The 57,671-nt window shown below is 67.5% G+C and carries 51 protein-coding genes (1 of these 51 running past the window's edge); 18 read left to right on the forward strand and 33 right to left on the reverse strand.

The annotated features are described in order from the left end of the window. Nucleotides 1-283 precede the first annotated feature (283 nt). Together tyrS and ACZY0X_RS24450 are read right to left on the reverse strand one after the other, a co-directional pair. Nucleotides 284-1,567, reverse strand: a complete 1,284-nt coding sequence (gene tyrS, locus ACZY0X_RS24445) for a tyrosine--tRNA ligase (protein ID WP_463774132.1) — start codon at nt 1,565-1,567, stop codon at nt 284-286. A 29-nt stretch (nt 1,568-1,596) separates the two neighbouring features. Further along, nucleotides 1,597-2,208 (reverse strand): DNA-3-methyladenine glycosylase, encoded by a 612-nt coding sequence (locus ACZY0X_RS24450; RefSeq protein ID WP_463774133.1) that lies wholly within the window; start codon nt 2,206-2,208, stop codon nt 1,597-1,599. A 58-nt stretch (nt 2,209-2,266) separates the two neighbouring features. Between ACZY0X_RS24450 and ACZY0X_RS24455 the strand changes: the two genes are divergently transcribed. Genes ACZY0X_RS24455 through ACZY0X_RS24465 form a run of 3 tightly spaced genes read left to right on the forward strand, consistent with a single transcriptional unit; the run spans nt 2,267 to nt 4,385 of the window. Then, a complete protein-coding gene (locus ACZY0X_RS24455) occupies nt 2,267-3,037 on the forward strand; it encodes an ABC transporter ATP-binding protein (RefSeq protein ID WP_463774134.1) in 771 nt (256 codons plus the stop codon). Then, nucleotides 2,962-3,789 (forward strand): ABC transporter permease, encoded by an 828-nt coding sequence (locus tag ACZY0X_RS24460; RefSeq protein ID WP_463774135.1) that lies wholly within the window; start codon nt 2,962-2,964, stop codon nt 3,787-3,789. The genes ACZY0X_RS24455 and ACZY0X_RS24460 overlap by 76 nt, the downstream gene beginning before the upstream one ends. Next, on the forward strand, nt 3,750-4,385 hold the full coding sequence (locus ACZY0X_RS24465) for a TetR/AcrR family transcriptional regulator (RefSeq protein WP_463774137.1): 636 nt from the start codon (nt 3,750-3,752) through the stop codon (nt 4,383-4,385). The genes ACZY0X_RS24460 and ACZY0X_RS24465 overlap by 40 nt, the downstream gene beginning before the upstream one ends. On the opposite strand, the gene ACZY0X_RS24470 is transcribed toward ACZY0X_RS24465, so the two are convergent. The 3 genes from ACZY0X_RS24470 to ACZY0X_RS24480 form a co-directional block, all read right to left on the reverse strand. Then, a complete protein-coding gene (locus tag ACZY0X_RS24470; protein WP_463774138.1) occupies nt 4,382-4,585 on the reverse strand; it encodes a Trm112 family protein in 204 nt (67 codons plus the stop codon). The two genes, ACZY0X_RS24465 and ACZY0X_RS24470, sit on opposite strands and share 4 nt — an antisense overlap. A 10-nt stretch (nt 4,586-4,595) precedes the next feature. Further along, a complete protein-coding gene (locus ACZY0X_RS24475; RefSeq protein WP_463774139.1) occupies nt 4,596-5,186 on the reverse strand; it encodes a hypothetical protein in 591 nt (196 codons plus the stop codon). An 88-nt stretch (nt 5,187-5,274) separates the two neighbouring features. Beyond that, nucleotides 5,275-8,250, reverse strand: coding sequence for an acyl-CoA synthetase (locus ACZY0X_RS24480; RefSeq protein ID WP_463774141.1), 2,976 nt, complete (start codon nt 8,248-8,250; stop codon nt 5,275-5,277). A 124-nt stretch (nt 8,251-8,374) separates the two neighbouring features. Here ACZY0X_RS24480 and ACZY0X_RS24485 point away from each other — a divergent pair, with 124 nt between their 5' ends. Beyond that, nucleotides 8,375-10,123: an ABC-F family ATP-binding cassette domain-containing protein gene (locus ACZY0X_RS24485; protein WP_463774142.1), complete on the forward strand. Its 1,749-nt coding sequence runs from the start codon at nt 8,375-8,377 to the stop codon at nt 10,121-10,123. On the opposite strand, the gene argH is transcribed toward ACZY0X_RS24485, so the two are convergent. The 12 genes from argH to ACZY0X_RS24545 all read right to left on the reverse strand — a co-directional run bounded on the left by argH (nt 10,120) and on the right by ACZY0X_RS24545 (nt 24,533). Then, entirely contained in the window at nt 10,120-11,532 is a 1,413-nt protein-coding gene (gene argH / locus ACZY0X_RS24490) for an argininosuccinate lyase (protein ID WP_463774143.1), read from the reverse strand. The two genes, ACZY0X_RS24485 and argH, sit on opposite strands and share 4 nt — an antisense overlap. Nucleotides 11,533-11,571: 39 nt before the next feature. Continuing rightward, on the reverse strand, nt 11,572-12,786 hold the full coding sequence (locus ACZY0X_RS24495; protein ID WP_463774144.1) for an argininosuccinate synthase: 1,215 nt from the start codon (nt 12,784-12,786) through the stop codon (nt 11,572-11,574). A 22-nt stretch (nt 12,787-12,808) separates the two neighbouring features. Then, nucleotides 12,809-13,285, reverse strand: a complete 477-nt coding sequence (locus ACZY0X_RS24500) for an arginine repressor (RefSeq protein ID WP_241404999.1) — start codon at nt 13,283-13,285, stop codon at nt 12,809-12,811. 7 nt (nt 13,286-13,292) lie between these two features. After that, nucleotides 13,293-14,216 (reverse strand): ornithine carbamoyltransferase, encoded by a 924-nt coding sequence (gene argF, locus ACZY0X_RS24505; protein ID WP_463774559.1) that lies wholly within the window; start codon nt 14,214-14,216, stop codon nt 13,293-13,295. A gap of 2 nt (nt 14,217-14,218) precedes the next feature. Further along, nucleotides 14,219-15,436 carry an acetylornithine transaminase gene (locus ACZY0X_RS24510; protein WP_463774145.1) on the reverse strand — a complete coding sequence of 406 codons (1,218 nt, stop codon included), beginning with the start codon at nt 15,434-15,436 and terminating at the stop codon, nt 14,219-14,221. Then, nucleotides 15,433-16,320, reverse strand: a complete 888-nt coding sequence (gene argB, locus ACZY0X_RS24515) for an acetylglutamate kinase (protein ID WP_463774147.1) — start codon at nt 16,318-16,320, stop codon at nt 15,433-15,435. Before argB ends, ACZY0X_RS24510 begins: the two co-directional genes overlap by 4 nt. Then, a complete protein-coding gene (gene argJ, locus ACZY0X_RS24520) occupies nt 16,317-17,522 on the reverse strand; it encodes a bifunctional glutamate N-acetyltransferase/amino-acid acetyltransferase ArgJ (RefSeq protein WP_463774148.1) in 1,206 nt (401 codons plus the stop codon). The genes argB and argJ overlap by 4 nt, the downstream gene beginning before the upstream one ends. Further along, nucleotides 17,519-18,553, reverse strand: a complete 1,035-nt coding sequence (argC, locus tag ACZY0X_RS24525) for an N-acetyl-gamma-glutamyl-phosphate reductase (protein WP_463774149.1) — start codon at nt 18,551-18,553, stop codon at nt 17,519-17,521. The genes argJ and argC overlap by 4 nt, the downstream gene beginning before the upstream one ends. A gap of 65 nt (nt 18,554-18,618) precedes the next feature. Further along, a complete protein-coding gene (gene pheT / locus ACZY0X_RS24530) occupies nt 18,619-21,120 on the reverse strand; it encodes a phenylalanine--tRNA ligase subunit beta (RefSeq protein WP_463774151.1) in 2,502 nt (833 codons plus the stop codon). Then, the gene (pheS, locus tag ACZY0X_RS24535; RefSeq protein ID WP_463774152.1) at nt 21,120-22,181 is read right to left on the reverse strand and encodes a phenylalanine--tRNA ligase subunit alpha; all 1,062 of its coding nucleotides are present in this window, start codon (nt 22,179-22,181) and stop codon (nt 21,120-21,122) included. The genes pheT and pheS overlap by 1 nt, the downstream gene beginning before the upstream one ends. Before the next feature lie 49 nt (nt 22,182-22,230). Then, nucleotides 22,231-23,706 (reverse strand): sensor histidine kinase, encoded by a 1,476-nt coding sequence (locus tag ACZY0X_RS24540; RefSeq protein ID WP_463774153.1) that lies wholly within the window; start codon nt 23,704-23,706, stop codon nt 22,231-22,233. A 53-nt stretch (nt 23,707-23,759) separates the two neighbouring features. Then, nucleotides 23,760-24,533 (reverse strand): response regulator transcription factor, encoded by a 774-nt coding sequence (locus ACZY0X_RS24545; RefSeq protein WP_463774154.1) that lies wholly within the window; start codon nt 24,531-24,533, stop codon nt 23,760-23,762. Between the two features lie 455 nt (nt 24,534-24,988). On the opposite strand from ACZY0X_RS24545, the gene ACZY0X_RS24550 reads away from it, so the two are divergent. The 3 genes from ACZY0X_RS24550 (at nt 24,989) to ACZY0X_RS24560 (ending at nt 28,138) form a co-directional block, all read left to right on the forward strand. Further along, nucleotides 24,989-27,178: a SulP family inorganic anion transporter gene (locus ACZY0X_RS24550; RefSeq protein WP_463774560.1), complete on the forward strand. Its 2,190-nt coding sequence runs from the start codon at nt 24,989-24,991 to the stop codon at nt 27,176-27,178. A gap of 241 nt (nt 27,179-27,419) precedes the next feature. After that, nucleotides 27,420-27,704, forward strand: a complete 285-nt coding sequence (locus ACZY0X_RS24555; RefSeq protein ID WP_463774156.1) for a hypothetical protein — start codon at nt 27,420-27,422, stop codon at nt 27,702-27,704. A 260-nt stretch (nt 27,705-27,964) separates the two neighbouring features. Continuing rightward, on the forward strand, nt 27,965-28,138 hold the full coding sequence (locus tag ACZY0X_RS24560) for a hypothetical protein (protein ID WP_463774157.1): 174 nt from the start codon (nt 27,965-27,967) through the stop codon (nt 28,136-28,138). A 96-nt stretch (nt 28,139-28,234) separates the two neighbouring features. On the opposite strand, the gene ACZY0X_RS24565 is transcribed toward ACZY0X_RS24560, so the two are convergent. Further along, nucleotides 28,235-29,155, reverse strand: coding sequence for an adenylate/guanylate cyclase domain-containing protein (locus ACZY0X_RS24565; protein WP_463774158.1), 921 nt, complete (start codon nt 29,153-29,155; stop codon nt 28,235-28,237). Nucleotides 29,156-29,492: 337 nt separating this feature from the next. Beyond that, nucleotides 29,493-29,741: a DUF3297 family protein gene (locus tag ACZY0X_RS24570; RefSeq protein ID WP_463774159.1), complete on the reverse strand. Its 249-nt coding sequence runs from the start codon at nt 29,739-29,741 to the stop codon at nt 29,493-29,495. Nucleotides 29,742-30,029: 288 nt separating this feature from the next. Here ACZY0X_RS24570 and ACZY0X_RS24575 point away from each other — a divergent pair, with 288 nt between their 5' ends. Together ACZY0X_RS24575 and ACZY0X_RS24580 are read left to right on the forward strand one after the other, a co-directional pair. Beyond that, nucleotides 30,030-31,106 (forward strand): oxygenase MpaB family protein, encoded by a 1,077-nt coding sequence (locus tag ACZY0X_RS24575; protein ID WP_463774161.1) that lies wholly within the window; start codon nt 30,030-30,032, stop codon nt 31,104-31,106. Nucleotides 31,107-31,109: 3 nt separating this feature from the next. After that, nucleotides 31,110-32,384, forward strand: coding sequence for an acyl-CoA dehydrogenase family protein (locus ACZY0X_RS24580; protein WP_463774162.1), 1,275 nt, complete (start codon nt 31,110-31,112; stop codon nt 32,382-32,384). Here the strand turns inward: ACZY0X_RS24580 and ACZY0X_RS24585 are convergent. Genes ACZY0X_RS24585 through infC form a run of 4 tightly spaced genes read right to left on the reverse strand, consistent with a single transcriptional unit; the run spans nt 32,374 to nt 34,447 of the window. After that, nucleotides 32,374-33,114: a TrmH family RNA methyltransferase gene (locus tag ACZY0X_RS24585; protein WP_463774561.1), complete on the reverse strand. Its 741-nt coding sequence runs from the start codon at nt 33,112-33,114 to the stop codon at nt 32,374-32,376. The genes ACZY0X_RS24580 and ACZY0X_RS24585 overlap by 11 nt on opposite strands. Nucleotides 33,115-33,152: 38 nt before the next feature. After that, nucleotides 33,153-33,542, reverse strand: a complete 390-nt coding sequence (gene rplT / locus ACZY0X_RS24590) for a 50S ribosomal protein L20 (protein WP_241404988.1) — start codon at nt 33,540-33,542, stop codon at nt 33,153-33,155. A 58-nt stretch (nt 33,543-33,600) separates the two neighbouring features. Next, nucleotides 33,601-33,795 (reverse strand): 50S ribosomal protein L35, encoded by a 195-nt coding sequence (gene rpmI, locus ACZY0X_RS24595; RefSeq protein ID WP_241404987.1) that lies wholly within the window; start codon nt 33,793-33,795, stop codon nt 33,601-33,603. Nucleotides 33,796-33,808: 13 nt separating this feature from the next. Further along, a complete protein-coding gene (gene infC / locus ACZY0X_RS24600; protein WP_463774563.1) occupies nt 33,809-34,447 on the reverse strand; it encodes a translation initiation factor IF-3 in 639 nt (212 codons plus the stop codon). 246 nt (nt 34,448-34,693) lie between these two features. Between infC and ACZY0X_RS24605 the strand changes: the two genes are divergently transcribed. From ACZY0X_RS24605 to ACZY0X_RS24615, 3 genes are all read left to right on the forward strand, one after another. Then, entirely contained in the window at nt 34,694-35,056 is a 363-nt protein-coding gene (locus ACZY0X_RS24605; protein WP_463774164.1) for a DUF1844 domain-containing protein, read from the forward strand. A gap of 57 nt (nt 35,057-35,113) precedes the next feature. Further along, on the forward strand, nt 35,114-38,431 hold the full coding sequence (lysX, locus tag ACZY0X_RS24610) for a bifunctional lysylphosphatidylglycerol synthetase/lysine--tRNA ligase LysX (RefSeq protein WP_463774166.1): 3,318 nt from the start codon (nt 35,114-35,116) through the stop codon (nt 38,429-38,431). A gap of 66 nt (nt 38,432-38,497) precedes the next feature. Next, complete coding sequence (locus ACZY0X_RS24615) at nt 38,498-39,973, forward strand: alpha/beta hydrolase (RefSeq protein ID WP_463774167.1); 1,476 nt, start codon at nt 38,498-38,500, stop codon at nt 39,971-39,973. 4 nt (nt 39,974-39,977) lie between these two features. Here ACZY0X_RS24615 and ACZY0X_RS24620 read toward each other — a convergent pair whose 3' ends face one another. Beyond that, a complete protein-coding gene (locus ACZY0X_RS24620; RefSeq protein ID WP_463774168.1) occupies nt 39,978-41,093 on the reverse strand; it encodes a hypothetical protein in 1,116 nt (371 codons plus the stop codon). After that, nucleotides 41,090-42,415: a hypothetical protein gene (locus ACZY0X_RS24625; protein WP_463774170.1), complete on the reverse strand. Its 1,326-nt coding sequence runs from the start codon at nt 42,413-42,415 to the stop codon at nt 41,090-41,092. The genes ACZY0X_RS24620 and ACZY0X_RS24625 overlap by 4 nt, the downstream gene beginning before the upstream one ends. Nucleotides 42,416-42,483: 68 nt before the next feature. On the opposite strand from ACZY0X_RS24625, the gene ACZY0X_RS24630 reads away from it, so the two are divergent. Next, nucleotides 42,484-43,134 (forward strand): hypothetical protein, encoded by a 651-nt coding sequence (locus ACZY0X_RS24630; protein WP_463774171.1) that lies wholly within the window; start codon nt 42,484-42,486, stop codon nt 43,132-43,134. Between the two features lie 3 nt (nt 43,135-43,137). Here ACZY0X_RS24630 and ACZY0X_RS24635 read toward each other — a convergent pair whose 3' ends face one another. From ACZY0X_RS24635 to ACZY0X_RS24650, 4 genes are all read right to left on the reverse strand, one after another. Next, nucleotides 43,138-44,457: a CHAT domain-containing protein gene (locus ACZY0X_RS24635; protein WP_463774173.1), complete on the reverse strand. Its 1,320-nt coding sequence runs from the start codon at nt 44,455-44,457 to the stop codon at nt 43,138-43,140. Then, the gene (locus ACZY0X_RS24640; RefSeq protein WP_463774175.1) at nt 44,448-46,190 is read right to left on the reverse strand and encodes a hypothetical protein; all 1,743 of its coding nucleotides are present in this window, start codon (nt 46,188-46,190) and stop codon (nt 44,448-44,450) included. Before ACZY0X_RS24640 ends, ACZY0X_RS24635 begins: the two co-directional genes overlap by 10 nt. A 115-nt stretch (nt 46,191-46,305) precedes the next feature. Beyond that, a complete protein-coding gene (locus tag ACZY0X_RS24645; RefSeq protein WP_241405630.1) occupies nt 46,306-46,824 on the reverse strand; it encodes a lipoprotein LpqH in 519 nt (172 codons plus the stop codon). Nucleotides 46,825-46,899: 75 nt separating this feature from the next. Beyond that, complete coding sequence (locus tag ACZY0X_RS24650; protein ID WP_463774176.1) at nt 46,900-48,015, reverse strand: helix-turn-helix transcriptional regulator; 1,116 nt, start codon at nt 48,013-48,015, stop codon at nt 46,900-46,902. A gap of 486 nt (nt 48,016-48,501) precedes the next feature. Here ACZY0X_RS24650 and ACZY0X_RS24655 point away from each other — a divergent pair, with 486 nt between their 5' ends. Beyond that, entirely contained in the window at nt 48,502-48,753 is a 252-nt protein-coding gene (locus tag ACZY0X_RS24655) for a hypothetical protein (protein ID WP_463774565.1), read from the forward strand. A gap of 2 nt (nt 48,754-48,755) precedes the next feature. Next, nucleotides 48,756-49,922, forward strand: a complete 1,167-nt coding sequence (locus tag ACZY0X_RS24660) for a winged helix DNA-binding domain-containing protein (RefSeq protein ID WP_463774177.1) — start codon at nt 48,756-48,758, stop codon at nt 49,920-49,922. Nucleotides 49,923-49,931: 9 nt separating this feature from the next. Here ACZY0X_RS24660 and uvrA read toward each other — a convergent pair whose 3' ends face one another. Then, entirely contained in the window at nt 49,932-52,829 is a 2,898-nt protein-coding gene (gene uvrA / locus ACZY0X_RS24665; protein ID WP_463774178.1) for an excinuclease ABC subunit UvrA, read from the reverse strand. Nucleotides 52,830-52,952: 123 nt separating this feature from the next. Here uvrA and ACZY0X_RS24670 point away from each other — a divergent pair, with 123 nt between their 5' ends. Continuing rightward, the gene (locus ACZY0X_RS24670; RefSeq protein WP_463774180.1) at nt 52,953-53,630 is read left to right on the forward strand and encodes an MBL fold metallo-hydrolase; all 678 of its coding nucleotides are present in this window, start codon (nt 52,953-52,955) and stop codon (nt 53,628-53,630) included. 29 nt (nt 53,631-53,659) lie between these two features. Here the strand turns inward: ACZY0X_RS24670 and ACZY0X_RS24675 are convergent, their stop codons facing one another. Together ACZY0X_RS24675 and ACZY0X_RS24680 are read right to left on the reverse strand one after the other, a co-directional pair. After that, nucleotides 53,660-54,103 carry a universal stress protein gene (locus tag ACZY0X_RS24675; RefSeq protein WP_241404976.1) on the reverse strand — a complete coding sequence of 148 codons (444 nt, stop codon included), beginning with the start codon at nt 54,101-54,103 and terminating at the stop codon, nt 53,660-53,662. Between the two features lie 405 nt (nt 54,104-54,508). Then, a complete protein-coding gene (locus ACZY0X_RS24680; protein WP_463774181.1) occupies nt 54,509-55,360 on the reverse strand; it encodes an acyl-CoA thioesterase in 852 nt (283 codons plus the stop codon). A 124-nt stretch (nt 55,361-55,484) separates the two neighbouring features. Between ACZY0X_RS24680 and ACZY0X_RS24685 the strand changes: the two genes are divergently transcribed. Together ACZY0X_RS24685 and ACZY0X_RS24690 are read left to right on the forward strand one after the other, a co-directional pair. Further along, nucleotides 55,485-56,018 (forward strand): hypothetical protein, encoded by a 534-nt coding sequence (locus ACZY0X_RS24685; RefSeq protein ID WP_463774183.1) that lies wholly within the window; start codon nt 55,485-55,487, stop codon nt 56,016-56,018. Between the two features lie 91 nt (nt 56,019-56,109). Then, on the forward strand, nt 56,110-56,937 hold the full coding sequence (locus ACZY0X_RS24690) for an alpha/beta fold hydrolase (RefSeq protein WP_463774185.1): 828 nt from the start codon (nt 56,110-56,112) through the stop codon (nt 56,935-56,937). A 34-nt stretch (nt 56,938-56,971) separates the two neighbouring features. On the opposite strand, the gene ACZY0X_RS24695 is transcribed toward ACZY0X_RS24690, so the two are convergent. Next, nucleotides 56,972-57,671: the end of a SulP family inorganic anion transporter gene (locus ACZY0X_RS24695; protein ID WP_463774187.1), read on the reverse strand. The gene runs 848 nt beyond the window's last position; the window shows 700 of its 1,548 coding nt (coding positions 849-1,548); the start codon falls outside the window, past its right edge — the gene reads right to left on this strand; its stop codon occupies nt 56,972-56,974.

The raw sequence follows: 57,671 nt of genomic DNA on the forward strand, positions 1-57,671 counted from the left end.
CACCCCTAAACGAGAAAAAAGAGTGCAACAACAACAAACAAAAACCACCAAACACACTATTGAGTTCTCAAACAACAGACCTGCTATGACCGCGCAACTATACCGCGGCTAAAAGCCGCGATACTGTAGTGCGGGCGTAGAAGTAGTCCCACCTAAGTGGCTTACCTCTTGAATGTCTCGCGCTCTGCGGCTTTCACCGCGTCGCTCTGACTTGCAATAAGTTACGCGAGGGGAAACTGGGAGTCAAATCGCCTGGTAGAGGCGATATTCATCCGAACTTCACTCATGTAACCCGCTGTACCCCCGCGATATTCCGCTTGCCTCTGCGGACCACGAGCCACCGGCCGTGCAGGAAGTCGGATTCCTGCGGTACCCAGTCATCGCTTTCGATGCGCACGTTGTTGACCGAGACGCCGCCCTCGGCGACCGTGCGACGCGCAGCTCCCTTGCTCGCCGACAGTCCCGTGGCCACCAGAAGATCGGTGATCGCATCGGGTCCGCCCGGCTTCAGCTCGGCCACCTGGTCGTTGCCGGCCTCGCGCAGCGCGGCCGCCAGGGTTGGCTCGTCCAACTCCCCCAGCTCACCGCGGCCGAATAGCGCCTGGCTGGCGTGCTCGACGGCATCGGTGGCCGCCTGCCCATGCACCAGCGTCGTGAGTTCCTGAGCCAGGCGCCGTTGCGCGGCACGCTCGTGCGGACGCTCGGTGGTCGCCCGTTCGAGGTCCCCGATCTCCTCGGCGGTGAGGAAGGTGAACCACCGCAGGTACGGCACGACGTCGGCGTCCGCGGTGTTGACGAAGTACTGATACCAGGCATACGGGCTGGTCATCTCGGGATCCAGCCACAGGTTTCCGCCACCGGTGGACTTACCGAACTTCTTGCCCTCCGAGTCGGTGACCAGCGGCGTCGTCATCGCGTGCACCGTGGCGCCGTGTTTCTGGCGGACCAGTCGAGCGCCGGCGACGATGTTCCCCCACTGGTCGGAGCCACCGATCTGCAGGGCGCAGCCATGGCGCTGGTGCAGCTCCACGTAGTCGTTGGACTGCAGGAGCATGTAGCTGAACTCGGTGTAGGACATCCCGTCGCCCTCGAGACGGCGGCGCACCGTCTCGCGATCCAGCATCACGTTGACCGAGAAGTGCTTGCCGACGTCGCGGAGGAACTCGATCGCGGACAGTTCCGCGGTCCAGGTCAGGTTGTTCTCCACGATCGCACCGGTCGGCGACTCGTCGAACTCGACGAAGCGTTCCAGCTGGCCACGGATGCGTGACGCCCAGTCGGCGACGGTATCTGCCGTGTTCAGCGTCCGTTCGCCGGTCTCCCGGGGATCGCCGATCATGCCGGTCGCACCGCCGGCGAGCACGATCGGCCGGTGACCGGCCGCCTGGAACCGCCGCAGCGTGAGCAGTGGCACCAGGTGACCGGCGTGCAGGCTAGGCGCGGTCGGGTCGAACCCCGAGTAGAGAGTCAGGGGCCCTTTGGCCAGCTCAGCCGCCAATGCATCCCGATCGGTCGATTGCGCGATCAGACCGCGCCATTCCAGTTCGCCCAGGATGTCGTTACCCATGGGTCGATCTTCCCGTATGCCGGGCGGCGTCAGTCGCTGTCCCCCGGTGCGGGAGCCCGTGGACTACGCCGGTAGGAGGAGACCTCAGCGCGCCCGCTCACCCAGAAGCGCCACGGGCGGTCGGCGGCCGTGCTGACCCCGACACGTGGGCCGTCGACACCCGCGACCGGGTCGCTGAGCGTCAACCGCACCGGACTGTCGTCGTCGAAGAGATCGATTCCGTTGTCGGCCAAGGTGATTCCGAGCGCAGAGCACAGGTTTCCCGGTCCTCGCGCAAGGCCCGCGGGTACGACGGAGTCACCTCGACGCGATGCGGCGACGGTCGTACCGTCATCGACCTCGGCGGCTCGCAGCAGCACGGCGGCAGCCACCCCGTCGGCGCCGCACACCACGTTCGCGCAGACGTGGATGCCGTGGCTGCGGTACGCGTAGAGCCTTCCCGCGGGCCCGAACATGACCGCACTCCGAGGCCGGGAGCCCCGATAGGAGTGCGCCGCGGAATCGGGCCAGGGGCCGTCCGGGGGTCCCCCATAGGCCTCGACCTCGAGGATCACCGCCGACACCCCACGGCCGGTCAAGCGCGCCCCGAGTAGACGCCGAGCCGCGGTCAGCGGGTCGGTGACCAGCACATTCGAACTCACGGCAGCAATTCTGCCCGCATCGTTGACATCCCCGCGGCACGGGAGGATATTTCATCACATGATGACTTCATCGTCAGATGAATTAACTCCCTCGGCCGGGCCCGCCGTCGAGGTCGACCACCTGCTGGTGGTGCGCGGCAAGCGAACCGCCGTCGACGACCTCTCGGTGCGGATCGCCCGCGGAACCATCACCGGCATCCTTGGCCCGTCGGGCTGCGGCAAGACCACACTGCTCCGCAGCATCGTCGGCACCCAGATCGTCAAGTCGGGAACCGTCACGGTGCTGGGCAGACCCGCCGGATCTGCCGATCTCCGCAATCGCGTCGGCTACGTCACCCAGGACGCCACCGTCTACGACGACCTCCGCGTCCTGGACAACGTGCGCTACTTCGCGTCCCTATACGGCTCGACCAAGAGCGATGCCGATGACGCAATCGAAACCGTCGGACTCACCGATCATCGAACTGCCCTGTGCGGCAACCTCTCCGGTGGACAACGTACCCGGGCTTCCTTGGCGTGCGCGCTGGTTGCCCAGCCGGAGCTGCTCGTACTCGACGAGCCCACCGTCGGCCTGGACCCGGTGTTGCGCGTCGAGCTATGGGAACAGTTCCAGCTGTTGGCCGAACGGGGCCAGACGCTGCTGGTGTCCAGCCACGTCATGGACGAGGCCGATCACTGCGATGACCTGCTGCTCATGCGGGACGGTCGCCTGCTTGCCCACACCACACCATCGAAACTGCGGGAGGAGACGGGATGCACATCACTGGAGGAGGCGTTCCTGTCGGTCATCCGGCACACCACCGAGCCCCTGAGCGCCGAGGCAGGCTGAGCGCCACCGCATACCTCGCCACGACCGGCCGAATCCTGCGCCAACTCGCGGGCGATCACCGCAGCGTCGCAATGATCTTGGTGGTGCCGAGTGTGATCATCGCGTTGATGTACTTCATGTTTCAGAACGCGCCCCACCCACCCGGGTCGCCGTCCCCGTTCAACAACGCGTGCCTGATCATGCTGGGCGTCTTTCCGCTGATCGTGATGTTCCTCATCACGTCGATCACCATGCAGCGCGAACGCGTGTCCGGGACGCTGGAGCGCATTCTCACCACTCCCCTGCGCCGACTCGACCTGCTGGGCGGCTACGGCACGGCGTTCTCGATCGCAGCGGCCGCGCAGGCGGCACTGGCCTGTCTCATCGCCTTCTGGTTGCTCGGCCTAACCACCGCGGGCAGCCCCGCCCTGGTGTTCGTCATCGCCATCATCAACGCGATACTCGGGGTCGGGTTGGGCTTGTTGTGCAGTGCGTTCGCGCGCACCGAGTTCCAGGCCGTTCAGTTTATGCCGCTGGTGATCGCACCCCAGCTTCTGCTGTGCGGGATCATCGTCCCGCGCGCGCTGCTACCCGACTGGCTGCAGTGGATCAGCAATGCGCTTCCCGCCAGCTACGCACTTGAGGCGCTGCAGCAGGTGGGTGCGCATCCCGACCTGACCGCCACCGCCGCCCGCGACATCGCCATCGTGATCGGCTTCGCCGTCGTGGCGCTGTGCCTCGCCGCGGCGACACTTCGCCGAAGGACCCCGTGACCAAACGCCCCGGACGTCCGCCCGGGCAGTCCGACACCCGCGACCGGATCCTGTCCAGTGCCAGGGAGTTGTTCGCCCGCAACGGAATCGACAAGACCTCGATCCGCTCGATCGCGGCATCGGCGGGAGTGGACGCCGCGCTGGTCCACCACTACTTCGGGACCAAGCAGCAACTGTTCGCGGCGGCGATCCACATCCCGATCGACCCGATGCAGGTCATCGGCCCGATGCGCGAGACTCCGGTCGACGAGCTCGGTCTCAAGCTGCCGTCACTGCTGTTGCCGCTGTGGGACTCCGAGCTGGGGTCGGGTTTCATCGCGACACTGCGCTCGCTTCTTGCCGGCAACGACGTCAGCCTGGTCCGGTCGTTCCTTCAGGAGGTCATCTCCGTGGAGGTGGGGCGACGCGTCGACAACCCGCCCGGTTCGGGTCGGATCCGGGTCCAGTTCGTCGCGTCCCAACTCGTGGGTGTCGTGATGGCGCGCTACATCCTGGAGCTGGAGCCGTTCAAGTCACTGCCGGTGCAACAGGTCGCCGAGACCATCGCGCCCAACCTGCAGCACTATCTCACCGGCGACCTGCCGGGTCTCAGCTAGTCGGCGCGGTCGAGAAGTCGTTGGTGTTCGGCGTCATCGGTGATCGTGACGGCCTCGTCGACCAGCAGAACCGGGACGTCGCCCTCGATCCGATAGGCACGGCGAAGCCGAGGGTTGTACAGCAGCTCCTCGCCAACGAGCAGCAGAGGACCGCGGTCCTCGGGGCAGACCAGGATGTCGCGCAAACGGGAATCGAGCATGTCCGGTGACTCAGCCGAGCGGAATGCTGATGCCGGCATCGTCGCCACCGCCGCCGCCCGGCATCTGCGATTGCCGCGGCGGATACCCCGGGTACTGGTTGATGTTGATGGACGGCGAGCCCTGATTCCCCGCGGCCATGCCTCGCTGCTGGTTGCGGCGCTGGAACGAGAGGGTGTTCTCGAGGGCTGCGATCAACGGAGCCTGATTTGGCCGCTTGTCCAGGGCTGCCACAATGGCGTCGCGATTCCCCTGGGAGGGATAGAACCCCTGGGCACGCAGCTTGAGGACGCTGTGGATCAGCTGGGAGAGCTTTCCGCCGCCAGCGCCCGTGTCGTAGGAAGAGGCAATGATCGAAAGCGCCTCATCGGCCGTCATCTCTCCCGGCTGGGCACCTGCCGCAGCGGCCGATCCGCCGGGTGTGATGGGGCTTCCCCGATCGGCCGGGCCCGGAGTGATCGGGCTGGCAGGATCCGCAGGAGCCTCGGGGTCCGACCACGCGACGGGCGCACCCACGAGCAGTCCGGCGACCAGGGCACCGCTCGCAACCGCACCGACAGCGGCACGCCGCCACACGCTCGGCCTGCTGGTCTGCGATGTCATGAATTCCTCCATGCGGAGCGGGGCCCGACCCGTGCGGCGATCTGCCGTCTGCCGGAGCCTAACAGTGGGACATGAGTGACGCACGACCTCAGTCGGCCGAGCCATCACCTATCAGTTCGGCACGCACGGCAGTCGTGAGCCGCTTGTACACACCTGTTTCGTAGTCCAGGTACCACGCGTTACGTGCGGGCTTCGGCACCCCCATCGCCCGCAGTGGCGCGAGCAGCGGCCGGTAGGAGGCGCTGAGCTTCATATCGGGCACTACGTGCACCAGGTCGGGGTGCACACCGACGGGAAGACTGGCCAGCGCCTCGTTCAGGTCGGCGCTCGGAACACTGCCACCCGGGGCCAGCGTCAGCGCCGTCACGGCCAGCGTCCGTCCCCCGGCCGCGACCTTGTAGGTCACCGAGAGATCGACCGCGCCGACCCTGCTGACCGTGTCGTTCACGGTGGCGCTGTACACCGGACCCCGTTCGGTGTGGATGACGGTGGCACGGTTGTCGACAAGCCAGAAGTCGCCGTCCTCATCCCGGCGGAACAGGTACTCGGTGGACACCCAGGTGTCGGCGGGTGCGAAGACCCCACGCTTGATCGCGGCCGTCGGGTCGATGGGCCCGCGAGGATGCGCGAGGAGCACGCCGACCTCATTGGGCTGCGCCAGCCGCACGAAACCGCGCTCATCCTCGAGGATGAGGTCGTCGTCGACGTCGTACGCGGCGAGTTCCACCCGTCCGGCACCGGGCAGCGGCCTGCCCTCGCTGCCGATCTTGGCTCCCGACACGTTCGCCAGCACGGCCTGACCGTCCGTCGTCGCGAAGAACTCCACGACGTGGGCGGGTTCGAACTCCTGCTCGATGCGCCGCCACAGCCCCGTCGGCATGCCCGATCCGATGAACAGGCGAACCGGGTGCGTGCCGTTGACCGAGAACGACGGGTCGTCCACCACCGCGCGCAGCATCGCCCACGTGTAGGACACAACGGTGACGCCGTACTGGCGCAGTTCGTGCACGAAGCGGTCCGGGCGCAGGCCCCGCGACAGGGCGATGCGAGTGCCGCCGACCACCGCGCCGCCCAGGCTGACCAGCAGGCCGGACTGGTGGTGCAGCGGCGTCAGGCAGTACACCGTGTCGCTGCGGCCCAGGTTGGCCGCGGACGCGGTGCCGATCGCCGACAGTGCCCAGCGGAAGTTGGTGATCTGACGCGCGACGAGTTCACCGCCGACGTGCGCGAACGCGACGTAGGCCAGGTCCCTGGCGTAACCGGGGTCGGGCCGGTACCAGCCCGGCAGTTCGACGACGTCGGGGTCGATCTTCTCCATGTCGACGACGTCGGCGTCCTCCGGCAGATCCAGATCGCGGTTCTCACCGCCGCCAAGGACCAGCACGCGGATCGGCAGCTTCCTCGCGGCGTCCAGGTTGCTCGGATCCGCGATCACATCGGATATCCCGCCGAGGCGCGCCGCCTCCTCCAGGTCGGCGTCGGGCGGCATGAGCACCGCCACGGCACCCAGCCGCGACAGTGCGGCGATCGCGACCAGCGCACTGGGCCGGGTCTCCATCAGGACCCCGACGTGCGCACCCTGGCGCACACCGACGTCGATGAGACCGCGCACGACGTTGTTGATGCGACGGTCGACGGCCTCGTAGGTGTGCACGCGCCCGTCGAACAGCAGGAACTCACCGTCCGGTGTGGCGCTGCTCTGCTCGTTCATGATGCGGCCGAGCGAGATCCGGGTGTGGTCGTTGATCTGGCCGAGCCGGGCCAGTCGCGGCAGCGTCCTTGCCGTCTCGACGACCAGTGCGCGTGCCGACTTGTTGGCCGCGACGAATGCGTCGGCCGCGGTGCGGGCCAGACTGAACGTCATCTCGGTGGCCGCTGCACCCACGTGCGCGACGCGCGACGTCAGCTGCACACCGCTCTCGTTTGTCTCGGCCGGCTGCAGAGACATCGGCACGACCTGATCGGGCATATCGCCCTCGCCCGATATCCACTTCACCCAGGACGCCACCGTCGGCCAGGTCTGGGTGGCGGCCTTACCACCCACCACCAGACCGAAATGTCCTGCGCGGATCAGGTATTCGTAGACGTCAGCCTGCGGCGCGGCACGCTTGATACCGCGCACCGACGCCGGCTGACCGATGTCGTCGACCTCACCGACCACCGCGAGCACCGGGCAGTCGATGTCGGACAGCGTGACCAGATCACCACGGATGGAGAAACCGCCGCTCATCATCCGGTTGTGCGCGATGAACTGCTTGAGCAGCTCCGCGATCGCCGGACCGGACCAGGCGATCCAGCCGTCGTTGGACAGGAACCGGCGCTGTTGCTCACGGGAGAGCAGCGCCTCGCGATCGTGCAGTTGGCGCACGAAGTCGATGCGCGCCTGCGCGGTCTTGATCGGGTCGAGCATCTGGAATCCCGTGCGGGCCAGCCAGCCTGGGATATCGATGCGACTGAAGACGTGGTCGGCCATGAAGTCCGCCGCGCCCGCGGCGAGGCTGGCCGGCAGGTTGAGGGGCAACGCCGCCAGGGTGTCGACCGGTGAGCCGAACGCGACGATGCTGGCCAGGTCCTTCGACCGCCGATACGCGGCGGTCTGGTAGGCGAACATCCCGCCCTGGGAGTACCCGGCGAGGTGGACGTCGCGGTCGGTGACAGTGCGGACCGTGTCGATGGCCTCGTTCAGCGCGACGACGTGGTCGGCTAGGTTGCGCTGCATGCCACCCTCGACCTGATCGGGTGACCCGAAGTCGATCACCCACGGGTCGACGCCCGCGGCGTGCAGGATGCCGACGGCACCCTCGTCACGCGTCACGTCCCACATGTCGGCCGACATCATCATCGGGTGCACCATGAGCACTGGCGGGCCTGCCGGCTTGGCACCCGGGCGGGAATCGGGCGGGAAGTACCGCCGAAGCCGGTACATGGGGACGCTCTCGATGATCTGGAAGGGCGATGGGACCGCGCCCGTCTCCAGGCCGCCGTAGCGGAGCACCTCCAGCCCGTTCTGCGCGGTTGCCATCAACCGCCCGACCGGCCTGGTGAATGCCGAAAGGTCGACCACCTGTGCACCCCTCTCGCGCTCCCCGACCCGCAGTTTGCCGACGTCATCATGGCACAGCGAACTTCTGGGCCGCGGGGATCGCGACGATGGCCGTGCGCGCCGAGCCACATATGATCGGCTCCTAATGGCCAACCTGATCAACGTTGAACGCGCGACCGTCGGTTACGGGACGCGCACCCTGCTCGACGGCATAAGCCTCGGTGTCGACGAGGGCGAGGTGATCGGTGTCGTCGGACGAAACGGCGACGGCAAGACCACGCTGCTGCAGATCCTGACGGCGACCCGCCCCCCGGACTCGGGCCGGGTGACCCACACCTCGGGATTGTCCGTCGGCTACCTGCACCAGTCCGATGACTTCAAGCCCGAGGCCACGGTGCGCGACCTCATCGTCGACGGACGGCCCGATCACATCTGGGCAGCCGAGGCGGAGACCAGGTCGGTGGTGGAGAACCTGCTGGCCGAGGTGGCGCTCGACCGTGAGGTGAACAACCTCAGCGGCGGCGAGCGGCGCCGCGTCGCGCTGGCCGCGGTACTGCTTGCGGGCCACGACGTCCTGGTGCTCGACGAACCGACCAACCACCTCGACGTCGAGGTCATCGCGTGGCTGGCAGACCACCTCTCCCGACGGCGAGCCAAGACGTTGCTGGTCGTCAGCCACGACCGGTGGTTCCTCGACGCGGTCTGCACGAACATCTGGGAGGTGCACGGCGGCGCCGTCGACGCCTACGAGGGTGGCTACGCCGCGTATGTGCTGGCCCGCGCTGAGCGAGCCCGGGCCGCCGCAGGCACCGAAGCGCGGCGCCGCAACCTGATGCGCAAGGAGCTGGCGTGGCTGCGGCGGGGCGCACCCGCACGCACGTCCAAGCCCAAATTCCGCATCCAGGCGGCCAACGAGCTGATCGCCAACGAGCCGGAGCCTCGCGACTCCCTTGCGCTCCAACGCTTCGCGACGGCCCGGCTGGGCAAGGACGTGTTCGATCTTCACCGCGTCAGCTACGAGGTCGGCGAGAAGACGATCCTCGACAAGTTGGACTGGTCGATCGGGCCGGGCGTGCGTATCGGACTGGTCGGCGTGAACGGCACCGGCAAGACGTCGGTGCTGAAACTGCTGACCGGTGACGTCGCCCCCACCTCGGGCACCGTCAAACGCGGCAAGACACTGCGGATCGGCTACCTGAGCCAGGCCCTCGTCGAGCTGGACGGCAACGAACGTGTCCTAGACGCCGTCGAGAACGCCAAGCGGGTCACCGAGCTGGCGGGCGGCAAGGAGGTCAGCACGGCCACCCTGCTCGAGGACTTCGGGTTCACGGGCGACAAGCTCACCACGCGGTTGTCCGAACTCTCCGGTGGCGAGAGGCGGCGGTTCCAGTTCCTGCGGCTGCTTCTCGACGAACCCAATGTGCTGCTGCTCGACGAGCCGACCAACGACCTGGACATCGACACCCTGAACGTCATCGAGGACTACCTCGACGGCTGGCCGGGCACCTTGATCCTCGTCACCCACGATCGCTACTTCCTCGAACGGGTCACCGACGTGACGTATGCGCTGCCCGGCGGCGGACGATGCGTGCTGCTGCCCGGCGGTATCGAGCAGTACCTGGCCGAACGGTCGACTGCCAACGGCGCTACGACAACCCGTCCAACCGATCGCACCGAGACCGCGTCGGCGCGCGAGCGCAAGGCGGGAAAACAGTTGTCCCGCATCGAGAGTCAACTCCGCACGCTCGACGAGCGGATCTCGAAGCTGCACCAGACGATGGCCGAGGCAGCCGCCGACCATCTGCGGTTGGGCGAACTCAACGACGAACTGCGTGACCTGCACGCGCGCCAGGAATCCCTCGAAGAGGAGTGGCTGACCCTGGCCGAGGGCTAGCGCCGCAGGCTGATCCGCAGTCGGTCCGCGGTGTCGCGCACGACGCCCAGCTGCTTGGCCACCTGGATCGGAGCCGTACCACCGCGTGCGTCACGGGAGTTCACCGATCCCGCAACGGTGAGCACCTCCCGGACCTCGGCCGTCAGGCCCGGGTGAATGCCCGCGAGTTCGTCGTCGGCGAGTTCCTCGAGTCCGACGCCGCGGGCGTCGGCGGCGCGCACCGCCGCGCCGGCCGCCTCGTGGGCGACGCGGAACGGAATGCCCTGACGGACCATCCATTCGGCGACGTCGGTGGCCAGCGTGTAGCCCAGTGGCGCGAGTTCGGCCATCCGGTCGGTGTCGAAGCGCAGGGTTGCGACCAGACCGGCCATCGCGGGCAGCAGCAGTTCGAGCTGGGCCACCGAGTCGAAGACCGGCTCCTTGTCCTCCTGCAGGTCGCGGTTGTAGGCCAGCGGCTGCGCCTTGAGCGTGGCCAGCAGTCCCGTGAGATTGCCGATCAGCCTGCCCGACTTGCCGCGAGCCAGTTCGGCGATGTCGGGGTTCTTCTTCTGCGGCATGATCGAGCTGCCGGTCGACCACGACTCGTGCAGATCGACGTAACCGAATTCCGTGGTGCTCCAGAGGATCACGTCCTCGGCGAGACGCGACAGGTCCACCGCGATCATCGCCAGCACGAACGCCGCCTCCGCCGCGAAGTCCCGTGACGCCGTCGCATCGATCGAGTTGTCTGCCGCCGCGGTGAATCCGAGTTCGGCGGCGATGGCGTCGGGATCCAGACCGAGCGAGGAGCCGGCCAGTGCGCCAGACCCGTAGGGCGACACCGCCACTCGGGTATCCAGGTCGACGATGCGTGCCGCGTCGCGCAGCAGCGGGTGAGCATGGGCCAGCAGGTGGTGGGCCAGCAGCACCGGCTGCGCGGACTGCAGATGCGTCTTGCCGGGCATGATCGCCGTCGGGTGTGCGGCCGCCTGTGTGGCGAGTGCCCCGACGACGTTGAGCACACCGTCGCCGACGGTCTGCATAGCGTCGCGTAGCCACATCCGAAACAGCGTGGCGACCTGATCGTTGCGTGACCGGCCCGCCCGCAGCCTGCCGCCGAGATCGGCGCCAACCCGGTCGATCAGCCCGCGTTCCATCGCGCCGTGGACGTCCTCATCCGACGGCAACGGCCCGAAGCTGCCGTCCGCGACGTCCTCCCCCAGGCTGTCCAGACCGACCAACAGACCGTCGCGCTGCTCCTCGGTGAGCAGGCCGGCACCGAACAGCACCCGGACGTGCGCCTTGGACGCTTGCACGTCATAGGGCGCCAGCACCCAGTCGAAGTGCGTGGACTTGCTCAGCGCGGCGAGCGCGTCGGAGGGGCCGTCAGCGAACCGGCCGCCCCAAAGCGAACCCTCATTGGTGCTCATGTGGTCACCCTTCTCCCGTGAGCAGTCCACGCAAGCGCATTAGAGGCCGAGGTCCCGGCGGGCTGCGATCTTGCTGCTCAGGCCGTGGATGTGGACGAAGCCCTTGGCACTGGACTGGTCGTAGGTGTCGCCCTCGTCGTAGGTGGCGAGGTTGAAGTCGTACAGCGACTCACTGCTGCGCCGGCCGTTGACCGCGATGTGGCCACCGTGCAGCACCAGTCGGATCTCACCGGTGACGTGCTCCTGGGTGTGGTCGACGAACGTCTCCAGCGCGCTCTTCAGCGGCGAGTACCAGAGGCCGTCGTAGACCAGCTCGCCCCACTTCTGGTCGGTGTTGCGCTTGAACCGACCCAGTTCGCGCTCGAGTGTCACGTGCTCGAGTTCGGTGTGCGCGGCGATGAGCACCATCGCGCCCGGCGCCTCGTAGATCTCGCGGCTCTTGATGCCAACCAACCGATCCTCGACGACGTCTAGCCGGCCGACACCCTGAGCGCCCGCACGCTGATTCAGCTCGACGATCGCCTCGAGCACCGAGACCGGCCTGCCGTCGATCGACACCGGCACGCCCTTGGCGAAGCCGATGATGACCTCGTCCGGTGAACTCCAGTTGACCGTGGGGTCCTCGGTGTAGTCGTACACGTCCTTCGTCGGTGCGTTCCACAGGTGCTCGAGGAACCCGGTCTCCACCGCGCGACCCCACACGTTCTGGTCGATCGAGAACGGCGACCGCTTCGTGACGTTGATCGGGATCTCGTTCTGCTCGGCGAACGCGATCGCCTTCTCCCGCGTCCACGCGTAGTCACGCACGGGTGCGAGCACCTCGAGATCGGGTGCGAGCGTGGCGAATCCGACCTCGAAGCGCACCTGGTCGTTGCCCTTGCCTGTGCAGCCGTGGGCGACGATGCCACCGTTGTGCTCGCGCGCCGCGGCCACCAGGTGCTTGACGATCAGCGGACGGCTGATCGCGGACACCAGGGGGTAGCGGTCCATGTAGAGCGCGTTGCTCTTGATGGTGGGAAGGCAGTACTCGTCGGCGAACTCGTCGCGGGCGTCGATGACGACGGCCTCGACGGCACCGCACTCGATGGCGCGCTGCCGGATGACCTCCATGTCCTCACCGCCCTGCCCCAGGTCGATGGCGACGGCGACCACCTCGCGGCCGGTCTCCTTCCCGATCCAACTGATCGCGACCGAGGTGTCCAGACCGCCGGAATACGCCAGGATGACGCGTTCGGACCCCGACGTTTGTGACATGGCCAATCTCCTTCTGAGTGAACTACTGAACGTTTTCGAACATGCCGGCGAGTTCCGCGCCGGTCATCGGCTCGCGGGCGACCACGAGAATGGTGTCATCACCGGCGATGGTGCCGACGACGTGGGGCAGCGAAGCGCGGTCGATCGCGCTGGCCAGATAGTGCGCCGCACCCGGTGGGGTGCGCAAAACCGCCAGATTGCCACTGGCGTCGGTGGACACCAGAAGCTCATTGAGCAGCCGAGCCATGCGGTCGGTGCCACCGGACACGCCACGCACCGGGCTGCCGTCCTCCGGCACGATGTACACGCCGGTCCCGCCGTCGGCGCCACGCAGTTTCACCGCGCCGAGCTCCTCCAGGTCACGCGACAGCGTGGCCTGGGTGACGTCGATGCCCTCCTCGGCGAGCATCGTCGCGAGTTCGCTCTGACTGCGCACGGGGTTGGACGAGAGGAGCGTCACGATGCGCGCCTGCCTGCCGGCTCTGGTCGACGCAGTCACGGTGCGCTCATCGGCTTCGCTCCAGGAGCCACACCAAGAGCGCCTTCTGGGCGTGCAGGCGGTTCTCGGCCTCGTCCCACACGGCACTCTGCGCGCCGTCGATGACGTCATCGGTGATCTCGTGCCCGCGGTGGGCGGGCAGGCAGTGCAGCACGACGGCAGCGGGGTCGGCCAGTTCCATCAGCGCGGCGTTGATCTGGAACGGCCGGAACGGTCGGACCCGGTCGAGTCCGTCGTTCTCCTGGCCCATCGACGTCCAGGTGTCGGTGACGAGGACGTCGACGCCCTCGGCCGCGGCCCGCGCGTCCGATGTCACCGCCACGGTGGCGCCGGTCTCGGCGGCCCGCTTCTGCGCGGCGTCGACGAACTGCGGGTGCGGCTCGAAACCGGCTGGCGCGGCGATGGTCACGTCGATGCCCGCCGTCACGCCGCCCAGCATCAGCGAGTGCGCCATGTTGTTGGCGCCGTCGCCGAAGTAGGTCATCTTCAGCCCCTGCAGCGAGCCCTTGCGCTCGGCGAGCGTCTGCAGGTCCGCGAGCACCTGGCAGGGGTGGAACTCGTCGGACAGCGCGTTGACGATCGGCACCGTCGAGCCGGATGCCATGGCGGTCAACCGTTCCTGGGCGAACGTGCGCCACACGATGGCGTCGACGTAGCGCGAGAGCACCACGCCGGTGTCCTCGAGGGTCTCCTCACGGCCGAGCTGGGTGCTGCGCCCGTCCACCACGACGGCGTGCCCGCCCAACTGGGCGATACCCACCTCGAACGAGAACCTGGTGCGGGTCGAGTTCTTCTCGAATATCACGGCGACGCCGCGGGGCCCTTCGAGCGGGCGCGCACTGAATGGCGCCTTCTTGAGCTCGGCGGCCAGCGCGAGCACCTCGGCCTGCTCGTCCGGCGTCAGGTCGTCATCGCGTAGGAAGTGTCGCAGTGTCACGGTGCCTCCACGGCGGTCTCGTTGGCCGCCTCAACGGCACTGTCCAGGATTGCGGGGAACGCGGTCAGGAACGCATCGATCTGTGCGTCGGTGACCACGAGGGGCGGTGCGAGCCGGATGACGTCGGGCGCGGCGGCATTGACGAGGAAGCCCGCATCGCGTGCGGCGACCTCGATCTCCTTGCCGCGCGGGGCGGTCAGCACGATGCCGCGCAGCAGACCCCGGCCACGCACGTGGTCGACCAACGGATGCTCCATGGCCTCGATGCCGTGCGCCAGTGTCTTGCCGAGAGCGTCGGCGTGCGACATGAGGTCGTCGTCGGCCAGTGTCTTGAGCACCGCCAGCGCCGCTGCCGTGCACACCGGGTTGCCACCAAAGGTGCTGCCGTGCAGGCCCGGGGTGAGCAGTTCTGCCGCATCGCCGATGGCCAGGCATGCGCCGATCGGCAGTCCGCCGCCGAGACCCTTCGCCAGGGTGATGACGTCGGGCGTGATGCCGTCGTGCTGGTGGGCATAGAAGGTTCCGGTGCGTCCGACACCGGTCTGCACCTCGTCGAGCACCAGCAGGGCACCGTGGCGCGCGGTGAGTTCCCGTGCGGCAACGAGGTATCCGGCCGGCGGTGTCACCACGCCGCCCTCCCCCATGATGGGCTCGAGGAACACCGCCGCGGTCTCGTCGGAGATCGCGGCCGACAGCGCCTCGACGTCGCCGTACGGGACGTGGGTGACGTCGCCGGGCAGCGGCTCGAAGGGGGCCTGCTTGGCGGGCTGACCGGTCAGCGCGAGCGATCCCATGGTGCGACCGTGGAAGGCGCCTTGCGCGGCAACCAGTTTGGTTCGGCCGGTCAGCCGCGAGATCTTGAACGCGACCTCGTTGGCCTCGGTACCGGAGTTGGCGAAGAACACCCGCGCGTGGGTGTCGGCGCCGAGATGCGCGACCAATGCCTCGGCCAGAGCGATGCCGGGTTCGGTGGCGTACAGGTTCGACGTGTGGCCCAGTGTGTTGAGCTGCCGGGTCACCGCCTCGATCACAGCCGGGTGCCGGTGCCCGAGGACGTTGACCGCGATACCGCCGAGGAGGTCGACGTAGGACCTGCCGTCGACATCGGTCACCACCGCGCCGTCACCTGAGGCCAGTGCCACCGGCGGTGTGCCGTAGTTGTCCATCATCACGGTCCGCCACCGCGCCTGCAGCGCCTCGGTGTTGGAGGTCATCTGGGCACCACCTTTGTTCCGGAACCCTCATCGGTGAGGAGTTCGACCAGCACGCAGTGTTCGACACGGCCGTCGATGACGTGGGCGCTCGGGACGCCGCCGCCCACCGCACGCAGGCACGCCTCAATCTTGGGCACCATGCCGGACTCGAGTGTCGGCAGCAGCCCGGTCAGCGTCGCCACGTCGATCTCGCTGACCAGCGAATCACGGTCGGGCCAGCGAGTATAGAGTCCCTCAACGTCGGTCAGCATCAGCAGCTTCTCCGCACCGAGAGCCTCGGCCAGCGCCGCGGCAGCCGTGTCGGCATTGATGTTGTGCACCACACCGTCGGCATCGGGGGCGATCGTCGAGACGACCGGGATGCGTCCGGCCTTGATCAGATCGAGCACGGCCGAGGTGTCGACCCTCTCGACGTCGCCGACCAGGCCGATATCGGTGGCCACGCCGTCGACCATGACGCTGCGGCGGATCGCGGTGAACAGATGGGCGTCCTCGCCCGTGATGCCCACCGCGTATGGGCCGTGGGCGTTGATGAGGCCGACCAGTTCACGACCGACCTGGCCGAACAGCACCATCCGCGCGACGTCGAGCACCTCGGGGGTGGTCACCCGGAATCCGCCCTTGAAGTCGCCGGATATGCCGAGCCGCTTCAGCATCGCGCTGATCTGCGGGCCGCCGCCGTGCACGACGACGGGATGGATGCCGCAGTTGCGCAGGAACGCCATATCGGCGGCGAACGCGGACTTGAGGACGTCGTCGGTCATCGCGTTGCCGCCGTACTTGACCACGACGATCTTGCCGTTCAGCTGCTTCAGCCAGGGCAGTGCCTCGGCGAAGACGGCGGCCTTGGTCGCGGTGGGAATCGTCTCGGTCGGGATGCTCATGAGCTGTAGGCCGAGTTCTCCTCGACGTACGCGTGGGACAGGTCGGTGGTGCGGATGGTCGCCTCGCCCGTGCCGATGCCCAGGTGCACGACGACCTCGATGTCGGTACCCGACAGGTCGACCTCACGCGCACCCGGAGCGCCCACCCCGTCCACGCAGACCGGGGAGCCGTTGAACGACACGGTGATCCGGTCGGGATCCAGTTCGACGGGCGCCATGCCCACTGCGGCCAGCACCCGGCCCCAGTTGGGATCGGACCCGAACAGTGCGGTCTTGACCAGGCTGTCCCTGGCGATCACGCGGGCGGCCGCCACGGCGTCGTCCTCGGTGGCAGCGCCGGTGACCGTGACCGCAACCCGCTTGGTCAGGCCCTCGGCGTCGGCCTGGAGCTGTGCGCACAGGTCGTCACACACCGCGAGGATCGCGGCATCGAGTTCATCCTGTGTCGGCGTGACCGCGCTGGCACCGGACGCCAGCAGCAGCACCGTGTCGTTGGTGGAGCAGCTGCCGTCGACGTCGAGTCGGTCGAAGGTGCGCCCGGTCGCCTTGCGCAGCGCCCGATCCAGCGCCGCGGCATCGGCGACGGCGTCGGTGGTGATGACGCACAACATGGTGGCCAGCGACGGCGCCAGCATCCCGGCACCCTTGGCCATGCCGCCGACGGTCCAGTTGTTCCGATGGTGCAGCGCAACCTGCTTGGGCACGGTGTCGGTGGTCATGATCGCCTGCGCCGCTTCGGTTCCACCGGTGAGACCGCCGGCCATCTCGTGCACGACCGCGGTGACCCCGGCCAGCATCTTGTCCATCGGCAGGCGGTCGCCGATCAGGCCCGTCGAGCAGACGGCGACCTCGATGGCCCCGGTCTCGGTACCCCAGTCCGACAGTGCGTCCGCGACCGCCTCCGCGGTGGCATGGGTGTCCTGGAAGCCGCCGGGTCCGGTGCAGGCGTTGGCGCCGCCGGAGTTGAGGATCACCGCACGCAGCCGCCCCGTGGACATGATCTGCTGGGTCCACAGCACCGGAGCCGCCCGCACCTTGTTGCGGGTGAACACCGCGGCCGCGGCCAGATCGGGGCCCTCGTTGACCACCAGTGCGAGGTCGCGCGCTCCGGATGCCTTGATTCCCGCCGCGATACCGGTCGCGCGGAAACCCGCGGGGGCGGTCACGCCCTGAGTCCGAACGATGTTCTCGGTTGTTGTCACGGCGCCACTCCCACGGTCGAAAGTCCTTCAGTCTCTGGCCATCCCAGCGCCAGGTTCATCGACTGCACTGCCGCGCCGCCGGTTCCCTTGACGAGGTTGTCGATCGCACACAGGGCCACCAGGACACCCGCATCGGGGTCGACGGCGACGGCGATCTGCGCGGCATTGCTGCCGACCACCGCGCCGGTCTTGGGCAACCTGCCCTCGGGCAGCAGGTGGACGAAGGGCTCGGCACCGTAGGCCTTCTCATAGGCCGCACGGATCTCCGATGTCGATGCCGTGGTCCGCGCCGTGCAGGTCGCGAGGATGCCCCGCGACGTCGGGATCAGGACCGGCGTGAACGACACGGTGACGTCGCGGTCGGTGACCGTACGCAGACCCTGCGCGATCTCGGGGGTGTGCCGGTGCGCGCCGGCGATGTTGTACGCCCGCGCCGAGCCGATCACCTCGGCGCCGAGCAGGTCGACCTTCGCGGCGCGGCCCGCACCCGATGTGCCGCTCACGGCGACCACGGTGACGGCCGGCTCGACAAGGTCCGCGGCGACGGCGGGCAGCAGTGCGAGCAGCGCCGCGGTCGGGTAGCAGCCGGGAACGGCGATGCGCTTGGTGTTCTGCAGCGCCTCGCGTCCGCCGGGCAGTTCGGGCAGACCGTACGGCCAGCTGCCCGCGTGAGGCGAGCCGTAGAACCGCTCCCATGCGCCCGCGTCGGTGAGCCGGAAGTCCGCACCGCAGTCGACGATGAGCGTGTCGGGGCCCAGCTGCTCGGCCAGTTCGGCCGAGTGCCCGTGGGGCAGGGCCAGGAACACGACGTCGTGACCGGCCAGCACCTCGACTGTCGTGGCCTCGAGCACGCGGTCGTCCAGGGGAAGCAGGTGCGGATGGTGCTCGGTGAGGTGGCTGCCGGCACTGGCCGCGGCGGTCAACGCACCAATTGTCAGGCGTCCGTCAGCGTAGGCAGGGTGTCCGAGGAGGAGGCGAAGGATCTCGCCGCCCGCGTATCCGCTGGCACCGGCGATGGCCACTGAGGTCATCGCACAATTCTGCATGGTTATGCACTCGGATGCAAACTGATTATTCGGTTCGCGGACCGAGTGGATCACCTGCGCTGGACGGCGCCGACGCGCTCGGCGGCCAGAGCCACCGCGGCGTCGCGCGCGGCACTGGCCTCATCCTCGGTCAACGTGCGATCGGATGCGCGGAACCGCAGGGCCAGCGCGAGTGACTTGCGCCCCTCACCGACCTGCGGGCCCACGTACACGTCGAACAGCCGGACGTCCTCGACGAGTTCTCCCGCGCCCTCTCGCACCGCATCGACGACATCCTGGGCCGCCACCGTGTCATCGACAACGAGGCTGACGTCCTGGAACACCGCCGGGAACGGCGAGACAGCGGGCACGGGCAGTCGCTCGACGGTGGGCACCGCGTCGAGATCGAGTTCGACGGCACACGTGCCCTTCGGCAGGCCGGTCCGTTCGATCACCGCGGGGTGCAACTCGCCGGCGTATCCGACGACCTGGTCCCCGAGCAGAACCTCAGCGCAGCGGCCGGGATGCCACGGCAGCTCCTGGGCCGCCCGCAGCGTGACGTCGACGTTGCAGGCCCGCGCGACGATCTGCACAGCCTCGAAGGCATCGGTGGCCTGCACCGGCCGGCCCGCACCCCACGGACCGGCGGGTTCGCGGAGTCCGGCCATGACCGCACCCACGTGCAGCGGCTGACGCGGCAGCGAGTCGTCAATCGCGGCGATCTCCGCGGCGGTGGGCCTGCGATCAACCGGGATCGGGTCCAGCGCACGGGTCTGCGGTGTCGCCAGCGCCACCTGCTCGATGGCAAACAGGGCAACATCGGTGGCACCACGGGAAACGTTGCGCACCAACGCCTCCAGCATGCCGGGCAGCAGCGTGGTCGCCAGCTGGGGCCGATCGGCCTCCAGCGGGTTGAGCACCGTCATAGCGGCGCGGCGTGGATCGTCGGGCGCCAGACCCCACGCATCGAAAACACCGGCGGGCAGGAACGGTGTCGGCAGAATCTCGACGAAACCGTTGAGCGCCAGCGACTTTCCGATCGCCCTACGGCGCACCTGGCCCGGTGTCAGACCACGACCAGCGGGTGCCGCAGGCAGAATCGACGGGATCAGCTCGAGACCCTCGAGCCTGAGCACCTCCTCGACGAGGTCCGCGGGTTCCCTCATGTCGGGTCGCCAGCTGGGCGGTGTCACCGTGATCTGGCCGTTGTGGCTGCTCACCCGGCCACCCACCTGGGTGAGCCTGCGCACGGTGGCACCCTCGGCATACGCCACACCCGCGGTCCGGTCGGGCAGATCCAGTGCCATGCTCACCGGCGCCGGTGACCAGTCCTCGCGTGGAGGGTCGCCGCGCCAGTCCGTCAGCGTCGGTTCCAACGTGCCGCCTGCGATATCGGCCAGCAGCGCGGCGCAACGATCAAGGGCGGCAACCGAAATCGCCGGATCCACGGTGCGCTCGTAGCGTCGGCTCGCCTCGCTCACCAGGTGCAGACGGCGCTGCGTCCGGGATACCGTCGCGGGGTCCCAGACCGCCGCCTCCAACAGCACATCGGTGGTGCTCTCGCGAACCTCGGTGGTGCCTGCGCCCATCACACCGCCGAGCGCCGCCGTCGCGACGTCATCGACGATGAGAACGTCGCCCGGATCGAGCGTGCGTTGGACGCCGTCGAGGGTGACGACCGTCTCCCCCGGCTTCGCGAAGCGGACATCGAACCCGCCGGTGATGAGCTGGCGGTCATGGGCGTGCATCGGGTGACCGATCTCCACCATGACGTAGTTGGTCACGTCGACGGCCGGGGAGATGGACCGGATTCCGCTCAGCAGCAGCCGGCGTTGCATCCACCACGGCGACACCGCAGTCGGGTCGATGCCCGTCACGGGGCGAAGGCCGAAGCGCTGCACACCGGTGCCCGGCTGAATGGTCAACGGCCAAGCCTCGCCCTCGGCGGGCAGAGCCGGGATGGTGGCAACGGGGTCGACGAAGTCGAGGTCGTACGCGCAGGCGATCTCGCGAGCCATGCCACGAACGGACAGGCAGTAACCGCGATCCGGCGTGATCGCGAGGTCGAACACCACATCATCCAGACCGAGGACCTCGATGGCGTCGGCGCCGGGCTCCGCGGTACCTGGCGGCAGAACCATGATGCCGGCGTGGTCGGAGCCCAGGTTCAGCTCGGACGACGAGCAGATCATGCCGTCGGAGGTGCGGCCGTAGGTCTTGCGCTTGGCGATGGTGAAGTCGCCAGGCAGCGTGGTGCCGGGCAGCGCCGCGACCACCAGATCGCCGACCTTGAAATTGCTTGCTCCGCAGACGATGTCACGCGGCTCACCGTCGAGGTTCTGCGCGCCCACGTCGACCTTGCACGCACGTATGGGCTTCTTGAACTCGGTGAGTTCCTCGATCTCGACAACTCTGCCGACGGTCAACGGTCCCGTGACCGGGCCGACCGGGATGATGTCCTCGACCTCGTGACCGATGCGGATGAAGGTCTGCTCGAGTTCCTCGGGACTCACGTCCCAACCCGGTGCGCCGACTGAGACGATCTCGCGCAGCCAGCTGTACGGAAGGCGCATCAGGCCCCCACCCCGAACGGAAGCGAGAACCGCACGTCACCCTCGACCATGTCACGCATGTCGGGGATGCCGTTGCGGAACTGAAGTGTGCGCTCCAGGCCCATGCCGAACGCGAAGCCCGAGTACTCGTCCGGGTCGATACCGCAGGCGCGCAGCACGTTTGGATTGACCATGCCGCAACCGCCCCATTCCACCCAGCCCGGCCCACCCTTCTTGTTCTCGAACCAGACGTCCACCTCGGCGGACGGCTCGGTGAACGGGAAGAAGTGCGGCCGGAAGCGGGTCCGCCCCGCGGGGCCGAACTCCGCCCGGGCGAGCGAGTCGAGCGTGCCCTTGAGGTGCGCCATCGTCAGACCGCGGTCCACCGCGAGTCCCTCGACCTGATGGAACACCGGCGTGTGCGTCGAATCGAGTTCATCGGTGCGGAACGTCCTGCCGATCGACACGATGTACACGGGCAGCTCACGCTCCAGCAGTGCCCGGATCTGGACCGGCGAGGTGTGCGTGCGCAACACCTGGCGCGACCCCTCGGGTGCTATGTGGAACGTGTCCTGCTCACTGCGCGCCGGATGGTCGGGAGGGAAGTTCAAGGCGTCGAAGTTGAACTGCTCGGTCTCGAGTTCGGGCCCCTCGGCCAGTTCCCAGCCCATGGCCACGAAGGTGTCGGCGACGTGTTCGGCCAGGATCGTGATCGGGTGCCGGGCACCGATCGGCTGACGCGTGGAGGGCAGGGTCACGTCGATGCGCTCGGCGACCAGCACCGCCGCGTCCCGCTCGAGGCGTAGCGCCTCGAGGCGTTCGTCGTAGGCGGCCTGAGCCTCGGTGCGGGCCACGTTGACGAGGCGGCCCGCATCGGCGCGCTCGGTCTTGGGCAGCGAGCCCAGCGCCTGACGGGCCAGCGCGATCGGTGACTTGTCACCGAGGTGATCGGTCTTGGCGCGCGCCAACGCCTCGAGATCGGTTGCGGCGTCGAAGGCACGCCGGGCCGCGCTGACGGCTTCGGTCAGCGCTTGCTCGGACGGTCCCGTTGATCCCGGCTTCACCACGGGCTGATCAGCCACCCGGCGATCATAGCTACGGGGCAGGTGTGACCCGCGATACCCTTGATGCTCAACCGTCGGCGGCGTGGCGCTCACACTGGGTCGAGGCGTCCACCAGCGCGTTCCGCTGCCCCAATGCGGGCAGGCGGACGCGGAACTGGGTGTGGCCGGGGCGGGATTCGACCCCAACACTGCCACCGTGGGCCTCGGTGATGGACGCGACCACCGCCAGACCCAACCCAGCGTTGTTCATCTCCCGGGATTCGGTCGTGCTGGCCCGGACGAAGCGACCGAACACGTCGGGGAGAACGTCGGGGTCGATGCCGGGTCCGTCATCGGTGACGGTGAGTTCCACGTATGACTCCGCTTGGCTGAGATGAACCCGCAGGGCCGTCGTCACAGTGACGCCTGCCGGGGTGTGGATGCGGACGTTGGTCAGCAGGTTGCCGACGATCTGGTGCAGGCGCGCGCGGTCGCCGCGGATCCACACGGGGCCATCGGGCAGGTCGGCCGCGAATCGGTGGTCGGGCGCGGTCACGGCGACGTCGTTGATGACGTCGGCGACCACCTCACAGAGGTCGAGGCGCTCGACGTCCAGTCCCTGCCCCTCCTCGAGGCGCGACAGCAGCAGCATGTCACCGACGAGGGCGCTCATCCGGCGCGATTCCGATTCGATGCGGGCCAGCGCGTACTCGGTGGTGGCCGGCAGCTCTCCCCCGTCCTGCCTGGTCAGTTCCGCATACCCCTGAATCGAGGCCAGTGGGGTTCGCAGCTCATGACTGGCATCGGTGAGGAAGCGCCGCATCCGGCGGTCGGACTCGGCGCGCGAGGCCAGCGCCGAGTCGATGTTGGCGAGCAGCCGATTCAGCGTCTCCCCAACGATGCCGACCTCGTTGTCCGGGTCGGAGTCGGCCCGCCGCACGCGCGTCGTGATGCGGTGGTCCTCGTCGGCCAGCGGCAGACTGGCCGCCCGCGCCGCGGTGGCCGCCACCCGGCGCATCGGGCGCAACGCCTGACGGACCAGCACCACGGTGCCCAAGGCGGCCAACAGCGCGGCGGCCACCGCGGTGAGCGCGACGGCAACGGTCCGGCTGGCGATCGCCTCATTCCCCGCGCCGCGCGACACCGCGGAGATCAACCGCTGGCCGTGGCCGACGTCGGTACTGGCGACGCGGTAGCTGCCGAGGTAGCCGAAGTCGACGGTCCGCGGGCTGTAGTCGGACCAGCTCAGCGAATCGAGGACGTCGAGCACCGCGTCCGGTGCCCGCATCGGCCCGTCCTCCTCGAACATCGCCGAGCCCACGACCTCATCGCCGCGCATTACCGCGATGACGGTGCCCGGGGCCTGCCCGGTGAACCGCGTGAGCTCCAACGGGTCAGCCGTGACGGTCGTGGCCTCCTGCGCGGTGAACGCGTGCTCGAAAGCCGCCAGTGAGTGCGCGATAGAGGCGTCACTCATCGCGTCGACACAGGCGCGCATGCCGTAGATCGACAGCGCACCCATTCCCAGAACCACCACGGTGACCAACGCCGACACACCGAACATCAACTGCCTGCTGAGAGTTCGAGGGCGCCACCACGGGCTGGTGCGCGTCCGCTTCACTGCCCGGGACGCAGTTGGTATCCGACGCCGCGGACGGTGTGAATCATCGGCTCTCGACCGGCGTCCACCTTCTTCCGCAAGTAGGAGATGTACAGGTCGACGATGCTGGTGCGGCCGCCGAAGGAGTAGTTCCACACGTGTTCGAGGATCTCCTCACGACTCAAGGCCCGCCGCGGGTTGCGCATCAGATAGCGGAGCAGTTCGAACTCGGTGGCGGTCAGCTCGATACGGTCGTCGCCGCGGATCACCTCGCGGCTCGCGCCGTCGAGCCGCAGGTCCCCGACGCGCAGCGTCTCGTCGTCGAGCGGCGCGGTGTCCCCTGCCCGGCGGAGAAGCCCACGCAGCCGTGCGACGAGTTCCTCCAGGCTGAACGGCTTGGTCATGTAGTCGTCGGCACCAGCGGTCAGCCCGGTGACCCTGTCGGTGACCGAGTCGCGAGCCGTCAGGAACAGCACCGGCGTGTAGGCGTGGGCGGCGCGGACGCGCTCCAGGATCTGCAGTCCGTTGAGGTCGGGCAGCATGATGTCGAGCACCAGGATGTCGGGTTCCACCGTCGCGAACTTCTCGATCGCGTCGCGGGCGTCGTGCGCGGTCTCGACGGTCCACCCCTCATAGTGCAGCGCCATCTTCACGAGATTGGTCAGCGCGCGTTCGTCATCGACGAGCAGGACGCGGATCGGTGTTCCGTCGGCTCGGCGGATTGGAGGAAGCTGGCCAAGGATCGCTGGTCTTCGCTGTTGTGATCTGGGATTGATCGACATCGTCGTCATGACTCGATTGTCCGAATCACACACGTAGCTGTCACGGAGTTCATAGGCGATTCTCAGAATCTTCCGCGACAGCTCCTACGATCGACCATCCCGCTCGAGTGTTGCGACATCACGCTATTTCATTGCCATTCAACATAATTAGCGGCGTTCCGTGGCCCGTCCGTCGCCACCGATATCGACGAATGCTGTGACCACCGCAACACGAATCGCGACTTCATTTGCATCCTCTATGCGTTCCTCGATCTTCCTTGACCATGCCTCTGAACGATAAATACTCTCGCGCTTAGCAATTGGCGTCTGCAATGACATAAGCCGCTGCTCTGCAATCTATTTCAGATCGACAAACGGCACCCGTGGGTGTCGTGTGTCACACACGTCAGGAGTTCGACATTCTTCAGAAGGCACGAGTTGGCGACGCCAACGAGCCGGGACACTGGGATGCGCTTTCCCGGCGGATGGGTCCACTGCTGCGCTACGACCTGCCGGCATCCCTGGTGGTCTTCCTGGTCGCACTACCCCTGTCGCTTGGAATCGCCATCGCATCGGGTGCACCCGCGCTGGCGGGGCTGATCGCGGCAGTGGTGGGTGGCATCGTCGCGGGTGCGCTCGGCGGCTCACCGCTGCAGGTCAGTGGCCCTGCCGCAGGTCTCACGGTGGTGGTGGCGGGGCTCGTCGCGCAGTTCGGCTGGAAGGTCACGTGCGCCATCACGGTCGCCGCGGGCGTTCTGCAGGTGCTGTTCGGACTCTCGCGCGTGGCACGGGCCGCGCTGGCCATCTCACCGGTCGTCGTGCACGCCATGCTGGCCGGCATCGGGCTCACGATCGCACTGCAACAGGTGCACGTGATGCTCGGGGGTCAAGCGCAGAGTTCGGCGTGGCGCAACGTCACCGAATTACCGGACCAGGTTCTGAACGTGAGCGCTCCCGGGGCACTGATTGGCGTACTGGTCATCGCGATTCTGATCGGCTGGCGCTGGGTGCCCGGAACGCTCGGCAGGTTGCCCGGTCCGCTGGTCGCGATCGTGGTGGCGACGTTGTTGTCGCTGCTTCTTCCGTTCGACGTGGACCGCGTTCAGTTGGACGGATCACTGCTCGACGCCATAGCGCTGCCGAGCCTGCCGGACGGCAACTGGGGCGCATTCGCTGTCGGTGTGCTGACCGTCGCATTGATCGCGAGCGTGGAAAGCCTGCTCTCTGCGGTGTCGGTCGACCGCATGCACAGCGGGCCTCGTACCAATTTCGACCGGGAGCTGCTCGGTCAGGGCGCGGCGAACATCGCGTCGGGCACGCTCGGCGGTCTGCCGATCACTGGCGTCATCGTGCGCAGTTCAACGAATGTGAGCGCGGGCGCGAGGACCCGAGCCTCGGCCATCATGCACGGCGTCTGGGTCCTCATCTTCGCGCTGCCGTTCGCGTGGATGGCCGAGATGATCCCCATGCCGGCATTGGCGGGCCTGCTGATCATGATCGGCGTTCAGCTGATCAAACGCGCCCACATCGAGACCGCACGCAAGACCGGCGACATCGCTGTCTATGTGGTCACCATCGTGGGGGTGGTCTTCCTCAATCTGCTGGAGGGAGTCCTTCTCGGGTTGGCCCTGTCGATCGCGCTGACCGTTTGGCGTGTCGTACGGACTCGCATCAATGCCGAGTCCGACGACGAGAGCACCTGGCGCGTCATCATCGAGGGATCGTGCAGCTTCCTGTCGTTGCCGCGGCTGACCGGCGTGCTCGCCTCCGTGCCACCCGGCGCGAAGGCCACCGTCGAGCTGTCCGTCGACTTCCTCGACCACGCCGCCCACGAGGCAATCGAGGACTGGCGACGTCAGCACTGCGCCACCGGGGGCACCGTCGACATCCGCCAGCTCGGCTCGGTCGAGATGGGCAGTGCGCTGACCGGTCCGCCAGTGCGCGAGATCCAGGGATTGGACTCACGTTCCGGGGTCATGCCGTGGAGTGCGTGGCAGGATGCGCCATCGAAAGACCCACAGCCCAAGAGTGATTCACCAGCCTCGGTGCTGAAGGGACTATCCGTGTACCAGCGCAGGACTGCGCCGCATCTGCGACCGCACATGGAGAAACTCGCGCATGCGCAGCGTCCCGAGACGCTGTTCATCACCTGTGCGGATTCCCGCGTCCTGCCCAATGTCATCACGAGTAGCGGACCGGGAGACCTGTTCACGGTCCGCAACGTCGGGAACCTGGTGCCTGCCCACCAGAGTGACCCGTCGATCGAGGCCGCGATCGCTTTCGCCGTGGAGAAACTCCGTGTCTCCTCCATCGTGGTGTGCGGGCACTCCAGCTGCGGAGCGATGAACGCACTCCTCGCGGGCGGCGCACCGGACGGCCCCGGCGAACAGCATCTGCACGACTGGCTCGCCAATGGAGCACCTACAGTGTCCGCGTTCGACGACGGGCGTCATCCCCTCGCGAGGGACGCGGCGCGAGCCGGATTCAGCACCGTCGACCAACTCAGCATGGTCAACGTCGCAACCCAGGTCGAGGTGCTGTCCCGGCACCCCCAGGTCGCCGACGCCCACCGGCGGGGAGAACTCGAGGTCATCGGAGTCTTCTACGACATCCCCAGTGCGACACCGCTTCGCGTCACGGCGACGTCCATCGACAGCTTGGACCACGCGCGTTGATAGTCACCTGACCGCGTTCCCCGCCAGCCACCCACCCAGCGCGGTGCCGAGTCCTTCCACTCGGCGCCGCGCTGGGTGGCGTCGTGTACTCCAAAGATCTGATCTCGGATGTGAACCGAAATAATATGCACGCCATATGAACTCGTTGCACCAAGTGTTCACCGGAACTTAACCTTGAAGTGTCACTGAATAATTCATCAACACAAGAGACGAGATCATGATGAGGCTTCAACGAATCGCAATGTCGGCAACGGTCGGCGCCATCGGCGTCGCCGCGGCAATCACTCTGGGCGCCGGGACAGCCGCTGCGGCCCCGTCGGGCTCCTCGGCGACTGAGACCATTGCCCGCCTGCAGGCCGATGGCAACCGGGTGGTCGTGAACAAGGTGGGAGCCGGCTCGCTGGACCAGTGCTCCATAACCTCGGTGAGCCCCGTCACGACCAACCCGCTGCCGTCGGGCAATCCCCTGACTGGCATACCCAACACCCAGAGCGTGACGATCGTCCACGTCGGCCTGAAGTGCTGAGTGGCGCCTCGAGTTATATGGCTCCGGGCATCGCCGGCGGGGCCACGATTGGCGGTGGCGCTATGGGCGGGGGCACCACCGGCGGGGGCGGGACCACGGGCGGCGGCGCAGGAGGCAGGAACGAAGGAGCAGCGGGCGGCGGCGGTGCGTCCGGACCCTGACACACCGGGTCATCGGGCTGAATGGCACACGACGGATCCGTCGGACTTGCCGGCGGGACATAGGGGCCGCCCAGACACTGGGGATACCAGGGCGTCACCATGCAGGCCGGATCGTCCGGCCCAGTCGGAACGGCGGGGCCGGACGTTGCGTTCGCCGGAACATCCACACCGGTCGCAGCCGCGGCCACGAGCGCGGCGGTCACAGCCGTTCTCGCCATCGTGCTGCGGATTGTCATCGCCCAACTCATCCGTCGCTCCTCACCGCGGACCTGAACGAGCCGCACTGATGTTTGCTGCTATCGACGCAATTCAAGACATGTTCGCATGTCCAGCACACGTTCGGGCGGAAAACAGAATTTGCGCAGATGTCTATATGCCGGGCTGCGTCGCCACGTCGGCACCATCGTCTGGCGAGTCGCGACGCGACTTCACCCAGTACATGACGAGATCCTCGGGGACGCCGGCGATCTTTTGCGAGAACAGTTGCTTGCGAACACGTTTGACGGAGATGCCCAGCGAGTCCAACTCCTCCGCCGAGATCCGCTCCAACGTTGCACCGGACACCACGAGCCCGCCCCGGGTCGCCCGGTCCATGACGCGTGAGGCGATGTTGACGTCGACACCGAGCCAGTCCGAACCGATCCGTTGCGGCCGTCCGGTATGCACTCCTGCCCGTACGCGCGGCGTATGACCGCCCACGTCAACACCTTTGACAGCTTCCATGGCGGCGAGCACGGCTCCGACCGCCGTCGCGGGATCGGCGAACACGCTCATGGTGCCGTCGCCCATCCGCTTGACGATCTGCCCGCCTGCAGCCAGCAGAGGGGGCTCCATGACCTGGGCGACCCGACGCAACAGTCGCAGCGTGGCGTCATCGCCTGCGCCGAGCGCCCAGTCGGAGAACCCGACCAGATCGGTGAAGACCAGGGTCACCTCGCGGTTGGCTGGCTGGCCGGACACCCGCTCGGTCAGGGCCTGCCATACCTGCAGTGCCCCAAGGCTGACTTCGCGCGACGCCGCATCACGGTCCAGAAGCCGGTCGGCCGCCCGCGCGGCGGCGCGGGGGCCACCCACACCGGAGGCCGACAGCGGATCGCCGAAATCCGGATCGCCGGGAAGCGCGCGGCGCGCACGCCGGACGAAGGCGACCACGCCGGGACTGTGGTTGGTGGCCTTCAGCCACCCCAGCGGCCCCTTGGCGCCGTAACCGGAGTCGAGATGCCGAGCCCCTGGGTCCGAAGCTGCGTCATCCAGCCCACCGGATCGCTCCTCGAACGATTCGGCATCCACAGCGCCACCCTAGGTGCCCGCTCGAATGAGCGGCAACGACGATGTCAGAGGTCACACCCCTACAGCGACAAGTCGCTGGTCACCGATCTTGACGTGCCATGGACCACATCCCACCGTCAGGGTGTGACAGGGACTGCTGAACGGCGTGTTCTGCTGCGCGCCGCCCCGAGAACACACAATCGTCGAGCCCACTCGACTCCGTCTCACGGTCGTGTCCATTTTCAGGACTCTCGTCCGGACGTGAGTCTCGTCGGATCCCCACCCCCTCGAGCCACAGGCTGACCGCCGGGGCCGCCTGACAGCCGCGCCAGAAATTCAGGGACGTCCGCGATTTTGCTCAGCGGAAATAAGGTTCGACCGTGCCAGTGAGCTTGACGACCATGGGATTTCCGCGGCGATCCTTTGCGGTAGGGACTTCAACACGCACCCAACCTTCGGCCACGTTGTATTCGTGAACGTTGGTTTTCTCGATGCCATTGAAGCGAATTCCCACGTCGCGGCGGAGAGCTTCTTCGCTGTAGAAGGGGCTGCGCGGATCGATGGAGAGGTGATTCGGTGGAATGTCTGTGTTCTGATCCTCGGACATGATGGCTTTCGTTGACTGCTGCGTTAGGTGCTCGGATTGAGCCTCAAAGAATCTACGCGGCCCAGCAGTAGCGGGTTGCGTGTGCCATGACACAGCCATCAAATGGTTCGCCAAACCGCTCCATCGTCACCCCACGAAGCAGCGCTTCAAGTGGAGACGACGGTGAAGTCCCTTCGCCGGTCGCGGCAAGATAACAGTTGCGGTCCGACGCGCCCGCAATCGTGGACAACGTGCGTTGTCACGAATATCGTGGCGGAACAACCATGGCTGGCACTCAGCGAGGACACCATGACCAGGAACGCCCCGAGATCAACGAAGATCCACGCCGCCGAGCACGCCGGCGTCCCTCACAATGCGGTTGACGCCCAGGATCCCCTGGGCCCCGACTCCCTCACCTGGAAGTACTTCGGCGACCTGCGCACCGGAATGATGGGCGTGTGGATCGGAGCCATCCAGAACATGTATCCCGGGCTGGGCGCGGGCGTCGAGGACCACTCGATCCTGCTGCGCGAGCCGCTGCAGCGCGTCGCCCGCTCGGTGTACCCGATCATGGGCGTCGTGTACGACGGTGACCGAGCCGCCCAGACCGGTGCACAGATCCGGGGCTACCACGACACCATCAAGGGCGTCGACGCGACGGGGCGGCGCTATCACGCCCTGGACCCCGACACGTTCTACTGGGCACACGCCACGTTCTTCATGATGATCATCAAGTGCGCCGAGTACTTCTGCGGCGGACTCACCGAGGCCGAGAAGCGGCAACTCTTCGACGAGCACGTGCAGTGGTACCGCATGTACGGCATGAGCATGCGTCCGGTCCCGCAGACGTGGGAGGAGTTCTGCGAGTACTGGGAACGCACGTGCCGTGACGACCTCGAGATCAACCGGGCCACGCTCGACATCTTCACCATCCGGATTCCCAAGCCCCGCTTCGTTCTGATGCCGACGCCCGTCTGGGACCAGATGTTCAAACCCCTTGTGGCCAGCCAGCGCTGGATCGCCGCGGGGCTGTTCGACCCGGTCGTCCGCGAGAAGGCGGGAATGCGCTGGACACCGAGCGACGAGGTGGTGCTGAGACTGTTCGGCAAGCTCGTCGAGATCGCGTTCGTCGCCGTTCCCGAGGAGGTTCGATTGCACCCGCGGGCACTGGCGGCGTACCGGCGGGCCGAGGGCCGGCTGCCCCAGGACGCGCCGTTGGTCGAGGCGCCGGGCTTCACCGCCCCGCCGCGGGAGCGCCGCGACCTTCCCATGCACTATGTGCCGCGACCGCGGTCACTGTTCGAACGGGCGGGATCCCTGGTACACACCACGTTCTCCCTCAGCGGTCTGCGCCCCGCCCGCAACCGGCAACGAAAGGCAGCTTGATACATGCTCGAATGGTCCGACGTCGACATTGCCGTACGCGACGCCGTTCGCGACTTCGTCGACAAGGAGATTCGTCCGCACGTCGACGACCTCGAGAGCGGCGAGATGGCGCCGTACCCCATCATCCGAAAGCTGTTCTCCACGTTCGGTATCGACGTGATGGCCAAGGAATCGCTCGAGCGTCGACTAGCCAAGCTCCGCAGCGGCGAGACCTCCACCTCATCCTCCTCGGGCGGGATGTTCGGCGGGGGTGGCGATCAGGCCGGAATGGGTTTCGTTCTGGTCAGCGAACTGTGCCGGGTCAGCATGGGAGTCGTCACCGGTATCGGCGTGAGCCTTGGCCTGACCGTGCCCACCATCGCCTCACGCGGCACCCTGGCCCAGCAGGAACGCTGGCTGCCGGGACTGGTGACCTACGAGAAGATCGGCGCCTGGGCGATCACCGAGCCCGATGCCGGTTCGGATGCGTTCGGCGGCATGAAGTCCTATGTGGTGCGCGACGGTGACGACTACATCCTCAACGGGCAGAAGACGTTCATCACCAACGGCCCCGACGCCGACGTGGTGGTGGTCTACGCCAAGCTCGACGAGGGCGACGCCGGCGGGCAGGAGCGAAGCGACCGGGGAATTGAACCTGCGGACAAGCGGAACCGCAAGGTGCTCACCTTTGTCCTGGACCGCGGCATGGAGGGGTTCGAGCAGTCGAAGCCGTTCCGCAAGATGGGGATTCACAGCTCACGCACCGGTGAGCTGTTCTTCCACAATGTGCGACTCGGTCGCGACCGGCTGCTCGGCGAGACCGAGGACAACAAGTCAGGTGACGGCCGCGACAGCGCGAAGTCGAACTTCTCGTCGGAGCGAATCGGCGTGGCGGCCATGGCGCTCGGGGTCATCGAGGAGTGCCTGCGTCTGTCGGTCGCCTACGCCAAGGAGCGCACCCTCTGGGGCAAGGAGATCGGCCAGTTCCAGCTGATCCAGCTCAAGCTGGCGACCATGGAGGTCGCCCGGATGAACGTGCGCAACATGCTGTTCCGCGTCATCGAGGCAGCGCAGAAGGGCGTATCGATATCGCTGCCGGAGGCCTCGGCGATGAAGTGGTACTGCTCCCAGGCGGCCACCGACGTGGCGATGGAGGCGATCCAGCTCTTCGGCGGCAACGGCTACATGACTGAGTACCGGGTGGAGCAACTGGCCAGGGACGCCAAATCGCTCATGATCTACGCCGGCAGCAACGAGGTGCAGATAACCCACGTGGCGCGGGGGCTGCTCAGCGACTAGCGCGGGAACTCTCGTACAGGCAGATCGCCGCTGCGGCAGCCACATTCAGGCTTTCCGCTCCCCCGCGCATGGGGATGTGCACGCGCGCGTCGGCCATCGCGGCGACCTCGGGTGCGAGACCATGGGCCTCCGAGCCGAACAGCCACGCCGTCGGTCGCGCCAGATCAGCGTCCTCCAGTGAGGTCTCGCCGTCCAGTGTGGTCGCGAGCACCTGCAGGCCCACACCGCGCAATGCGGCGATGACGCCCGCGGTGTCCGGGTCCGACAGCACCGGAAGCGCGAAAATGCTTCCCGCAGAGGACCGTAGGCACTTCCCGTTGTACGGGTCGACGCCGTTTCCGGCGAGCACCAACGCGTCGGCGCCCATGGCGTCGGCCAGCCTGATCAGGGTGCCCGCGTTACCCGGCTCGGAGGTCTCGACGGCGACGGCAACCAGTTGTGGCCCGTCAGCCAGGACGTCGGCCAGCTGGGGCTGGGGCATCGTGCACACCGCCACCAGGCCCACGGGTGTGACGGTGTCGGACAACGCCTTTGCGGCACGGTCGGTGACGCGGTGCACCGGTGCGTCGGCCAGGAGCGCGCCGAACCGGTCAAGCGCATCGTCGGTGGCGAACACCTCCACGACGAAACCGCGCCGCAGCGCTTCCTCAACGAGGTTGGGCCCCTCGGCCAGGAAGCGTGCGGCGCGGCGACGTGCTACGTGTCGGTGCAGTTTGACCGCCGCCGCCACCCGGGCGGAACGTTCGGTCAATGCCCCTTCGGTGTTGCTCAGGCGGCCTCACCGGTCGGTGCGTTGACATCCTCGGGCAGGGCGGCCTTGGCCGCCTCGACCAGCGCGGTGAACGCAGCCGGATCGCTGATGGCGATCTCGGAGAGGTTCTTGCGGTCAACCTCGATGCCGGCGGCCTTGAGGCCCTGGATCAGCCGGTTGTAGGTGATGTCGTTGGCGCGGGCCGCGGCATTGATGCGCGAGATCCAGAGCTTGCGGAACTCACCCTTGCGAGCACGACGGTCGCGGTAGGCGTAGTTCAGGGAGTGGAGCTGCTGCTCCTTGGCCTTGCGGTACAGCCGCGAGCGCTGGCCGCGGTAGCCCTTGGAGGCCTTGAGGATGGTACGCCGCTTCTTCTGGGCGTTGAGTGCGCGCTTCACGCGTGCCATTGGAGGTTCCTATCTCGATCGGGTCAGGTCAGGGCCGTGTTCGGCCGCACAGGCAAAGTCAGCCGTTCAGCATCTTCTTGACGCGGGCGGTGTCGTTGGCAGCGACGGTCGTACGGCCGTCGAGACGACGGGTGCGCTTGCTCGCCTTGTGCTCGAGCAGGTGGCGCTTGCCGGCCTTCTGGCGCACGATCTTGCCGCTACCGGTGACGCGGAATCGCTTCGATGCGCCGCTGTGGGTCTTGGCCTTGGGCATGTTGTCCTCAGTTCTATGGTGTTTCGGTCGGTGGTGCTTCGGCAGGCGGCGCGCTTTCGGGCGGCGCGCTTTCGGGCTGCGCGCTTGCCCGCTGCGGCGTCGGTGCGTCTGCATCGTGCGCGGCCTTGGCGCGAGTCTTCGCGCCGCGGTGCGGCGCCAGCACCATCGTCATGTTGCGGCCGTCCTGCTTCGCTGACGTCTCGACGAAGCCGTAATCGGCCACATCGGCGCCCAAGCGCTGCAGAAGGCGGTAGCCCAACTCGGGTCGCGACTGCTCGCGTCCGCGGAACATGATGGTGACCTTGACCTTGGACCCCGCCTCGAGGAAGCGGACTACGTGACCCTTCTTGGTCTCGTAGTCGTGGGGGTCGATCTTCGGTCGCAGCTTCTGTTCCTTGACGACGGTCTGCTGCTGGTTCTTGCGAGACTCGCGTGCCTTTTGAGCCGTCTCGTACTTGAACTTGCCGTAGTCCATGATCTTGCAAACCGGTGGTTTGGCGTCTGGAGCTACTTCGACGAGATCGAGATCGGCGTCAGCGGCAACGCGGAGTGCATCTTCGATGCGCACGATCCCTACCTGTTCACCGCCCGGTCCGATCAGGCGAACTTCAGGTACGCGAATGCGCTCGTTGATGCGTGTCTCAGTGCTGATGGGGCCTCCTATGTCGTCTTAGAGGAGGCCCGCAACGTCAGCACCCCCAAAAATGGGGAAAGCCCTGCTAGATGCAGGGCCCAATGCCGACCGATCACGGCCGAAGCCGTCTGCGCGCTACGCAGAACGGGCATCTTTCGATACCCGTGACCGGACCGCTGAACCTGTACGGTCAACGGTGGGAGTGGGACTCCACTTGCTGTCCTGGCGTACGCCGGGACGGTCGCGCATGCCAGCATATCAGGCATGAGCGATGCACCCGAACCGTCCGATCCGGCAGCCGACCTGCCAACTCGCGAGCTGGCAGAGATTCCCGCCGTCGAGGTGATCACCCGGGCAGCAGTCATGTTGATGAGCGCAGCCGCGGAGAAGCTCGGTTTGTCGGCGGAGGATCCCGACGAGAGCCCGCATCGCGATCTCGACGAGGCCAGACGCCTCATCACAGCGCTGGCCGGCCTGGTGCAGGCCTCGGTCGAGTACCTGGGCCTGCATGCCGGCCCCGTCCGTGATGGGCTGAAATCGCTGCAGCTCGCGTTCCGTGAGGCAAGCGCCGTGCCCGACGAGCCGGGCCACGGTCCGGGCGAGAAGTTCACTGGTCCCGTCTGGTAGGCGCGCCACCTCCTCACTCGCACCATTTCACGGTCTGACCGAATATCCTCGCGGCCTATGACCCTGACCGCGGTACGACACGATAGGCGTTCGACGTACTGGTGGGTCCCCGCCGCAGCGGGCTGGACCGTGGGCGTCATCGCCACGCTGTCTCTGATCGCCAGCGTGTCCCCGTTGATCCGGTGGATCATCAGGATTCCGCGCGAGTTCGTCAACGACTACCTGTTCAACTTCCCGGACACCAGCTTCGCGTGGGCGGTGGTGCTGGCGCTGCTGGCGGCGGCACTGGCAGCCCGCAAACGGATCGGCTGGTGGATCCTCGTTCTCTACATGGTGTCGGCCATCGGCGTGAACATCGCCGACCTGATCGCCGGCGACGAGCCGGTCATGGACGAGATCGGCGAGGTCATCGGCCTGGCATTCCACGTCGCGGCGATCGCGTTCCTCGTTCTGGCGCGCCGTGAGTTCTGGGCGAAGGTCCGTCGCGGCGCACTGATCAAGGCCGCCGCAACATTGCTGGCGGGTATGGGGTTGGGAATTCTGGTCGGCTGGGGCTTGCTGGAGCTCTTCCCCGGCACACTCGAGCGCGACTACCGGCTGCTCTATGCCGCCAACCGCGTCGTCGCCTTCGCCGGTGTCGATGCGGGCGCGTTTGACGGGCAGCACCCCCACGTCTTCGTCAATGCGCTGCTCGGCCTGTTCGGGGCGGTCGCACTCGTCATCGCGGCGATCGTTCTGTTCCGGTCCCAGCGTGCAGAGAACGCGCTCACCGGCGAGGACGAATCCGCGATCCGCGGTCTGCTGGCGCTGTACGGCAAGAACGACTCGCTGGGCTACTTCGCCACGCGCCGCGACAAGTCGGTGGTGTTCGCGCCGAACGGGCGCGCGGCGATCACCTACCGCGTGGAGGTGGGCGTCTGCCTGGCCAGCGGTGACCCGGTCGGCGACCCCAAGGCATGGCCGGGAGCCATCTCCGCCTGGCTGAAGCTGTGCCAGTCCTACGGCTGGGCGCCGGGTGTTATGGGCGCGAGTGCGGCTGCCGCGCAAGCGTTCCGCGACGCGGGACTCAATGCGCTCGAACTCGGCGACGAGGCGATCCTGCACCCCGACGGTTTCAAGCTGTCCGGCCCCGATATGAAGCCCGTTCGGCAGGCGGTCACGCGGGCCCGGCGGGCCGGCCTCACCGTGCGGATGCGCCGGCACCGCGATCTCACGGCACAGGAGATGAGCGATGTCATCGAGCGGGCCGACGCGTGGCGCGACACCGAGACCGAGCGCGGATTCTCCATGGCGCTGGGCCGGTTGGGCGATCCAGCCGACGGCGACTGCCTGCTCGCCGAGGCCATTCAGGGCGAAGGCGATCAGGCCACCGTCGTCGCAATGCTGTCGCTGGTCCCGTGGGGCACCAACGGCGTCTCACTCGACCTGATGCGGCGATCACCCCAGTCCCCCAACGGCACCAACGAGTTGATGGTCAGCGAGCTGTGCCTGCAGGCCGAGGAGATCGGCATCAGCCGGATCTCGCTCAACTTCGCGATGTTCCGGTCGGCCTTCGAGGAGGGCGCGCAGCTCGGCGCGGGTCCGGTGGCACGACTGTGGCGTGCCCTGCTGGTGTTCTTCTCCCGCTGGTGGCAGCTGGAGACGCTGTACCGGTCGAACATGAAGTACCAACCCGAGTGGGTTCCCCGGTTCGCCTGCTACGAGGACGCCCGCCTCATCCCGCGCGTCGGAGTCGCCTCCGTCATCGCCGAGGGATTCCTGGTGCTGCCGTTCAGTCGGCGCGATAAGCAGCACACCGGCCACCACTCCTCGGTGCCCGAGAACCTGGCCAAGACGGGCCTGCTCCACGACGATGGCAGCACCCCCGACCTCGGCACCATCACGATCGACGGCGACGACGGCAGCGACGGCGCCCCGCGGCTGCCCGAACAGGTCCGCGTGCGGATGTCCAAGCTGAAGTCATTGCAGGACAATGGTATTGATGCCTATCCAGTGGGCCGGCCACCGAGCCACACGATCGCCGAGGCCGTCGACACCGATGACGCGAGCGTCAGCGTCGCGGGCCGCGTACTGCGGTTACGGGACTACGGCGGGGTGTTGTTCGCCCAGCTGCGGGATTGGTCGGGCGAGGTTCAGCTCCTGTTCGACAGCTCGCGGATGACCGAGGGCAGCACCGCGGACGTGACCAACGCGATCGACCTCGGCGACCTGATTGAGGTCACGGGCACGATGGGCGCCAGCCGATCCGGCGCCCGGTCACTGCTGGTGGACCACTGGCGCCTGAACGGTAAGTGCCTACGCCCGCTTCCCGACAAGTGGAAGGGGCTCACCGATCCCGAGGCCAAGGTCCGGACCCGCTATGTCGACCTGGCCATCAACACCGAGTCACGTGATCTGATCACCGCCCGTAGCCGGATTCTGCACTCGATCCGGGAGACGTTGGTCGGCAAGGGTTTCCTGGAGGTTGAGACGCCGATCCTGCAGCAGATCCACGGCGGCGCGAACGCGCGACCCTTCATGACGCACATCAACGCCTACGACCTCGACCTGTATCTGCGAATCGCACCTGAGCTCTACCTCAAACGGCTCTGCGTCGGCGGTGTGGAGCGGGTCTTCGAACTCGGCCGCGCATTCCGCAACGAGGGCGTTGACTTCAGCCACAACCCCGAGTTCACGCTGCTGGAGGCCTACCAGGCGCATGCCGACTACAACGTGTGGGTCGACGGCTGCCGCGAGCTGATCCAGAACGCTGCCGAGGCCGCCAACGGCAGCCAGGTGGTGATGCGTCCCGGGAACACCGACGGCACGCTGCAGGCCGTCGACATCTCTGGTCCGTGGCCGGTCAAGACCGTGCACGGCGCGGTGTCCGAGGCCCTCGGCGAGGAGATCGACCCGGGTACCGACCTGAGCAGGCTGCGGACGCTGTGCGACGGCGCCGGCGTGCCGTACCTGACGCACTGGGACGCCGGGGCCGTCGTGCTCGAGTTGTACGAGCGCCTAGTGGAGGGGCAGACCGAGCGCCCGACGTTCTACAAGGACTTCCCGACGTCGGTGTCACCACTGACGCGACCGCACCGCAGCCTTCCCGGCGTGGCCGAACGCTGGGACCTGGTGGCGTGGGGTGTCGAACTCGGCACCGCCTACAGCGAGCTGACCGACCCGGTGGAACAACGCAGGCGCCTGCAGGAGCAGTCGCTGCTCGCCGCGGGCGGTGATCCTGAGGCCATGGAACTCGACGAGGACTTCCTTCAGGCGATGGAGTACGCGATGCCGCCGACCGGCGGACTCGGTGTCGGCGTGGACCGCGTGGTCATGCTGATCACCGGGCGCAGCATCCGCGAGACGCTGCCGTTCCCGCTCGCCAAGCCACGCTGACCCTGCCCCAGCCCACCGGCTGCCAATTCACAGCCTGTTTACAGGATCGGCAACAACGATGAATCTGTGACGACCTCAACGACGATCGCCGCGACCCTTCTGGCAGACCCGGCAGGATCGTTTCGCCTGCAACATCTTTCGCTGATGCACGGCTGGTTGCCGCTGGCGGTGCAGGTGGTCACGGTGGTCGTGTTGGTCGCGGCGGTCGGCTGGCGCAGCCGAAGATGGCGGCTGGCGTGGCTGCCGACGGCGATCGGCGCCGGCCTGGCCCTGACCGCTGTCACGTACGGATACGTGTCATCAGAGGGACTCGCGGGTGATCCGGCGCCCAAGTTGCTGTGGATCTGGACCACCGTCAGCGGGGCGGCACTGATCGTGCTGGTCGCCGGGTGGCGCGACGCCCGTTGGTGGCGACGTGGCGTCTCCGTCCTGGCCGTCCCGTTGTCGGTGGTGTGCACCGCGTTGGCGCTGAACTTGTGGGTGGGCTACTTCCCCACCGTGCAGACCGCATGGAACCAGCTCACAGCGGGACCACTACCGGACCAAACGGACCAGGCGACCGTGGTGGCGATGCAGCACGCACGCAAGATCCCGGCCCGCGGCTCGGTGGTCCCCGTCAACATCAGTTCGACGGCATCGGGGTTCAAGCACCGCGGTGAACTCGTGTACCTGCCGCCCGTATGGTTCGCCTCGGATCCGCCGGCCGCGCTACCGACGCTCATGATGATCGGCGGCGAGTTCAACACGCCCGCGGACTGGTTGCGCGCGGGCAATGCGATCAAGACGATGGACGACTTCGCGGCAAGACACGCGGGCAATGCCCCGGTGTTGGTGTTCGTCGACTCCGGCGGCGCGTTCAACAACGACACCGAATGCGTCAACGGCAGCCGCGGAAACGCCGCCGACCACCTGACGAAGGACGTCGTGCCGTTCATGGAGGACACCTACGGCGTCAGTGCCGACCGCGCCAACTGGGGCATCGTGGGCTGGTCGATGGGCGGGACATGTGCCGTTGATCTGGCGGTGATGCACCCCGAGATGTTCAGTGCGTTCGAGGACATCGCGGGCGATCTCAGCCCGAACTCCGGCACCAAAGCCCAGACCATCGAGCGCCTGTTCGGTGGTAGCGCGGCCAATTACGCGGCCTTCGACCCCACGACGGTCATGACGCGCCACGGCCGATACGCCAACACCGCAGGGCTCTTCTCTGTCAACGACGCCTCCGCCGCATCCGCGACACCCGCCGTGGTCAACGTCAACAATGCCAACGGCCTCGGCGGACGTGACGCGGCGTCGCGCACCAACGATCAGGCCACCGCCGCGGACTCGCTGTGCGGCCTTGGCGGCAGCAACGGCATCGACTGCGCCGTCGTCTCACAACCGGGCAAGCACGACTGGCCTTTCGCCGCCAAGGCGTTCGCGGATGCGCTGCCGTGGCTGGCCGGCCAGATCGGCACTCCCGGCGTGCCCAGGCAGTCTCTTCCGCTACCCGTCGGACCTCCGATTCATGGCGCACCCACGATTGCGGCCGCGGCCAAATGAGAGATCAGTAGTCGGATTCGGCGGCCAGGATCTCGGCGAGGAAGGCGTCGGATGCCGGCCGCTGCAACCGGGACCTGGCGTACTCGCGGATTCGATGGCGCGCCTGTGCCGCCTCCGGCGAGTCACCGAGATCCGCCCCGATCGTCACGCTCGTGGGCGCCCAGTCATGGTTCCAGGCACGGCCCTCGGTGAGTGACACCTCAGCGGCGTCGACGATCTCGAGGCGCGCCGCGCCGTCGGCATCCAGTACGCCCGCGGCACTCAGCTCACCAGACCGCAGGTGTACGCCGATGTCGGTGGCAGGTGTGGCACCGATCGTCGCGACCCGCACCGTCGCCACCGCGGTCGAGCCAACGGCCTCGACGCGCCAGTCGACGGTGTCGTCAGCTGCGTCGAAAACGCCGGGAGGCACCGACACCCAGTTCAACGACTGGACGCCGCTGGCCACCGCCAGCGGTGTGGACTGCGCCGGCCCGGTGCCTGCGGCCAGCGCATAGTCGGCCCGCTCCGATGTCGCGGTATCGGGCACGACCAGCAGATCCCCCGCGTCCCACGCCCCGACCTCATCGGCGAGTTCGACGGCCGCATCGACTATCGCGACCACCCGCGGGTCACCACCACGGCGATGGTGCAGCAGCGCCGCCCGGTGCCGCCGCAGCAGCCCGGTGACGTCACCGTCCATGGCGTCACCGTCGAGGAACTCCTGCGCCTGCGCGGTCAGCACGGCCAGTTCGGCGTCGAGGATGGCCGGGTCGAGACCCACGATGCCGTCACGCAGCGTCACCGGCCACCATCTGCGAGCCCAGTGCCCGAGCGCGATGCGCCGCAGCGGCAGGATCGCCTCGGCCGCCACCTCGATGCCGGGCAGGTCAATCGGGGAACCCGGATCGCGGCCGTCGAGGGCGTCCAGCAGCCTCGCGTGCCCGGTTGTCCCGACCAGCCGCCAAAGCCATTCGGCGGCAGTCGCATCCGTGAACGTGATGCGGGTCGCGGCGGCACCGGCGGGGTCATCGACCGTCCAGGCCAGCACCGCGCCGGCCAGCTCGAGCACCGCGACCTCAGGGGCGTCGGCTACCGTGGGCCCGGTGCTCCACAGACCGCCGTCGGCGACGATTCTCACAGCGCCACCTCGAGTTCGAGCATTGTCTTGATCCGCTGACGGTGATCGAGGCTTACCGATCGGGCGACGCCTTCGAGCAGCGCCCGCACATCGTCGACATCGTCGCAGGGTTCCTGCCAGACGTCGCGCCCGTGCAGCCTGGCCCACAGCCTGCTCAGGTAGGGCCTGCCGAATGCGCGCAGGTCATCCACCACCTGACGCTGCCTGGGGTGCAGGGGATCACCGTCGGCGAGGTAGCGCCGGGCGTGCAGCACGTAGGCCTCCTTGCGGAGCCTGGCCGCAATCGTGTGTCCCAGTTCGTATCTGGTTGATACCTGCTCACTCAGTGGTGTCAGGTCTCCCGCCAATTCCATGCCCGCGACCAGCGTTGCCTGCTTGTCCTCGGACAGCAGGCCCCACGGCGCACAGGCCCGGTCGACCTCCTCTGCGCACAGTGCCGGAATGTCGGGAAGCTCGTCGTGGTCGAGCCCACGGCGCAACGTGGCGCGCAACCGGTCCACCACGCTGCGATCCAGCGGACGGGCACCCTCGGCGCCGCTGCACACCTCCGGGGCCACCTGCGGTTCTGTCGAACTGAGCCCGAGTTCGACAATCGACCACGGCAATCCGCCGGAGGCGATACGCGCCCGCGCGCCGAGGTTGAAGGGTGTGGCGTCGGCGATCAGCGCCGACCACACACGTTGGCGCGCGACCCGGGCGGCATGCCGGTCGGCGGGGCCCAAAACGGTGGTCAGGCCGGCCAGGAAGGGGCCGGCAATGGTGTCCGACGGGCGCACGTCCTGCCAGCTACGGTCGAGTTGGCGCGTGAGGGCATCGATCACGTCCCGGTCCTCGACGTACCGGTTGAGCACCTCGACGGCGGTGCGGTCCCGGTCGTCGTGAATCCGGCGCAGTACCGCCTCTGCGGCCTGTGCCGCCTCGTCATCGTGCTGGGGCGGAACACCCTCGGTGACAGCGAGTTCGAAACACACCGGGAAGTACAGTTCCTGCGCATTGCCGGTGGTGATCCGCAGCCGCCGCCGATGCGCCTTCAAGAGAGCGAACCAGGCTGCTGTGCAACGGAGTTGGGGTGCGTGATCGATGATCACCTCGACCATCGCGGCGGCCTCGTCGGCGGTGAGCACCGGGACCGAGAACTGCGGGTTCGATCGCAACCGAAGGACCAGGGGGTCCAGGATGCGCTTGACGGTCCGGCGCAACGGTCCCCCGTCGATACCGCTGAGCACCTCGACGCCCGGCCCGATCGCGTGCCAGGCCTGGTCGATCACGGCGCGCCGTGGCATGGCGACCGCGAGCGGCCTCGCCAGATGCCCCGTACTCATCCGACCAGGATAGAGGCACCGCGAGAAGTTGGGTTCGGTAGCGCAGTGCGCGGGCGACGATCTCAAACATGTCCGTCACCGTGGTCACCCTGCTCGTAGTCCTGGTCTGTGCTGCCATTGGCACGAGTGTGTTTGCGCCGGTCCTCCGGGGCTCACGCGAGCGTCGCCGCGTCCCACGCACCGAACCCGATGCAGTGGCATCGGTGGCCATCGGCACGGTGCGGTCGGTGGCCGACTTCATCATGGTCGAGGTCGAGAGCGTGACGGGTCAGAAGTTCGTGGGCCGCCTGAGACATCAGGAGAACGACGCGGTCACGGCTGGACTGCGGCCAGGAGTGGTCCTCCTCGTTGCGTTCGATCCCGGTGCCCGGGAACGGCTCTCACTGGCTGACGATTTGGACGTGGTGCGTTCCGCGTTCGACCAGATGCTGGTCCGCAAGGGACTGGTCACACGGGAACAGCTCGACCTGATCCGGCACGGCACCCGGTCTCGCGGCGTCGTCACCGCGATGCGCCCCACCGGAACCGCGCGAGAGGACTACTGCGAGATCGAACTCGACCTCATGGTCCGCAGACCTGACGGCGGCCAGTTCCCGGCGCATGAGAGGACGTTGGTGCCGGAGGCCGCGCTTGAGCGTGTGGCGCCCGGCAGCCTGATCGACGCCTACTACCGGCGGGGTGATGAGAGTTCCGTCGCCGTCTGCGTGTCGCCGGACTGAACCTCACCGGGCCCCATCGACGGTGAAGGTGACCAGGGCGGCCCAGTACAGCGGGCTCGCCGTCAGATCACCGGACCGCCAACGCCGCATCTGATCCCGCTGCCAGCGGTTCACTGCCAGGGCGGCGTCCTGCTCGTCGTGGGCCTGGTCGACGGCGATGACGACATCGGTCATGGGGTCCGCATCCGAACCGGTGAACTGCCTGTAGCCCGCCGTCGTGGGCAATGACCACAGCGTGGCGGTCACCAGCTGGGCTCCGCCGAGGACTGCCGCCGCGACGAGCCCGGTGGCCTCGTCGAAGCGGTAGTCACCACCCGACGCGCAGGCCAGAAGCGCCACGCGCGGCGGAACGGGAAGCGCCATGGACATGACGTCCGCCGCGGTCAGCGGCCGTTCGTCAGCGAGGTAGATGGCCGCCTGGTCTGCGCTGCCGGATTCAGCCGCGGTGGCGTGACCCACGTAGAGCAGCCGGGCGGGCTCCTCGCCCAGCATCTCGGCAAGCCAGTGTCTGTCGGCGTCGGTGCGCCGGAACAGCTCGACGACACCGGCCACATCGGGTAACACCTGCCCACTCGACGCTGTCGCCGAGAAGTGGGTCGACGAGAAGTGCCGTGCCAGTGCGGTATCCGCGGATGGTCGACCCAGGACCGAGCCCAGCGAGGAGTCCGCTCGCTGCCCCGGCACCCGAGGATCGAGCACCAGCAGGGGTGGGCGAGCTGCCCGTTGACTCCAGCCGACACGTGGGCGCGACGCGTTGACGATGTTCGGCGGCACCGCCATCACCACGTCGACGATCTCCATCAGCCGGTAGCCCTCGGTGAGTGCGCCCGGGTCCAGATCCGGCCACGGGACCGCGGCCGCGGACGTGCCGTGCACCGTGACCGCCGCTGCCCTCGCCCGCACCAGATCGTCGGTGTCCGGCCATGCCATGGGCAGCGCGAGCAGGCCCCACGGAACGCGGGCCAGCCGGGCACTCGGTGACACGAACAGCGTGGCGCGCGGGTCCGAGGCGCATTCCACCAGTAGCTGCCACGCGGCGGCGGACACCAGCAGCACACCCAGGCGGTAGGCCACGATGAGTTCGGTGGCCGGCGCGGCGAAGGGCCCGGCAACCAGCGCCCGCGACAGTGCGTCGGCCAGGGACTCCCCCGTGCCCGGCTCCGGAAGCGCCGCATCGAGTTCGCCGAGCGCGGCGAGCAGCAGCGGTTCCTCGATCACCCAGGTGAGGGTTCGCGACGGATCGCCGACGAACCGCAGGCTGGCGTAGGTGGCCGTGCCGAGGTCGGCGAATCTCAGGACGAGTGTCTCCTGCGTCACGGCCACGTCGACCAGGCCGCCTCGTCGGTGGTGACGTGTTGGCCGTACCGGGACAGCGCGAGTTCGCGGTACTCGGCCAGTACCGGCACCCCCGTTGGATCCATCGTCAGCGGCGGTAGCGGGCCAAGCCTGGTGAGCGACCTGCCAGCGGCGACGACCGGGCCGGCTGCCACCTGGGCCAGTTCATCGACGTCGCTGATCGGCGCCGGTGCCGTCGTCACCCGGGACCACTCAACCACGTCCGAGGATCGTTTCTCGGCGCTGAACGTGCCTCGGGCGCTGTGGTACTCGATCAGCTCACCGGTCAATGCCGTGTTCTCCCACTCCCAGGCGACGGCGAAGGCTCCGGCGAGCATGGGCGCCGACACGCAGTCGGCCCACTGTGATCTGGCTTCAGCGTCAGTTATCGAGTAACGGACGGAGTCCACCGCAAGTGCGGCAGGCAGTTTGAGGTCAGCGGCCCGAGCCAGTTTAGCCATGGCCGAATCCCATCCCGGGCTGTCCTGATTGGCGTCGACGACGCCGAGCGAGGAGCTGTACCGGGCCTCGATGGTCGACCAGTCCTCGTCGGGCCGGCCCGCGCCGTCGAAGCCCAGGTCGGCCAATGCGTCTGCGCGCCAGATGGTTCCGAGGTGGTCGTCGAGCCGGGCGTACGCCAGCCAACTGCTGCGCGGGGACTCGTCCAGGCAGGCGCGGGCCCGCTCGACCATGTCGATGGCCTCCTGGTAGCGACCGCGGAGGATCTCGAGCCAGCTGCGCTGCAGAAGGATGCGGTGGATGTGCAACGGCCTGCCGAGTTCACGCCAGTGGCGCTCGGCGTGTTCCCAGGACTCGTCGGCGGCCGCAAGCATCCCGACGCCCATCCTGGTGAGGCCGAAGTACAGCCAGCACCTCGACACGTCGTTCGCCCTGGCGTACTCGGCGATCACCGGATAGGCCTCGGCGACAAGGTGCTCCGTGGCGACCTGTTCGCCTCGCGACCAGGTCGCCGTCGCGCGTTCCAGAAGCGTCCTCGCGGTGGCCAGCTTCCAGCCCCGGGCCTGGGCACGGGCACCCGCGCGGCGCAGCCAGGGCTCGGCCTCGGCCAGCCGTCCGGTCTCGATACAGAACCGGGCGTAGCCGATGGACCCGAGCACCAATAGATTGTCGGTCGACTCGGTTGGCGCCGCCGTGGCCTCGATGACATCGATGACGTTCTGCCACAGGTCAACCGAGTGCACGTGCATATCGTCCTCGCACAGCGCGACGGCGCACAGAATGCGGGCGTAGGTGCACAGGTAGGCGTACTCGTCGGCGAGGTCGGCGAGCGCGGCGTCGCCGTTCGCGTCCATATCGTCGAGTGCGCCCAGCGCCGCGGCGGCGCCCTCGTGATCACCGAGCGCGGCTGCCAGGCCGATCTCGAGGCACTGGGCCCGCCGCGCGTAGCGGCAGTGCATGTGCCGAATTTCGGCGAGGGCCATGGTGTTCTTGTTGAGGACGTCCGGCGGTGCGGTGCCGTCGAGGATCGAGGCGTACACCGCAAGACAGTCGCGGATGCGGCGGATGGATTCCGTCACACCCTCATAAGCCGTGCGGACGAGGTAGAGCTCGCCGAGTTGGGCCAGCACCTCGAACATGTGGTCGTCACGGTCGGATTCCTCGATCTGGGGCCCCAGTGACAGCAGCAGGTCCTTCGCCGACATCTCGTCGGCGGCCAGCGCCAGCGTGCGCGCGCGCTCCAGATCGTCGGGGATCGACACGGCTGCATCTTAAGCGGGCGCGGACGTGAGAAGCAGAGAAGCACACGGGTGGTGGTGCCCAGACACCGAAAGCGGCGGAAGTGCTGAGCACGTCCGCCGCCCGCGGAGTGACCTGTCAGTTACAGGTCACCTTGATCACGAACTTCTTCGTGATCATGCCCGCCATCGGGTTACTCATATCGGCTCCGGCCGCCTCGCCGGTGATGGTGTAGGTGCTGCCGTCAACCGCGACGTCCGCGGAACCGGACTTCATGCCGCCCATCTCGGACACCGCCAGGGCGCTGCCGTCCACGACCAGGCCGAGCGACTCAACCTTCGGTGTGTCGGCATCGGTCATCACGATGCCCAGCCCCTGCGCACCCCCGCCGATCGGTGCGCTTGCGACATTGATCTTGCCGGCCTGCTTGACGCACGTCACCGAGTTCAGGTCGAGGCCGGCGAGGTCCTTGCCCTCCACCGTGACCTCGGCGCCGCCACCGGTGCTCACCTCCGAGCTGCCGGTGCCGCTCGCGGCCGGGCTGCTGGACGCCGTGGTCGAACCCTTGTCGTCGGAACAGCCGACGAGCACCAGGGCCGCCGCAGCCAGGCCGATTCCCGCAGTGACAACTCGCTTCGTGGCCTGCTTCTTGTCCATGTCCATCGGACATTCCCTTCACTTCACGTCGCCCCGATGGCGTCGTCGTGAGGCAAGTACAAACGCCCCCAATCGCTACCGATCCCAACAATCCCCGGGGGTGATGTCCAGCAGGAGGCGGATGAGTTCGGCCTGCCGGTGGGTGCCGGTCTTGTCGAACACATGGTGAAGGTGAGTCTTGATCGTGGCCATTGACAGCGACAGGTCGTCAGCGATCGGGGTGAGGCCGTCACCCCTCAACACGCGCAAGGCGACCTCCGCCTCGGCGTTGGTGAAGCCGTAGAGGCGGCGCAGGAGCATCGGTGGGGGCTCGGGGTTCTGCTCCGGGTCCATGATCACCATCAGGGCCCTGGCGTCCGTGGAGTCCCCCTGCGTGGGCAGGAAGGGCAGCACGTGAATGACGTAGGGACGCTTCCCCGATGGCCGTGCACACGTGAACGCATCGCCGGTGCGCGATCCGCCCTGCCGGTCGGACAGCGCACCCGCAAGGCTGCGATGCAACTCCGCGTCGGCGGCCGCCCTGGCGGCCTCGATGTGGCCCGACCGAATTCGGAGTCCGTCGCGGGACGTCAGGATCCGCTCGGCGGCGGCGTTCATGTGCACGACGCGTGGCCCCTTGGCGACAACGACGATTCCGTGTCGCACGACGTCGAGGGCCCGGGCCATGTCACTCACGCCGCACGCGACCTCCCTGAGGTGTTCCTGGGTGCGAAGCGCCTGCTGGAGATGAGGAACGAGCGCGCTCACGAGCTGGATGCGCTCAGCGGTGTCAAACGATTCGGAGCGCCTGGGCGCCGCGACCAGAAAGCAGGTCGGGATCGGGCCTCCGGTCAGCCGCACGAAGAGGCCGGCCTCCATCTCGTAGGGCCGTAGGAAGCCCGCGTGGAACTCCGTACGCACCCGTTTCTCGATGAGTTCCGATCCGCTCCGGATGAGGCCGACGTGACCGCTCTCGACGTCCTCCAGCACGTGGTCGACGTTGCAGTAGTGCTCGCTGTAGATCTCCCTGGCCTCCGGCGCGAGGCTCGCGCTCATGACGGACCGGCTCGCGCCGTCGGCAACGATGAGTGCGCAACTCGTCGCGTCGAGTACGCGGCGAATGTCGGCCAGCGCCACAATCCAGTTCTCGGGATCGACTGCCGAGGTATAGGCGGCGGAGACTATGCGCGAGAAATCATCGAGCGCGACCACTGCCGACTCTCCGATTCATTGTGATCCCCATCACATTTATCGACACATTGTGAGGTCGTGCAGTTTAGCCCGATATCAACCGTTCGGATGAGGCTTCGACGGCCCTGAACTGGTTTTTTTACGACATGGTCAAAACAAGGCTCACGTAGCGTCTCGGAACCATGGGTTCGAGGGGTCCCATGGTTTCCGAGACGCTGCTCCCCGCGGATCTGGTGGTCGACCGCACGATCACCTGGCGAGCGCGGAGGCGTGAGTGGCTGACCGCAGGCGTCGATCGACGGCCTCGACGTCTGACACGAGCGGTACGGTGGCTTCGTGTCAGATTCAGAGGCGGCGAACGACCCGGATTCGTCCGGCCCGGCACCTGACCAGTCGGTTTCCGATGACGTTGTCGATGCTGACGTTGTCGATGCTGACGTTGTCGAAGCTGACGTTGTCGAAGCTGACGTGGTCGACACCCAGGCGCCCGATCCGGGGACTCCCCCTATCGACGTGATCGCCGAGCCCGTGCCAGTGACGCCCCCTGACACCGGATACACCGCCGCAGGTGTGCCGACCTTCGACGCCGTGCGCGAGAAGATCGAGACGCGCTTCGGCGCGTCGATCGGGTCGACGGAACTGGCGGCCGAAACCCCGCAGGGCCGCAGTATCGAGGAGCAGTACGAGGCGCGGCAGAAGGCCGCTGCGGAACGCCTCGAGCAGATCAGGGCCTCGATGCGCGACGAACCCGACGCCTGAGCGTGCGCTCGTTCTCCCCCGCGGAGCGTCGTGCCCGGCTGGCACGGCGCCACCTCCTGACCGGACCGTCAGCCATCGATGTCACCGAGGCCGCCTCACGACTCGTCGGTCTGCACGCCACGGACCCTGCGACGCCCTACCTGTCCCTGTGGGCCCGTATTGCCGGGTTCCGGACCACGGATCTGGATGCGGCGCTCTACGAGGAGCGCTCGGTGGTCAAGCACCTGGCGATGCGGCGGACGCTGTGGATCGTGCACGCCGACGAACTGCCCGCAGTCCAGGCCGCCGCCAGCGACCGCGTGGCGGCCAACGAACGCAAGCGACTCATCGCCGACGTGGAGAAGGCGGGTATCGCCGCCGACGGCACCGCGTGGCTCGAGGCGGCCTCGGCCGCCGTCCTGCGGCATCTCGAGCAGGGTCCGACGAGTGCCGCCCAACTCCGTGCCGCGCTTCCGGAGTTGGCAGGCACGTATGACCCCGCGCCCGGAAAGACCTGGGGCGGAGAGGGTCCCATCTCCCCGCGGGTGCTGACGGTGCTCGCGGTGCAGGGTCACCTGGTGCGCGGCCCCAACGACGGCGGCTGGACGACATCGCGTCCCCGCTGGGCGTCGTCGGAGACCTGGCTGGCCGCGGGCGATCCCGCCCACGCCGACGGGGCACGGGAGACATTGGTCCGAAACTGGTTGCGCACGTTTGGGCCCGCCACCGTCAATGACGTCAAGTGGTGGTTCGGGAACACCCTCACCTGGGCGCGTGCGGCGCTGGCCGACATCGGGGCGGTCGAGGTCAGCCTGGAGGACGGCGACGGAGCCCCCGGCTACGTGCTGCCCGACGACCTCGAGCCGGAGCCGCCTGCCGAACCGTCGTGCGCGCTCCTGCCGGGCCTGGACGTCACGACGATGGGCTGGCAGGACCGCGATTGGTACCTCGGCGAGCACCGCACCCAGATCTTCGACCGCAACGGCAACGCGGGTCCCACCGCGTGGTGCGACGGCCGGGTCGTCGGCGGATGGCGTCAGGACCCCGAGGGCCGGGTCGAGGTCCAACTGCTGGAGGACGTCGGCACCGCGGCGAGCACAGCGCTGAACCGCAAGGCCGACGAACTGACGGCGTGGCTCGACGGCGTGCTGATCAAACCGCGGTTCCCGTCGCCGCTGTCGAAATCCTGACGCCGAGCCCTAAGCGCTGACCTTGCGCCGCTTGCGTTTCGGCTTGGCCGGTGGCTCGAGCATCTCGGCGAGGAACCGCCCCGTGTAGCTGTCGGGATTGGCCGCGACGTCCTCGGGAGTGCCCTGGGCCACCACCGTTCCGCCACCGGACCCACCCTCGGGCCCCATGTCCACAATCCAGTCCGACGTCTTGATGACGTCGAGGTTGTGCTCGATGACGATGACGGTGTTGCCCTTGTCGACCAGGCCGTTGATCACCTTGAGCAGCTTGCGGATGTCGTCGAAGTGCAGCCCGGTGGTGGGCTCGTCGAGAATGTAGATGGTGCGCCCGGTCGAGCGCTTCTGCAGTTCGGCGGCCAGTTTGACGCGTTGCGCCTCACCGCCGGACAACGTGGGCGCGGACTGTCCGAGCCGGACGTAGCCCAGACCGACGTCGACGAGCGTCTTGAGGTAACGGTGAATCGACGAGATCGGCTCGAAGAAGTCGGTGGCCTCCTCGATGGACATGTCCAGCACCTCGGAGATGGTCTTGCCCTTGTAGTGCACCTCGAGGGTTTCCCGGTTGTAGCGGGCGCCCTGGCAGACCTCGCATGGCACGTAGACGTCGGGCAGGAAGTTCATCTCGATCTTGATGGTGCCGTCACCCGAGCACGCCTCGCAGCGACCGCCCTTGACGTTGAACGAGAACCGGCCCGGCTGATAACCGCGGACCTTGGCCTCCGTGGTGGCAGCGAACAGCGTGCGGATCTTGTCGAAGACACCGGTGTAGGTGGCCGGGTTCGACCGCGGTGTCCGACCGATCGGCGACTGGTCGACGCGGACCAGCTTGTCGAGTTGGTCGAGGCCGTTGATCCTGGTGTGCCTGCCGGGGACCTGACGGGCACCGTTGAGCTTGTTGGCCATCACCGAGGCGAGGATGTCGTTGACCAGTGTCGACTTGCCCGACCCCGAGACACCGGTGACCGAGGTGAGCACGCCGAGCGGGAACGAGACGTCAATCTCGTCCAGGTTGTGTTCGCGTGCCCCGACCACCGTCACCTGCCGCTTGCGGTCGACCGGCCGGCGGATCGCCGGCACCTCGATGCTCTCCTTGCCGGAAAGGTATGCGCCGGTGATGGATTCGGGGTTGGTCAGCAGATCGGCGTAGGTGCCGCTGTGCACGATCTGGCCGCCGTGTTCACCGGCGGCGGGGCCGATGTCGACGACCCAGTCGGCGTGCGCGATGGTGTCCAGGTCGTGTTCGACGACGATCAGCGTGTTGCCGAGATCACGCAGTCTCACGAGGGTGTCGATGAGCCTGCGGTTATCGCGTTGGTGCAGCCCGATCGACGGCTCGTCGAGCACGTAGAGGACGCCGACCAGGCCGGAGCCGATCTGGGTGGCGAGTCGAATGCGCTGTGCCTCACCACCGGAGAGGGTGCCCGCCGCGCGTGACAGGCTCAGGTAGTCCAGCCCGACGTCGAGCAGGAAGCCCAGCCGCGACTGCACCTCCTTGAGCACCTGCCCGGCGATCGCGGTCTCGCGCACGCCGAGGGTCAACGCGTTGAGGAATGACGAACAGTCGGCGATCGACAGCTCGCAGACCTGGGCGATGGACTTGGCTCCGTACTCACCGGCGGTCAGCGAGACAGCCAGGATCTCCGGTTTGAGCCGGGTGCCCTCGCAGACGGGACAGGGCACGTCGCGCATGTAGCCCTCGTAGCGCTCCTTCATCTGCTCGGACTCGGTCTGCTCCATGCGGCGCTTGAGGAACGCCATGACGCCCTCGAAGTCGGCGTAGTAGGAGCGGGTGCGGCCGTACCGGTTCTTGTACCGCACGTGCACCTGTTCGTTGCAGCCCTCCAGAATCGCCTTGCGAGCCTTGGCCGGCAGCTTCTGCCACGGGGTGTCGGTGTCGAACCCGAGGGCATCGCCGAGCCCCTCGAGCATGCGGGTGAAGTACTCGGCCGAGTGACCCGCCGACCACGGGGCGATGGCCCCCTCCGCGAGGGTCAGTTCGGGGTCGGGGACAACGAGGTCGGGGTCGACCTCCTTGCGGATGCCCAGCCCCGTGCACTCCGGGCAGGCGCCGTAGGGCGAGTTGAAGGAGAACGACCGCGGTTCGAGGTCGTCGACGGCGAGCGCGTGGCCGTTGGGGCAGGCGAGCTTCTCCGAGAACCTCTGCTCTCGATGCGGATGGTCGTCATCGCGGTCGACGAACTCGAGCACCACGATGCCGTCGGCCAGCCCGAGGGCCGTCTCGACGGAGTCGGTGAGCCGCTGCTTGGACGAGGACTTGACGGTGAGGCGGTCGACGACCACCTCGATATCGTGCTTCTCCTGCTTCTTGAGCTTCGGCGGCTCGGTCAGCGGGTGCACCACGCCGTCCACTCGGACCCGGCTGTAGCCCTGCGTGTTGAGCTTGTCGAAGAGGTCGACGAACTCGCCCTTGCGGGTGCGGACCACCGGCGCGAGCACCTGGAAGCGGGTGCCCTCCTCCATCGCCAGCACCTGATCGACGATCTGCTGCGGCGTCTGGCGGGCGATGCGCTCACCACAGACGGGGCAGTGCGGCGTACCCGCCCGCGCGTACAGCAGACGCAGGTAGTCGTAGACCTCGGTGATGGTGCCGACGGTGGATCGCGGGTTGCGGTTCGTCGACTTCTGGTCGATCGACACCGCAGGTGAGAGGCCCTCGATGAAGTCGACGTCGGGCTTGTCCATCTGCCCGAGGAACTGGCGCGCGTAGGCCGACAGCGACTCCACGTAGCGCCGCTGTCCCTCGGCGAAGATGGTGTCGAAAGCCAGCGACGACTTACCCGAACCCGACAGACCGGTGAACACGATCAGCGCATCACGCGGCAGATCCAGGTCAATGCCGCGCAGGTTGTGCTCGCGTGCACCCTTGACGATCAGGCGGTCAGCCAACTGATACCTCTCCAGGTTTTGAGCAGCGTTTCGACCGACAGACAGCGGTCCGCGCCCATGCTATGTCCACCCTCCGACAAGTCTCCCGACAAGCCCTGGCCGGAGCCCGATACCGTGGCGGTCATGACGGTCGTCGATGACAACTACACGGGCCACGTCGAACCTGGGAGCGCCGCGCGCCGCACTCTGCCGGGCGCCACCATCGTGAAGGCGTCGGTGGGCCCCATGGACAACAACGCCTACCTGGTCACGTGTTCCCGAACCGGCGAGACGCTACTCATCGATGCCGCGAATGACGCTCCGGTGCTGCTCGAGCTGATAGAAGCCCATGCGCCGACCCTGTCGCTCATCGTCACCAGCCACCAGCATCCCGATCACTGGCTTGCCCTCGAGCAGGTGGCCAAGGCGACCGGCGCTCCGACGGCCTCCCATCAGCTCGACGCAGAGCCACTGCCGGTGAAGCCCGATCGAATCCTGGCCCACGGCGACACCGTGACGGTGGGCGATCTCACCTTCGATGTCATCCACCTGCAGGGTCACACCGAGGGATCAGTGGCGCTCGCGCTGAGCGGGCCCGCCGCAGGCAACACGGTGCAGCTGTTCACCGGCGACTGCCTGTTCCCAGGCGGTGTCGGCAAGACCTGGAGGGACGGCGACTTCGAGCGACTCCTCGATGGCGTGAGCGCCCGCCTGTTCGACGTGTACGACGACTCGACGGTTGTGTACCCAGGCCACGGTGACGACACGACACTGGGCGCCGAGCGGCCGCACCTGGCCGAATGGCGCGAACGCGGCTGGTGACCCGGGCCGTCCTGCGGGCCTCTGCGGGTCTAGGAGGTGTGAACGATCAGCACGTCGGTCTTGGACCGGCGTGCCACGTTGGCGGGTACGGAGCCCAGGAGGCGTCCGGCGATGGTGCTGAGACCGACGTTGCCGACCACGAGTAGGTCGGCCTTGACCTCTTCGGCGAGTTCCACGAGGGCGTCGACGGGAGCGCCGACGACGGCCTTCTCCTCGATCTCGGTGGCGCCTGCGGCATGGGCGCGGTCCCTGGCCTCACGCAGGATCGCGTAGATCGGGGCATTGCCTGACATCTTGTAGCCCTCGTCCTTGAGGACGTCGGCTGCACGCGCATCCTCGCTCTGAGGGAAGTAGGCCGTGGTCACGATCAGTCGTGCGCCGGACCCGGCGGCGATAGCACCGGCCCGATCCACTGCTCGCAGCGACGAATCCGAGCCGTCGGTTCCGACAACAACGGTCTTGTAGCCGCTCATGCATGCCCTCCAAGTGTCGATTGCAACGCCATTCGAGACCCTAACCCGTTGCCCCGCGGACGGGGGAACGAATCGACGACAAGCGTTCGCTGGGTCAGCGCCGCAAAGTACGTCCCCTACCGGCACTGATGCTAACGGCAACGATCCTGCTGAGCGGGGGTTCCGTGACCAACCGGATACGTGTTTCGCGATGCGAGGAAGGCCCTACCCCGGACGCAGAAGTGATCAGGCTCATGCCGATGCGATCATCGTGGCGTCAAACGCACAGGGCGGCAGGGACTTACGGGTGCCAGCTCGCCGCCCGCGCGGCCAACGAGCACCCAGGCTCGTTCTAGTGTTGCGCGAGACACAGTTTCACGCGGGTCGCACCCGAGGAGTCCCCCCGACCTCCGCGGTGCGAGATCCTCACTTGCCGCCGAAGTACAGCTCCTGGGTTGCGATGCAGACCAATTCACCGGCCCGGTTGTACATGGTCGAGGTCGCCAGTCCGCGGCCGTCGATTCCGCTGGGCGAGTACTGATCGGAGAGCACCCAGTCCGTCATGTCGATCGGCCGGTGAAACCACAGCGCGTGGTCGATCAACGCGTTGAAACTCGACACCTGCGTCGTACGCCGCATCGTGACGGCGGTCTCCAGCATGGTGGTACCCGACAGGTAGGTCAGCAGGCTGCTGTGCAGGGCGGGATCGTTCGGTACGGACTCAATTGGCCTCCACCACAACCTGATTCGCGGCGAAGGATCGGGCAGGTCCGTCGCCAGCCGTGGCGGCGGATCGACGTAACGCAGGTCGAACGGTTGCGGACGAACCCAGTAGCCGTGCGCCTCGTCAGCATATGGGGCCATCTGCTCCTGCATCGACGGCAGCGACTCCGGCGCCGGCACGTCGGGCATGCTCACCTGGTGCTCGAGACCCCCGACGGGAGTGCTGAACGACGCCAGCGCCTCGAGCAGCACCTCGCCGTCCTGGATGGCGGTCACCTTCCGGGTGGACAGGGTGCCACCGTCGCGTGACCGCGTCACGTGCAGATCCACTGGGTGGCGGGCGTCACCGGCCCGCAGGTAGTAGACGTGCACGCTGTGCGGTGCGCGACCCGGCGCGGTGCGACTGGCCGCCATCAGCGCCTGGCCGGCGATGTGGCCACCGACGATGTGATGGTGCGCGTTGTCGATCTGGGTGGCCACGAAGCGCTCGTCGTCGATCTGGTCGACCTGCAGCGTGGTGATGAGGTCGGCAAGAGTGGGAGATACAAAGCTCACCGCGGCATCATGCCGCAGTCGTGGCGGGAACCGACCCCCGCGTCCGGACCAGGCAGCGCCCCCACAAAGCAGTCCCCACCCGATACCAGCCGTCGATGGCAGTTAGACCAGCTAAACTGGTGTCATGAGGTCCACTATCAAGACATCGGTTGCCACTGCGCTGGCATTGACCGGACTGTGGGCATCCGCCGCGATCGCCCTCGCCGAGCCCACCGAACCGGCGCCGGCGCCGCCAGCAGGCCCGAAGACCAGCATCGACGCTGACGGCACCTACAAGGTGGGCGTCGATCTCGTGCCCGGTGTCTACAAGTCCGCGGGACCCATCGAGGGCGGCGCGTGCTACTGGAAGCGCTCGGACGCCGACAAGACGATCGACAACGGCCTCACGAAGAAGGCGCCGATCGTCACCATCGAGCCAACCGACACCTCGTTCAGCACCAGCGACTGCCAGACCTGGCAGCTGACCGACTGCTCGCAGTCCGACTGCCCGGCGCCGCGCACGATTCCGAACGCCGCGATCGGCCCCCTGCTGAGCATCCTGGGTTCGCAGCTCAATCCGGGCGCCACGGTGCCTCCGGCCGCGGCGCCGCCGAGCACGGCCTCGGCACCGCCAGTAACCGGGACGGGGCCGGCCCCCGGACCCGCGCCCGCCGGCTAGACCCACCTAGCTGGGCCAAACCGCTACAACGCGGTGAGTGCCAGCCCGGGTCGAATTCAAGGCCTGCTTCTTGCGACCGAGAAAGTTGGTCATGACCGTCAATCTGTCCCGTGTCCGGATCTCGCGCGGCGAGCTGTCCTACTTCGAGGCGACACCCGAGGACGGCGTGGAGGTGAAGGGCACCGTCGTCATGGTCCCCGGCTTCACGGGCTCCCGGGAGGACTTCCTCCCGATGGCGCCGTTCGTCACCGCCGCCGGCTACCGGCTGATCGCGTACTCGCAGCTCGGCCAATACGACTCCGACGGCCCGGAAGGCCGGGACGCGGTCGCCGCGTACACGATCGCCAAATTCGCTCTCGACCTCGCCGAAGTGCTCGACGAACTCGCACCCGGCGAGAGGGTCCATCTCCTCGGCCACAGCTTCGGCGGGCTCGTCACCCGAGCCGCCGTGCTCAACGACCCGACGCGCTTCCTGGACTACGTCATCCTCGACTCGCCGCCGAGCGGCCAGGATCTGGACATGGCCGTGGACATCGCGCAGATGCCGGAGCTGCTGTGGGCGGGTGGCAATGAGGCGCTGTGGCAGGCCATGTTCGGCGCCTTCGAGGAGATCTTCCCCGCGCCGGTAAAGGAATTCCTGCATGACCGCATCATGGCCACGAAAACGGCGAACATCGCCGGCATCGCCCTATCCATGGGAGCCGAGCCGGACCGCGTCGAGGAGCTGGCCGCGACGGGCCTGCCGATCCTGGTCGCCGCGGGCGAGAACGATATGGTTCCGGTCGACGTCCAGGCAGACGTCGCCGCGCGGCTCGGCGTGAAGTTCGAGATCCTCGCGGGGGCCGGCCACACGCCGAATGAGGAGAAGCCCGAGGAGCTGACGAAGGTGCTTGTGGACTTCTGGAATGGCGTTGCCTGACACTGCGATTCGCCAGCCAGGGGGGCCAGGCCGCTCAGCCCTCGCTTCCGAGCGTCCCGGACAACCGGTCATGCCGATCAGCCGAGTCCGTGTTGAGGCCGATGATCTCGACGTCCTTGCCCTTCGCGCGATACTTCGTGGTCACCGCGTCTAGGGCCGCGACCGATGAGGCGTCCCAGATGTGCGAGTCGGACATGTCGATCACGATGTTGCGCGGGTCGTCGACGTAGTTGAACTGGTACACCAGGTCGTTACTGGACGCGAAGAACAACTCGCCGCTCACCCGGTAGACCACGGTGTCGAGCACGCCGTCGCCCCCCTCGCCTGAGGCCACCACCCGCTGCACCGTGACCAGGTGCGCGACGCGTCGCGCGAACAGCACCATCGCGGTCAGCGCACCGACGATGACGCCGTAGGCGAGGTTGTTGGTCGCAACGGTCACCGCCACGGTGAAGAGCATGACCAGCGTCTCGCTGCGCGGCATTCTGCGCAGCGTTGCGGGCGAGATGCTGTGCCAGTCAAAGGTGCCGACGGACACCATGACCATGACCGCGACGAGCGCCGCCATCGGGATCAGGCCGACGATGTCGCCCAGTCCGACCACGAGGCCCAGCAGGAAGACTCCGGCCAGGAACGTCGAGATGCGCGTGCGGGCACCCGACACCTTCACGTTGATCATCGTCTGGCCGATCATCGCGCAGCCCCCCATGCCGCCGAACAGGCCGGTGACGATG

The sequence above is a fragment of the Mycobacterium sp. IDUB_39 genome (assembly GCF_055419205.1).

What these genes read in the sequence shown, in the direction of transcription:
- ACZY0X_RS24540 (WP_463774153.1), bottom strand. Translation starts at nt 23,706, where the DNA reads ATGTTCGGTGTGTCGGCGTTGGTCACCGTGGTGGTTCTGGGAATGGGT.
- rplT (WP_241404988.1), bottom strand. Translation starts at nt 33,542, where the DNA reads ATGGCACGCGTGAAGCGCGCACTCAACGCCCAGAAGAAGCGGCGTACC.
- ACZY0X_RS24670 (WP_463774180.1), top strand. Translation starts at nt 52,953, where the DNA reads ATGACGGTCGTCGATGACAACTACACGGGCCACGTCGAACCTGGGAGC.
- ACZY0X_RS24630 (WP_463774171.1), top strand. Translation starts at nt 42,484, where the DNA reads ATGTCCGTCACCGTGGTCACCCTGCTCGTAGTCCTGGTCTGTGCTGCC.
- ACZY0X_RS24475 (WP_463774139.1), bottom strand. Translation starts at nt 5,186, where the DNA reads ATGACATCGCAGACCAGCAGGCCGAGCGTGTGGCGGCGTGCCGCTGTC.
- lysX (WP_463774166.1), top strand. Translation starts at nt 35,114, where the DNA reads ATGACCCTGACCGCGGTACGACACGATAGGCGTTCGACGTACTGGTGG.
- argB (WP_463774147.1), bottom strand. Translation starts at nt 16,320, where the DNA reads ATGAGCATCCCGACCGAGACGATTCCCACCGCGACCAAGGCCGCCGTC.
- argC (WP_463774149.1), bottom strand. Translation starts at nt 18,553, where the DNA reads ATGACCTCAGTGGCCATCGCCGGTGCCAGCGGATACGCGGGCGGCGAG.
- ACZY0X_RS24575 (WP_463774161.1), top strand. Translation starts at nt 30,030, where the DNA reads ATGACCAGGAACGCCCCGAGATCAACGAAGATCCACGCCGCCGAGCAC.
- ACZY0X_RS24555 (WP_463774156.1), top strand. Translation starts at nt 27,420, where the DNA reads ATGTCGGCAACGGTCGGCGCCATCGGCGTCGCCGCGGCAATCACTCTG.
- ACZY0X_RS24690 (WP_463774185.1), top strand. Translation starts at nt 56,110, where the DNA reads ATGACCGTCAATCTGTCCCGTGTCCGGATCTCGCGCGGCGAGCTGTCC.
- ACZY0X_RS24570 (WP_463774159.1), bottom strand. Translation starts at nt 29,741, where the DNA reads ATGTCCGAGGATCAGAACACAGACATTCCACCGAATCACCTCTCCATC.
- pheT (WP_463774151.1), bottom strand. Translation starts at nt 21,120, where the DNA reads ATGCGCCTTCCGTACAGCTGGCTGCGCGAGATCGTCTCAGTCGGCGCA.
- ACZY0X_RS24495 (WP_463774144.1), bottom strand. Translation starts at nt 12,786, where the DNA reads ATGTCACAAACGTCGGGGTCCGAACGCGTCATCCTGGCGTATTCCGGC.
- ACZY0X_RS24605 (WP_463774164.1), top strand. Translation starts at nt 34,694, where the DNA reads ATGAGCGATGCACCCGAACCGTCCGATCCGGCAGCCGACCTGCCAACT.
- ACZY0X_RS24560 (WP_463774157.1), top strand. Translation starts at nt 27,965, where the DNA reads ATGCAGGCCGGATCGTCCGGCCCAGTCGGAACGGCGGGGCCGGACGTT.
- tyrS (WP_463774132.1), bottom strand. Translation starts at nt 1,567, where the DNA reads ATGGGTAACGACATCCTGGGCGAACTGGAATGGCGCGGTCTGATCGCG.
- ACZY0X_RS24460 (WP_463774135.1), top strand. Translation starts at nt 2,962, where the DNA reads ATGCACATCACTGGAGGAGGCGTTCCTGTCGGTCATCCGGCACACCAC.
- ACZY0X_RS24675 (WP_241404976.1), bottom strand. Translation starts at nt 54,103, where the DNA reads ATGAGCGGCTACAAGACCGTTGTTGTCGGAACCGACGGCTCGGATTCG.
- ACZY0X_RS24455 (WP_463774134.1), top strand. Translation starts at nt 2,267, where the DNA reads ATGATGACTTCATCGTCAGATGAATTAACTCCCTCGGCCGGGCCCGCC.
- ACZY0X_RS24685 (WP_463774183.1), top strand. Translation starts at nt 55,485, where the DNA reads ATGAGGTCCACTATCAAGACATCGGTTGCCACTGCGCTGGCATTGACC.
- ACZY0X_RS24550 (WP_463774560.1), top strand. Translation starts at nt 24,989, where the DNA reads ATGGGTCCACTGCTGCGCTACGACCTGCCGGCATCCCTGGTGGTCTTC.
- ACZY0X_RS24580 (WP_463774162.1), top strand. Translation starts at nt 31,110, where the DNA reads ATGCTCGAATGGTCCGACGTCGACATTGCCGTACGCGACGCCGTTCGC.
- ACZY0X_RS24485 (WP_463774142.1), top strand. Translation starts at nt 8,375, where the DNA reads ATGGCCAACCTGATCAACGTTGAACGCGCGACCGTCGGTTACGGGACG.
- ACZY0X_RS24470 (WP_463774138.1), bottom strand. Translation starts at nt 4,585, where the DNA reads ATGCTCGATTCCCGTTTGCGCGACATCCTGGTCTGCCCCGAGGACCGC.
- ACZY0X_RS24510 (WP_463774145.1), bottom strand. Translation starts at nt 15,436, where the DNA reads ATGACCTCCAACACCGAGGCGCTGCAGGCGCGGTGGCGGACCGTGATG.
- ACZY0X_RS24545 (WP_463774154.1), bottom strand. Translation starts at nt 24,533, where the DNA reads ATGACGACGATGTCGATCAATCCCAGATCACAACAGCGAAGACCAGCG.
- rpmI (WP_241404987.1), bottom strand. Translation starts at nt 33,795, where the DNA reads ATGCCCAAGGCCAAGACCCACAGCGGCGCATCGAAGCGATTCCGCGTC.
- ACZY0X_RS24645 (WP_241405630.1), bottom strand. Translation starts at nt 46,824, where the DNA reads ATGGACAAGAAGCAGGCCACGAAGCGAGTTGTCACTGCGGGAATCGGC.
- argH (WP_463774143.1), bottom strand. Translation starts at nt 11,532, where the DNA reads ATGAGCACCAATGAGGGTTCGCTTTGGGGCGGCCGGTTCGCTGACGGC.
- ACZY0X_RS24625 (WP_463774170.1), bottom strand. Translation starts at nt 42,415, where the DNA reads ATGAGTACGGGGCATCTGGCGAGGCCGCTCGCGGTCGCCATGCCACGG.